The organism is Pseudarthrobacter sp. RHLT3-21 (genome assembly GCF_059383495.1).
This window is the reverse complement of sequence record NZ_JBWZCI010000030.1, coordinates 1-41,377: the sequence shown is the minus strand read 5'-3', so window position 1 is coordinate 41,377 and position 41,377 is coordinate 1. Positions and strand designations below refer to the sequence as shown.

36 protein-coding genes and 4 pseudogenes are annotated in these 41,377 nt (G+C 61.8%); 13 read left to right on the top strand and 27 right to left on the bottom strand.

The genetic code is table 11. The features are described 5' to 3' along the window. Nucleotides 1–256: 256 nt before the first annotated feature. A complete protein-coding gene (locus tag AC50YA_RS20950) occupies nucleotides 257–1,360 on the bottom strand; it encodes an ABC transporter permease (RefSeq protein WP_494984115.1) in 1,104 nt (367 codons plus the stop codon). Between the two features lie 66 nt (nucleotides 1,361–1,426). Next, complete coding sequence (locus tag AC50YA_RS20945; protein WP_494984114.1) at nucleotides 1,427–2,992, bottom strand: sugar ABC transporter ATP-binding protein; 1,566 nt, start codon at nucleotides 2,990–2,992, stop codon at nucleotides 1,427–1,429. A 94-nt stretch (nucleotides 2,993–3,086) separates the two neighbouring features. Between AC50YA_RS20945 and ilvD the strand changes: the two are divergent. The 5 genes and pseudogenes from ilvD (at nucleotide 3,087) to AC50YA_RS20920 (ending at nucleotide 7,937) form a co-directional block, all read left to right on the top strand. Beyond that, nucleotides 3,087–4,769 (top strand): annotated as a pseudogene (gene ilvD / locus AC50YA_RS20940) (dihydroxy-acid dehydratase). A 428-nt stretch (nucleotides 4,770–5,197) separates the two neighbouring features. Beyond that, nucleotides 5,198–5,464 carry a type II toxin-antitoxin system Phd/YefM family antitoxin gene (locus AC50YA_RS20935; protein WP_494984113.1) on the top strand — a complete coding sequence of 89 codons (267 nt, stop codon included), beginning with the start codon at nucleotides 5,198–5,200 and terminating at the stop codon, nucleotides 5,462–5,464. Continuing rightward, the gene (locus AC50YA_RS20930; RefSeq protein WP_494984112.1) at nucleotides 5,461–5,721 is read left to right on the top strand and encodes a type II toxin-antitoxin system RelE family toxin; all 261 of its coding nucleotides are present in this window, start codon (nucleotides 5,461–5,463) and stop codon (nucleotides 5,719–5,721) included. The genes AC50YA_RS20935 and AC50YA_RS20930 overlap by 4 nt, the downstream gene beginning before the upstream one ends. Before the next feature lie 96 nt (nucleotides 5,722–5,817). Further along, nucleotides 5,818–6,387: a TnsB C-terminal domain-containing protein gene (locus tag AC50YA_RS20925; RefSeq protein ID WP_494984111.1), complete on the top strand. Its 570-nt coding sequence runs from the start codon at nucleotides 5,818–5,820 to the stop codon at nucleotides 6,385–6,387. 77 nt (nucleotides 6,388–6,464) lie between these two features. Further along, a complete protein-coding gene (locus tag AC50YA_RS20920; RefSeq protein WP_494984110.1) occupies nucleotides 6,465–7,937 on the top strand; it encodes a tyrosine-type recombinase/integrase in 1,473 nt (490 codons plus the stop codon). 274 nt (nucleotides 7,938–8,211) lie between these two features. On the opposite strand, the gene AC50YA_RS20915 is transcribed toward AC50YA_RS20920, so the two are convergent. The 9 genes from AC50YA_RS20915 to AC50YA_RS20875 form a co-directional block, all read right to left on the bottom strand. Next, entirely contained in the window at nucleotides 8,212–8,346 is a 135-nt protein-coding gene (locus tag AC50YA_RS20915; protein ID WP_494984109.1) for a hypothetical protein, read from the bottom strand. 113 nt (nucleotides 8,347–8,459) lie between these two features. Continuing rightward, complete coding sequence (locus AC50YA_RS20910) at nucleotides 8,460–9,062, bottom strand: hypothetical protein (protein ID WP_494984108.1); 603 nt, start codon at nucleotides 9,060–9,062, stop codon at nucleotides 8,460–8,462. Nucleotides 9,063–9,221: 159 nt separating this feature from the next. Beyond that, on the bottom strand, nucleotides 9,222–9,605 hold the full coding sequence (locus AC50YA_RS20905; protein WP_494984107.1) for a hypothetical protein: 384 nt from the start codon (nucleotides 9,603–9,605) through the stop codon (nucleotides 9,222–9,224). A gap of 433 nt (nucleotides 9,606–10,038) precedes the next feature. Beyond that, entirely contained in the window at nucleotides 10,039–11,034 is a 996-nt protein-coding gene (locus AC50YA_RS20900; RefSeq protein ID WP_494984106.1) for a sugar phosphate isomerase/epimerase family protein, read from the bottom strand. 1 nt (nucleotide 11,035) lies between these two features. Beyond that, complete coding sequence (locus AC50YA_RS20895; RefSeq protein ID WP_494984105.1) at nucleotides 11,036–12,058, bottom strand: Gfo/Idh/MocA family protein; 1,023 nt, start codon at nucleotides 12,056–12,058, stop codon at nucleotides 11,036–11,038. A 1-nt stretch (nucleotide 12,059) separates the two neighbouring features. Further along, a complete protein-coding gene (locus AC50YA_RS20890; protein WP_494984117.1) occupies nucleotides 12,060–13,232 on the bottom strand; it encodes a Gfo/Idh/MocA family protein in 1,173 nt (390 codons plus the stop codon). A gap of 2 nt (nucleotides 13,233–13,234) precedes the next feature. Continuing rightward, complete coding sequence (locus AC50YA_RS20885) at nucleotides 13,235–14,095, bottom strand: carbohydrate ABC transporter permease (protein ID WP_494984104.1); 861 nt, start codon at nucleotides 14,093–14,095, stop codon at nucleotides 13,235–13,237. Continuing rightward, on the bottom strand, nucleotides 14,095–15,075 hold the full coding sequence (locus AC50YA_RS20880) for a carbohydrate ABC transporter permease (protein ID WP_494984103.1): 981 nt from the start codon (nucleotides 15,073–15,075) through the stop codon (nucleotides 14,095–14,097). Before AC50YA_RS20880 ends, AC50YA_RS20885 begins: the two co-directional genes overlap by 1 nt. Nucleotides 15,076–15,108: 33 nt before the next feature. Continuing rightward, nucleotides 15,109–16,515, bottom strand: a complete 1,407-nt coding sequence (locus AC50YA_RS20875) for an ABC transporter substrate-binding protein (RefSeq protein ID WP_494984102.1) — start codon at nucleotides 16,513–16,515, stop codon at nucleotides 15,109–15,111. A 465-nt stretch (nucleotides 16,516–16,980) separates the two neighbouring features. Here AC50YA_RS20875 and AC50YA_RS20870 point away from each other — a divergent pair, with 465 nt between their 5' ends. From AC50YA_RS20870 to AC50YA_RS20855, 4 genes and pseudogenes are all read left to right on the top strand, one after another. Continuing rightward, entirely contained in the window at nucleotides 16,981–18,012 is a 1,032-nt protein-coding gene (locus AC50YA_RS20870) for a zinc-binding dehydrogenase (protein ID WP_494984101.1), read from the top strand. Nucleotides 18,013–18,056: 44 nt separating this feature from the next. Beyond that, complete coding sequence (locus AC50YA_RS20865) at nucleotides 18,057–18,914, top strand: sugar phosphate isomerase/epimerase family protein (protein WP_494984100.1); 858 nt, start codon at nucleotides 18,057–18,059, stop codon at nucleotides 18,912–18,914. Between the two features lie 344 nt (nucleotides 18,915–19,258). Then, nucleotides 19,259–20,359 carry an ROK family protein gene (locus AC50YA_RS20860; protein WP_494984099.1) on the top strand — a complete coding sequence of 367 codons (1,101 nt, stop codon included), beginning with the start codon at nucleotides 19,259–19,261 and terminating at the stop codon, nucleotides 20,357–20,359. Between the two features lie 379 nt (nucleotides 20,360–20,738). Next, nucleotides 20,739–21,691, top strand: a pseudogene (locus AC50YA_RS20855) (IS1595 family transposase). A gap of 242 nt (nucleotides 21,692–21,933) precedes the next feature. Here the strand turns inward: AC50YA_RS20855 and AC50YA_RS20850 are convergent. The 9 genes from AC50YA_RS20850 to AC50YA_RS20810 all read right to left on the bottom strand — a co-directional run bounded on the left by AC50YA_RS20850 (nucleotide 21,934) and on the right by AC50YA_RS20810 (nucleotide 32,150). Further along, nucleotides 21,934–22,884, bottom strand: a complete 951-nt coding sequence (locus tag AC50YA_RS20850) for an IS1595 family transposase (RefSeq protein ID WP_494984098.1) — start codon at nucleotides 22,882–22,884, stop codon at nucleotides 21,934–21,936. Nucleotides 22,885–23,811: 927 nt separating this feature from the next. Continuing rightward, nucleotides 23,812–24,813, bottom strand: coding sequence for a sugar phosphate isomerase/epimerase family protein (locus AC50YA_RS20845; RefSeq protein WP_494984097.1), 1,002 nt, complete (start codon nucleotides 24,811–24,813; stop codon nucleotides 23,812–23,814). Nucleotides 24,814–24,858: 45 nt separating this feature from the next. Beyond that, a complete protein-coding gene (locus tag AC50YA_RS20840; RefSeq protein WP_252599043.1) occupies nucleotides 24,859–25,179 on the bottom strand; it encodes a putative quinol monooxygenase in 321 nt (106 codons plus the stop codon). An 86-nt stretch (nucleotides 25,180–25,265) separates the two neighbouring features. Beyond that, complete coding sequence (locus tag AC50YA_RS20835) at nucleotides 25,266–26,438, bottom strand: levoglucosan dehydrogenase (protein WP_252599045.1); 1,173 nt, start codon at nucleotides 26,436–26,438, stop codon at nucleotides 25,266–25,268. Nucleotides 26,439–26,455: 17 nt separating this feature from the next. Further along, entirely contained in the window at nucleotides 26,456–27,286 is an 831-nt protein-coding gene (locus tag AC50YA_RS20830; protein ID WP_494984096.1) for a sugar phosphate isomerase/epimerase family protein, read from the bottom strand. After that, nucleotides 27,286–28,434 (bottom strand): Gfo/Idh/MocA family protein, encoded by a 1,149-nt coding sequence (locus AC50YA_RS20825; RefSeq protein WP_494984095.1) that lies wholly within the window; start codon nucleotides 28,432–28,434, stop codon nucleotides 27,286–27,288. The genes AC50YA_RS20830 and AC50YA_RS20825 overlap by 1 nt, the downstream gene beginning before the upstream one ends. Nucleotides 28,435–28,441: 7 nt before the next feature. Next, entirely contained in the window at nucleotides 28,442–29,431 is a 990-nt protein-coding gene (locus AC50YA_RS20820) for an ABC transporter permease (RefSeq protein ID WP_494984094.1), read from the bottom strand. Nucleotides 29,432–29,433: 2 nt separating this feature from the next. After that, entirely contained in the window at nucleotides 29,434–30,942 is a 1,509-nt protein-coding gene (locus AC50YA_RS20815; RefSeq protein WP_494984093.1) for a sugar ABC transporter ATP-binding protein, read from the bottom strand. A 53-nt stretch (nucleotides 30,943–30,995) separates the two neighbouring features. Next, nucleotides 30,996–32,150: a substrate-binding domain-containing protein gene (locus AC50YA_RS20810; RefSeq protein WP_494984092.1), complete on the bottom strand. Its 1,155-nt coding sequence runs from the start codon at nucleotides 32,148–32,150 to the stop codon at nucleotides 30,996–30,998. A 319-nt stretch (nucleotides 32,151–32,469) separates the two neighbouring features. Here AC50YA_RS20810 and AC50YA_RS20805 point away from each other — a divergent pair, with 319 nt between their 5' ends. Further along, nucleotides 32,470–33,585, top strand: a complete 1,116-nt coding sequence (locus tag AC50YA_RS20805; RefSeq protein ID WP_494984091.1) for an ROK family protein — start codon at nucleotides 32,470–32,472, stop codon at nucleotides 33,583–33,585. A gap of 563 nt (nucleotides 33,586–34,148) precedes the next feature. Continuing rightward, on the top strand, nucleotides 34,149–34,475 hold the full coding sequence (locus AC50YA_RS20800; RefSeq protein WP_494984090.1) for a hypothetical protein: 327 nt from the start codon (nucleotides 34,149–34,151) through the stop codon (nucleotides 34,473–34,475). Nucleotides 34,476–34,647: 172 nt separating this feature from the next. Here the strand turns inward: AC50YA_RS20800 and AC50YA_RS20795 are convergent, their stop codons facing one another. From AC50YA_RS20795 to AC50YA_RS20780, 4 genes are all read right to left on the bottom strand, one after another. Beyond that, nucleotides 34,648–34,950 carry a DUF4193 domain-containing protein gene (locus AC50YA_RS20795; RefSeq protein WP_494984089.1) on the bottom strand — a complete coding sequence of 101 codons (303 nt, stop codon included), beginning with the start codon at nucleotides 34,948–34,950 and terminating at the stop codon, nucleotides 34,648–34,650. 383 nt (nucleotides 34,951–35,333) lie between these two features. Beyond that, the gene (locus AC50YA_RS20790) at nucleotides 35,334–36,038 is read right to left on the bottom strand and encodes an alpha/beta fold hydrolase (RefSeq protein WP_494984088.1); all 705 of its coding nucleotides are present in this window, start codon (nucleotides 36,036–36,038) and stop codon (nucleotides 35,334–35,336) included. Nucleotides 36,039–36,966: 928 nt separating this feature from the next. Then, nucleotides 36,967–37,329: a cupin domain-containing protein gene (locus tag AC50YA_RS20785; protein ID WP_494984087.1), complete on the bottom strand. Its 363-nt coding sequence runs from the start codon at nucleotides 37,327–37,329 to the stop codon at nucleotides 36,967–36,969. 63 nt (nucleotides 37,330–37,392) lie between these two features. Next, a complete protein-coding gene (locus tag AC50YA_RS20780) occupies nucleotides 37,393–37,803 on the bottom strand; it encodes a cupin domain-containing protein (protein ID WP_494984086.1) in 411 nt (136 codons plus the stop codon). A gap of 229 nt (nucleotides 37,804–38,032) precedes the next feature. Between AC50YA_RS20780 and AC50YA_RS20775 the strand changes: the two genes are divergently transcribed. Continuing rightward, the gene (locus AC50YA_RS20775; protein WP_494984085.1) at nucleotides 38,033–38,620 is read left to right on the top strand and encodes a TetR/AcrR family transcriptional regulator; all 588 of its coding nucleotides are present in this window, start codon (nucleotides 38,033–38,035) and stop codon (nucleotides 38,618–38,620) included. A gap of 84 nt (nucleotides 38,621–38,704) precedes the next feature. Here the strand turns inward: AC50YA_RS20775 and AC50YA_RS20770 are convergent. Next, nucleotides 38,705–38,931, bottom strand: a pseudogene (locus AC50YA_RS20770) (transposase); the annotation flags it as partial. Between the two features lie 267 nt (nucleotides 38,932–39,198). On the opposite strand from AC50YA_RS20770, the pseudogene AC50YA_RS20765 reads away from it, so the two are divergent. Further along, nucleotides 39,199–39,688: pseudogene (locus AC50YA_RS20765) on the top strand (IS110 family transposase); the annotation flags it as partial. Nucleotides 39,689–39,974: 286 nt separating this feature from the next. Here AC50YA_RS20765 and AC50YA_RS20760 read toward each other — a convergent pair. Next, entirely contained in the window at nucleotides 39,975–40,631 is a 657-nt protein-coding gene (locus AC50YA_RS20760) for a DUF5134 domain-containing protein (protein WP_494984084.1), read from the bottom strand. Nucleotides 40,632–40,729: 98 nt separating this feature from the next. Beyond that, a complete protein-coding gene (locus AC50YA_RS20755) occupies nucleotides 40,730–41,371 on the bottom strand; it encodes a copper amine oxidase (protein WP_494984116.1) in 642 nt (213 codons plus the stop codon). Nucleotides 41,372–41,377: the final 6 nt, after the last annotated feature.

The following is a 41,377-nucleotide window of genomic DNA, read 5'->3' as shown; positions in this document are numbered from 1 at the left end:
TGCAGGCGGAGCAGCGGGTACCAGCCTTCCAGGATCTGGTACTCATCTTCGATCAACAGCGCAATCTTGGATCCATGCAAACTCATGGGGTCGCTACCTTTCTCATTGTTTGAATTCAAAACGGGGCCCCGGTGCGCGCCTCGCGATCTTCGGGGGCTGCCGGCCGGGGCCTTTCCCTGCCCTCCGGTGCATCGAATCACCTATTTGTCAGGCTGGCGCCGTTGGATAATTACCCTGCGAGCCGCGTCCTGTCCGGTTACCTCTTCAAAGGTTGCAGCTCGCCCTGCGCTTCCGGGCCCAGGGCGCGGGGGCTTCGAGAAGGGCCGGGCTTGTTTATCCTATTTTTCCATGTATCGCGGATCCTCTGCCTCAGGCTGAGTCCGGCGCCGGACGTGAAGTAAACGGCGACGAGAATCAGGGCTCCCTTGATCAGGAGCTGTCCTTGGACAGGCATGCTGATCAGGTCCAGGATGTTGGAGATCGTTCCGATGAGCAGGCCCCCGAAGACAGCTGCAAGCGGTGTGCTCGTCCCGCCGAAGAGGGAAGCGCCACCGACCACTGCCGCGGCGATGGAGTTCAGTGCAAGTTCGCTGCCTAACAGCGAGTTGCCCGAGCGCAGCTGGGCCGCCAACATCAAGCCGGCTAGGCCGGCCAGCATGCCTGACAGTAGGTAGGCGGTTACTATGTCTCTGTTGACCGGCAGTCCCGAGAGGCGTGCTGCCTGGGGATTGCCGCCCAGTGCGTACAGTCTCCGGCCGAAGATGCTCCACCTCATTAGTGCGGCGGCGGCTAGAGTCACCACCACGAAGATGATGACTTCGGAGCGAAACGGGCCAATCGTACCGGCGAAGATGGAGACGAAGCCGTCGTTGTTAATGGGTACCAAAGTGCCGTTTTGAACGAGGAACGCAACGCCCTGCACGACGCTGGTCATGCCCAAGGTTGCGATGAAGGGTGTGATCCTTCCATAGACAACCAGCAGCCCATTGAGGAGTCCTACGGCGGAACTGACGGCAATGGAGATGACGATAACCGCCGCTACGGGGAGGCCGTCACGCAGAAGTACCGCCGTCATCACTGTCGTCAACGCTGTTATGGCGCCGACCGAAAGGTCGATTCCGGCTGTCACAATGACGAGAAACTGACCGACGGCGACCACCGATAAGACGGCGATTGTCAGAACGATACTGCTGATGTTGCGGCTGGTCAGGAAGTAGGGGGAGATCACGGATCCTGCAATAAGGATCGCGGCCACGGCCATCAGGAGAACGCCCTTGCTTTTCACGGCTCCGAGGAGGGGCGTAAGGATGGGTTCGCCGGTATACGGTCGTTTCGCCGCTGTTTCTACTGTTTTGATCATCAAATTGACTCCATTGTCATCACTGTTAATGCTTTGGGATGGACGGCCGTAGGTGGGGATGGGCCGCTACCTGAGCAACGACATCACTTGGTTGAGATCCGTATCGTGCTGATCAAACTCAGCAACGACGGCGCCGTTTCCCATGACGTAGATTCTGTGGCACATGAGCGCCTCTTCAATTTCGGAGCTGAAAACGATGACTGACCCGCCGGCATCCAGGAACGCGTTGATTTCCTTATAGATGTCTTCGCGGGCTGCCACATCGATTCCACGGGTCGGCTCACTCAGCAACAAGACTTTTGCCTTGGCCGTGAGCCACTTTCCCACGACGACTTTTTGCTGGTTACCGCCGCTCAGACGTCCGACCTGCTGGCCGCTGCCTTGACACTTTACTTTCAGGGTTTTGATGGCCTTGTCGGCTATCCGTTTTTCCAGTTTCCGTTGCAGCCAACCGTGGGGGGCGATCATCCGGAGATTGGCCATGGAGAAGTTCTCGCTCAGGTCCATATTGAGGACCAGGCCTTGGGTTTTCCGGTCATCGGGCACCCATCCGACTCCGGCAGCGATGAGCGCGCGGGGATGGACTGACCGTAATTTCTTTCCGTCAACGTAAACGTGGCCTGACGAGAATTTGCGGTCGCCGAACAGGCAAGCGGCAAGTTCAGACTGACCGCTGCCTACCAGTCCTGTCACGGCTATGGATTCTCCCGGCCTGACCCTGAGCGTCACGTTGTCAAGAAGCTCCGGATCGCTCAGATTCAGGACCTCGAATGCAGGGTGAGCGCCGTCCGGATGGCGTTCACCCTTCGCCTGCGCAAAGTTCCATTTTTGCGAAGGCTCAAGCAGGGGTTCGAGTGACGGGTCCTGCGATGGTTCCAGGGAGCTGACCGGGTCCGAGCCGAGCATCTTCCGCACGGCATCCTGACGAGGAAAGGAAGCGGCTTTCTCTGTCATCACGTGCTTGCCGTCACGCAGAACCATGATGTGATCGCAGATTTCGTACATCTCGTCTATCCGATGCGAAATGTAGATGATCCCTGTTCCCTCCTGCTTTAGTTTCCTGAGGAGTTCAAACAGTTTGGCAACATCGGGTGCGGGAAGCGTTGCTGTCGGTTCGTCCAGCAGCAGTATTTTAGCTTTCTGCCTCAGCGCCTTAGCGATGAGTACAACCTGCTTTTGAGCCGCAGTTAGAGTGTCGGCCGGAGACCGGACATCGATATCGAAACCCAAGGCAGTAATGGCGTTTCGGGCTTCCTGGTAGAGGGCTCGACGGTCCAGGACCGCACCCTTGTGCGGCAGGTTTGATAGGCAGAGGTTCTCTGCCACGCTCATCTGAGGGACGAGAATGATTTCCTGGTGAATGGTGGCGATGCCGGCGTTTTGGGCCTCGTGGGTGGAGCGGAAATCCGCCGGCGCACCGTCCAGGAAAATCAGGCCTTGGGAAGGCTTTTCAACCCCTGAAATTATTTTGATCAGCGTCGACTTCCCTGCCCCATTCTGCCCCAGGAGTCCGACTGCTTCTCCGGCGCGGACGTCAAGATCAATGTCTGTCAGTACCTGAACGTCCGCATACTTTTTGGATATCCCCCGAAGGGTCAACGCAGGGGTGTGCGGGCCAGTTAGTTCATGCATGTTCTCATCTCCTCACCGCGCTGTCATATTTCGGTCTAGTGTCTGATTTCAGTAGTCCGAATCGCTTTTGTAGTACGAGGAGGCGTTTTCGTGCGTGATTAAGCCCCGGAGCCGGGTCGTTACTGACGGAATCCATGCCGCGCCGGCGCGGCATGTTCCGGGCGGTCGGCATGGGGGATGACGACTTCGCCAAACCCCAGATTGGCGTGGCGAGCTCCTGGAACGAGATCACTCCCTGCAACCCCTCTCCCTGAACCGTCTGGCCCAGGGCGCCAAGGAAGGCGTCCACGCCGGCGGCGGCTTCCCGATGCAGTTCGGCACCATCTCCGTCTCAGACGGCATTTCCATGGGCCACGAAGGCATGCACTTCTCGCTGGTTTCCCGCGAAGTCATCGCCGACTCGGTGGAAACCGTCATGCAGGCCGAGCGGATCGACGGCTCCGTGCTGCTCGCCGGCTGTGACAAGTCCCTGCCGGGCATGCTGATGGCGGCCGCGCGCCTGGACCTCGCCAGCGTCTTCCTCTACGCCGGCTCCATCATGCCGGGCTGGGTCAAGCTCGAGGACGGCTCCGAAAAGGAAGTCACCCTGATCGACGCCTTCGAGGCCGTCGGTGCGTGTGCTGCCGGCAAGATGAGCCTTGGCGACCTTGACCGCATCGAACGCGCCATCTGCCCGGGCGAAGGCGCCTGCGGCGGCATGTACACCGCGAACACCATGGCCTGCATCGGCGAGGCCATGGGCATGTCCCTCCCAGGCTCCGCCGCCCCGCCCTCGGCAGACCGCCGTCGTGATGAGTTTGCGCGCAAGTCCGGCGAAGCAGTGGTGAACCTCCTGCGCCTCGGCATCACCGCCCGCGACATCATGACCAAAAAGGCCTTTGAAAACGCCATCGCCGTCACCATGGCCTTCGGCGGCTCCACCAACGCGGTCCTGCACCTGCTCGCCATCGCCCGCGAAGCCGAAGTCGAGCTGACCCTTGACGATTTCAACCGCATCGGCGACAAGATCCCGCACCTGGGAGACCTCAAGCCCTTCGGCCGCTACGTCATGACCGACGTGGACAAGATCGGCGGCGTGCCCGTCATCATGCGCGCACTGCTCGACGCCGGCCTGCTGCACGGCGACTGCCTCACCGTCACCGGCAAGACCGCTGCCGAGAACCTTGCGGCCATCAACCCGCCGGACCTGGACGGCAAGATCCTCCGCGCGCTGGACAACCCGATCCACAAAACCGGCGGCATCACCATCCTGCACGGTTCCATGGCGCCCGAAGGCGCCGTGGTCAAGAGCGCAGGGTTCGACGCCGATGTCTTCGAAGGCACCACCCGCGTCTTCGAGCGCGAGCAGGGCGCCCTGGACGCGCTGGACAACGGCCAGATCCAGAAGGGCGACGTCGTCGTCATCCGCTACGAGGGCCCCAAGGGCGGACCGGGCATGCGCGAAATGCTCGCCATCACCGGCGCCATCAAGGGAGCAGGCCTCGGCAAGGACGTGCTGCTGCTGACCGACGGCCGCTTCTCGGGCGGAACCACCGGCCTCTGTATCGGCCACGTTGCCCCGGAAGCGGTCGACGGCGGCCCCATCGCGTTCGTCAAGGACGGGGACCGGATCCGCGTGGACATCGCAGCCCGCACTTTCGACCTGCTGGTCGATGAGGCCGAGCTCGAAGCCCGCAAGGTCGGCTGGGAGCCCTTGCCTGCCAAATTCACCAAGGGTGTGCTCGCCAAGTACGCCAAACTGGTCCACAGCGCCTCCACCGGCGCGTACTGCGGCTAGAAATGTAATCTTAAAACGGCCACTTCGGCTGCGCTGATGGTTTCGATCTCGGGAGAAGCACTCGGAGTTTAGGAGGGACCGATGCCAGCCGCCCAAGGAATCCTCCTGCTCGTGCGGGTATGTCGGAGGAGGCCTGGAGCCCAATACTTTCAAAAACAGCCTCGCCACGGCCACGCCGGAAGCGGTCCGCATGAGTCTGCTGCGGCACTTGGAAGAGAACCCCGGGAATCCTGAGGCGCTGCTAAGCCACCTCCGCCACAGCCGGGACCCTGAGTAGCTTCCCCGAATACGGGAAGGCCCGCGCGGATCCGCAGCCAGAAAAGCTATCTCCGTCTGCTGCCGGAATTCGACCCGTAATCATCGCTATAGGCATTTCCGCCCATACTGCGCTTATGTACGTTCTGGCGCTTTGCGCCTAAGCTTGAGTCATGAGCGAGATGACTGTGACTGATGCCCGGAGTCGGCTGTCCGAGGCTGTTGATACCGCGCGGGTAAGCCATGAGCCGGTATACCTGCTGCGTCGCGGCCGTCGCGTCGCGGCTTTGATCGATGCCGAGGACCTCGCCACCCTGATTGAGGCCGCCGAAGATCTGGAGGACCTACGGGCGGCGAACGCAGCTCGCAGTGAAATGGCCGACAGTGGCGAAAGCCCGGTGCCCTGGGAGGAAGTCAAGGCAGAGCTGGGCCTGGCGTGAGCTATGCCGTTCAGCTCGCCCCGGCGGCCGTACGGCAGCTGCGCAAACTCCCGCCCGACGCCCGCCGGCGTATCCAGGCCGCCATCGAACTGCTCGCCGAAACGCCTCGTCCCCCCGGCGCCAAGAAGCTGTCCGGAAGCAGCGGCGATTGGCGTGTGCGGACCGGCGATTACCGGATTATCTATGAGATCCAGGATGCACAGCTCGTGGTCCTGGTTGTTGCGACCGGTCACCGGCGGGACATCTACCAACACTAGGTGCTGGCGGCTGCCTGTCTTAGCCTAGGCCTACGCACCCTGCAGCGTTGGCTTCGGGCCTACAGGCTCAACGGCCGCCCCGGCCTGGAACCGGCGGTGCCACGGAAACGCGGCCGCCGATCACCTGCCGAACTCGTTTCGCTGATCGAGGGACTCGCCCTGGTGAGGCCGCCCCGGACAACGGCTGCCATCTTCAAACAGGCCAACAGAGTGGCCGCCGACCAGGGCTGGCCCGCGGTTTCCTACAGTACGGTCCGGTCCATCGTGGCCGGTCTTGATCCCGGCATGGTCACTCTGGCCCACCAGGGGCCCTTGGCATACCGGGACAAATACGAGATGGTCTGGCGGCGCCGGGCCGAGCGGGCGAACGCGATATGGCAGGCCGATCACACCGAGATGGACGTCCTGGTGCTGGACGCCAACCGCAAGCCGGCCAGGCCCTGGCTGACAGTGATCCTCGATGACTACTCCCGTGCGGTCTGCGGGTACATGGTTTTCCTTGGCGCGCCGTCGGCAATGAACACCGCGCTGGCCCTGCGCCAGGGCATCTGGCCCAAGAACGGGCCGGGCTGGCCGATGTGCGGCATCCCGGACGTACTCTACGTCGATTATGCCGACCTTCGCGTTATGCCGACCTTTTGGTATGGCTCCTGCTCCGCGCGGTGATCGGGCCGGATTCGTCGGCATAATCACAGGGTGTCCGCCATCCTTCTTGCATCGGCATCCGCAAGAAGGAGGAAGAAATGGGCATCCCCGCAACCAAGGTCAGCAAGGTCCGCATGACGGGGCCGTTGGCCCCGTTTGCCCCTGCGTTCACGGCCAGGTTGAAGGATCTGGGCTACACGCCGCTGACGATAGCCAGCGAACTGAGGATGGTGGCCGACTGGAGCCGCTGGCTCCAGGAACGGCCACTGACAGCAGCGGATGTAACGGGCGCTTGCGTCGGCCAGTTCATCGCCGCCAGACATTCCGCGGGGCGCATTTCCCCGTATCCGCCCCGCGTTTTCAACACCATGATCGAGATCCTCGTTGAACAGGACGTGATCCAGGCCGAGAACGAGGCACCCGTGCCGGGATCGTCGATCGATGTGCTGCTTGGCTCGTTCAAGAAGTTCCTGCTCACGGAGCGGGGACTGGCCCAATGCACGGCGGCTGCCTACGTCTTGCGGGCCCGCCGTTTCCTGGACCGGCAGGCACCCCGGGGCGCCCTGTCTGAGCTGGGAACGAAGGATGTCACCGATGCCGTGCGCACCGAAGCGGCGAAAGTCTCGGTCGGTTCCGCTCAGTTCTTCGTGGTGGCCGTGCGCTCGTTCCTGCGCTTTTGTTTCACCGAAGGACTGATCCCCACCGACCTCTCGGGAGCAGCCCTATCCATCACCGGACGCCGCCGCTCACCCCTGGCGGCAGGGATCACCGCTGCCGATACCCAAAGGCTCCTGGACTCCTGTGACCGGCGGGACTATGCCATCCTGCTCATCCTCCTGCGCCTGGGGCTGCGGGCCAGCGAGGTCGCCGCACTGAGCCTCGAGGACATCGACTGGCGCGCGGGGCTGATCGTGGTGCACGGCAAGGACCGCCGGGATGACCGGCTGCCGCTTCCCGTTGATGTGGGGCAGGCGATCACCGGCTACCTCCAGCGGGGACGCCCGCGAACCTCTCAGCGGGAAGTCTTCCTCAGGTCCTTGGCACCCCTTGAGGCGCTGGGCCGGGGCGGAATTTCCTCGGTTGTGCGCCGCGCCTGCCGACGGGCCGGACTCGCCCCTGTCGGTTCCCACCGCCTGCGCCATACCCTGGCCTGCGGGATGGTCAACTCCGGCGTCCCTCTGCCCGGGATCGCCCAGGTGCTCCGGCATCGGAGCCTTACGAGCACGGCCCTCTACGCCCGTGTGGATATTGACGGGCTCCGGGCCCTGGCCCGGCCGTGGCCCTCGCTGCTTCACGGTTTTCTCGGGGCGCCCGATACCCCCGGACCGGAACATTCCAGGTTACCGGTGTCCGGTCTCATTCAACCTGTCAGTGTCGACGTGGGAACTGACAGGTTGAATGAGACGACAAGTCGCCCGATCTGTCTCATTCGAGTTGTCAGTTCCGTATGTTTGGCCCTGCCTCCGACCGTGCGGGTCCTACAGTCCCGGAATGTGCGCCGCCTCGGACTCCCTGCCCCAGACGCGGAGCGTTCACAGGCAACGACCTCAGACCACCCTGAACCAGGCTGACAGGTTGACTGAGACGGGAGAAGAATCCGTAGGCTGACCGATTCAATGAGAAAACTGACAACTATGTTGAGACCGGACAACCGGCCCCGCCAAGGGAGACCGACTGTCAACTTAGGTTGACGTAATATCCGCTACCGGTGCCGGGCGCCGTAAGGGGAGAGCCGCACGTCATTTCCGCAACAACGTGTTGGGCCGGTCCATGAGTTCCAAACACGCACCGAGGGGCGGCCGTCGGTGCGTCCGTCAAGGCTTCGGACCTCGTTCGATTGACTGTTCATTGGGCGGGGGGTGGCGGTACCGCACCGGAGTCCACGTAGATTGAGTAGGCCGTCTCGACTTTGTCGGTGAGCCGGTCGATGTCCTCCATGGTGATGTTGATGGCTGCCGAACGGTTGCGCAGGTTTTGCACCACTTCGGTTTGTGGCCAGAGGAGCCTGTCTATGTAGTTGGGGATGAACGATCGCTGTCGGTGGCATACCGCAGGATTTCTTTGGGTCGGTCTTCGCTACCCTCATGCGCGCCTCAGCGGCAATCCAGCCCGTACATGGCGAGAACGTAGTCCAGGTCCGGGTCGTTGCGGTGGATTTCTGTCTCGTCCAGGACAGCGACTGGATCGGCGCCGAGGTTGTCGTCTCTGCGGCGCATCCAGTATGCCCAGCACACACCGCCGCCGTACTTTGAATGTGCACGGACGCCGGCCGCGTAGTTGCCGTCGTCCATAACCTGTTCGCGCAGCCATTGGGCGATGTGTGTCGTTGGTTCGCGGTCTTCGCCTGCCAGTGTTGCCAGGGTGATGTCCGCAATGCCGAAGGCGTCCTCGAGTTGCTGGCCGAGGTGGCGGTTCAGGGCGGCGATCGATTCAGCGGCGGTGAGATCGATCCACCGCTTGGGACCGTTGATCTGAAGGCTGTACATCAGGCGTCCGTCGCGCCAGTTGGCCGGCAGCCAGCCCGGAACCATGTTTCCGTTCCTGGTCCAGTCATCCTGGATCATTCTCTTGGCGTCCTCCAGAGGCACGCCGAGCTGCCGGGCGGCGAAAGCAATAGCGTTGCGGAAGTCCTTGGCCACCCGCGCCATGGCCAGGGCCTCGGCATACGCGGTCCTCTTATCCCCGGCCAGGTACACCGTCGATCCAGGGGTGTCGAAACGTGACCACGAAGACCTGTCGGCGGATCCGACGGTGCGCGGCAGCGGGTTTAGCGGCCCATACGAGGATTTTGCGATTCTGTACCCCGAGGACCGGCCCTTCCACATAGGCCAGGCCCGTGGCGGCACAGACCTGCGTCAAGCGGAGAACCTGTCCTCGGTCATGGCGGCAGCCGCGCTCATGACGTCCTTGGCGCGCATGTCCCGGATTGCCTCGATCGGGGAGACCTCGCCCAGCCAGGGGTTCGCGCCGACAAACCACAGCCGGGCCACGTGTTCACCTTCCACCCCCGCCACAGCCGTCCAGGCGCGGTGCGCCAGTTGGAGCCGGGCCTGAGCCTCAGCCCGCGGTTCAGGTCCGTCAGTGCGGGCCCAGCGGTAGCTGATCTTCGGGTCCTTGCTGCCGGCCAGTGCTGCGACCAGCGTCGCCCCAAGAGCACTGTTGAGCTGCCTGACGATCTCCCGGATGCCCAGCCGTGCGGTTCCGCCATGGGCGGCCCCTACATCGATGGATATGCTCACAGGTGTCACGCTCCTTCCACTAGTCATCCAATCCTAGCGGAACAGACTAGAATTACCACTGAAAAACCACCGAAAACGCACCAACTACTTATCGGGATGCTGCCCCCACGAATGCCACGACCGTCCCCTTACCTGCACCGGCGCTGCACCAGTTCCCGCCCGCGGCGACAGCGGCCCGTGGGGCTCACTTATTTCAATGAAATGCAGGTGGTTTGAGACGATTGCGCCATGCCGGGCGCCGTAGGCTGCTGGTGGTGAGCAGCGGACGACAAGATGGCGCTACACCTTCGCTTATATGCTCGGAGACGGATTCACGGTCGCATACGTGTAGACAATCCTTCCGACGGTCCGGTGAGCCCAGGGCGCCCGGACGTAGCCCGTGTCCTGGACAGCGCCGTCCAGGCTTCGTGAAGCGTTGTCTCGGCCGCAAAGGCTACTGCTTGAAGGCGGCGTCGAACGGGGTGTTGGACGCCGGGAAGTCGTACTTCTTCAGCGCGGCGAGGGCTTCGGGGGCGCCGTGGAGGCGGTCCATGCCGGCGTCTTCCCACTCGATGCTGATCGGGCCGGTGTAGCCGATCGCGGTGAGGGCGCGGAAGGAGGATTCCCAGGGGACGTCGCCGCGGCCGGCGGAGACGAAGTCCCAGCCGCGGCGCGGGTCGCCCCAGGGCAGGTGCGAGCCCATGACGGTGTTCCGGCCGGTGGGGCGGAGCTTCGTGTCCTTGCAGTCCACATGGTAGATCCGGTCCTTGAAGTCCCAGATGAAGGAGACCGGGTCGATGCCCTGCCACATGAAGTGGGACGGGTCCCAGTTCAGACCGAACGCTTCGCGGTGACCGATCGCTTCGAGGGTGCGCACGGTGGTCCAGTAGTCGTAGGCGATCTCGGAGGGGTGGACTTCGTGGGCGAAGCGGACGCCGCAGTCGTCGAAGACGTCCAGGATGGGGTTCCAGCGGTCGGCGAAGTCCTGGTAGCCAGCGTCGATGACCTTTTCCGGGACGGGCGGGAACATGGCCACGTACTGCCAGATCGAGGAGCCGGTGAACCCGACGACGGTGTCCACGCCCAGTGCCTTGGCGAGCCGGGCGGTGTGCTTCAATTCCTCCGCGGCCCTTTGGCGGACGCCTTCGGGGTGGCCGTCGCCCCAGACTTTGGCGCCGACGATGGCTTCGTGGCGGAAGTCGATCGGGTCATCGCAGACGGCCTGGCCCTTGAGGTGGTTGGAGATGGCCCAGGCCTTGAGGTTGTATTTGTCCAGGACGGCGAGCTTGGACTCGACGTAGCCGGGTTCGTCCCAGCGCCAGGCGTCCAGATGGTCGCCGGAGACGGCGATTTCCAGGCCGTCGTAGCCCCAGCCGGACGCCAGTCTGGCGACTTCCTCGAACGGGAGGTCGGCCCACTGGCCGGTGAACAGGGTGTAAGGGCGGGGCATGTCAGGTTCCTTCAGAGGTTGCGGGACGGTGGAGGGGGCGGGGCTCAAGCCCGATGGCCCGGTAGCACTCGTCAATCAGTTCCATGGTGTGGACGGCATCGTCACTGTCGGTGGGCATCGGGACTCCATGACGCACCAACGCCGTAAACGCCTCGAGCTGGTAAGTGTAGGAAGAACGCGTTCCGAGGTGCTCCACGCGCTCGCCCGCGGCTGTCTTCACTAAGAGTCGGTCATCGGTGTGCGGAAGAACGAAATTCGCCACCGTGGCCTGACCCTTGCTTCCGATGAGGCGGTAGGTCATCTCACGGCCCTCTCCAGCCATGTGGCACCGCGCCGATGCTGTTACTCCTGACGGGTACACCAGATTGGCATCTACCCATTCGTCCACGCCCGGCAGCCCGGCACGTTCGCCGCCGCGTGCATCGACCAGCCGGGGTTCGCCACCTGCCCAGGGCGCCATCGCGCGGACAGCGTGCAGGCTGTAACAGCCCAAATCCATCAACGCACCGCCGGCCAAGGCGAGTGACCAGCGCGGGTCCTCTGGTGCCGGAGGCGGGATCATCATCATCGTTTCGACCCGCTGCAGCTCCCCGAGCTCGCCGGAGCTCAGCAATTCGTGAAGTCGTCTTGTCACGGGGTGGTAGAGGTAGTGGAAACCGTCCACGACGGCGACCCCGGCGCGCTTGCCGGCGTCGCGGACTTCCCGGGCCTCCGGAGCGTCGGCGGCGAACGGTTTCTCCGACAGGACATGTTTTCCTGCAGCAATCGCAAGCAGGTTCCACTCGGCATGCAGGCCGTTGGCGAGGGGGTTGTAGATGGCCTCAACCTCCGGATCCGAAATCACGTCGGCATAGGTGTCGTAAACCCGTTCCACTCCGTGTTGCTTCGCGAAATTCTCCGCACGGGCGCGGTGACGGGCGGCCACGGCTACCAGACGAGCGCCCGTCAGCATGGCCGGCTCAACGATGGATGTCGGACTGATCCGGGATGCCCCCAGCACCCCGATCCGAAGCGGGCCGGACATGTCAGGCTCCTTCTCTGACGCGAGACGCCAGCTGGATCAGCGCGCTCTTCGCAGCCGAGCTTTCCTCCACGGCGGCCAGGATCCGTTGGACAGCCAGGCCGTCGTCGAACGACGGCGACGGCTCGGTCCCGCTGCCGATGGCCGCCAGGAAGTCCCGGATTTCGTGCGTAAAGGTGTGCTCCCAGCCGATGATGTGACCCTGCGGCCACCATGCACCGACGTAGGGGTGCTCGGGCTCGTTGACGAGGATCCGGCGGAAGCCCTGCTCCCGGACCGGGACGGTGGCGTCCAGGAAACCCAGCTCGTTCAGGTCCTCCAGATCGAACACGAGGGAGCCCTTGTCGCCGTAGATCTCCAGTTTGAGCGAGTTCTTCTGGCCCGTGGCCACCCGGGAGACCTCGACCGAGGCGATAGCCCCGGAGGCGAGCGTCAGCGTGGCCCACACGGCGTCGTCGACCGTAACTTCCTCCCGGCCCTGCGCCCCAGGGCGGTGCGTCGTGAACGTGTGCGTCCGCCCCGAAACCTCGGTGATGTGGTCCCCGAGCAGGAACAGCACCTGGTCGATTGCATGGGAGGCAATGTCGCCGAGGGCGCCGGAGCCGGCCGCTTCCCGCTTCAGACGCCAGCTCATGGGCGACTCCGGATCCGCCAGCCAGTCCTGAAGGTAGGCGGCACGCACGTGCCGGACGGTCCCGATCCGGCCTTCGGCGATCAGCTCCCGGGCCAGTGCCAAGGCTGGGACGCGGCGGTAGTTGAAGCCCACCATGGACTGCACACCCCTCGCACGGGCCTTCCGGGCGGCTTCGGCCATGGCTTCGGCTTCCGCCAGGGTGTTGGCCAGGGGCTTTTCCACCAGGACGTGCTTGCCCGCGGTCAGCGCCGCGATGGCGATTTCCGCGTGCATAAAGCCAGGGGCGCAGATGTCGACGATGTCGACGTCATCGCGGTCCAGGACGGCGCGCCAGTCCGTGGCTGACTCCGACCAGCCGTACTTGTCCGCTGCGGCAGCAACCCCTGCCGGGTCCCGGCCGACGAGGACTTTTTGTTCGAAGGCCGGGACATCAAAGTAGCTGGCAACGTTCCGCCAGGCGTTCGAGTGGGCTTTGCCCATGAACGCGTAGCCGATCAGTGCTACTCCCAAGGGCCTATCTGTGGTCCTGCTTTCGTCGGGCATCGTCACTTCACGGCACCAAAGGACAGCCCGGCGACCATCTGCCGGCGCAGCACGATCATCATTACGAGAATCGGCGCGACGATGAGCGTGGCCGCGGCGGTGATGTTGCCCCAGTCCGTTCCGTACATGCCGGTGAACTGCTGCAGGCCCACCGGGGCTGTCTTTGCTCCGCTGCGGGTGAGCGACAGGGCGAAAAGGAATTCGTTCCAGGACAGGACGATGGTCAGCACGGCTGCCGTGGCCACGGACGGCACCAGCAGGGGCCAGATGATGCGCCGAAGAATGGTCCAGTGTGACGCGCCGTCCACCATCGCTGCTTCCTGGATCTCGTACGGCAGCTGCAGGATGGAGCTGCGGAGGATCCACACCACGATGGGCAGGTTGAAAGCGGCGTAGGGGATGATCAGCACGGCGTAAGTGTCGATGAGACCGAGCCTGCCGGCAAATACGAAGATCGGGATTACCGCAACGATCGGGGGGAACATGTAAGTGGAGAGAATCCAGGAAGACAGGCCCTTTCGTGCCCGGAAATCCCTCATGGTCAGGGCATAGGCTGCAGGCACGCCGACGGCGATGGCCAGCACTGTGGCGCCGAGGCTCACGACGGCGCTGTTGAGCAGAAGCTGACCGAAGCTTTCGGATTTTCCGCCCCCTGCCGTCAACACGGAGGCGTAGTTTTCCAGCGTCGGTGCGAAGAACCAAGCCGGGGGTATTTGGTTCGCAAGTCCAGCCGGCTTGATGGAGGTGATGAGCATGAAGATCAGAGGCACGAGGCCCACCAGGAGCCAGGCCCACAGGAAGGTGCGTCCAACAATCACGCGAGCAATTAGCCCGCGGCGGACGGATGATGAAGTAGTAGTCATTACATTTCCTCAGGATCGGACCGGCGGCCGATGACGCGCAGCATGAGCGGAACCAGAAGCGAGAGAATGATCAGGAAGATCACACCCAGGGCGCAGGCCAGGCCCACGTTGAAGCTTTGAAGACCGACTCGGTATATGCCGAGATTGATGATTTCGGTCGATTCGCCAGGGCCTCCGCCAGTCAGGATTTTGAATGAATCGAAGGTCTTGAAGGCTTGGATGGTGCGGAGGACCGCCGCGATTGCGATAAAGGGCACCATGCCCGGCAGGGTGATGTGGCGGAACATCTGCCAGGGGCTCGCACCGTCGACCATGGCGGCTTCCCGTGGTTCTGCCGGCAGGGACTGGAGTCCTGCCATCAGAATCAGTGCAATGAATGGCGTCCACTGCCACATGTCAAGGATGAGGAGAACGATCCAGGCGGAAGTCGGCTCGCCGAGGAGATCGACTCCATTCGGGAATCCCAGAAATCCCAGGTAGTAGCCGACCCAGCCGTAGTTTGGATTGAGCAACTGCTTGAAGACCATTGCCGCGACGGCAGGTGTCACCGCGAATGGCAGCAGCATCAGCGCGGCCCCCCATTTATTGGCGGTTGTTTGTGCCGCCAAGGGCAAGGCCAGCGCAAAGCCCAGAAGCATCTCCAAAATGACTGCCACGGCCACAAACGCAAGCGTTATGCCGAACGCGTTGCGGACCGACGCGTTCGTAACGGCCTCGACGAAGTTGTTGAGCCCGACGAACCGGCCGACGCCGCCGAGGATCTTATCGTTCCGGAAGGCTGAATAGAAGATAAAGATGGCTGGAGCGACCGTCATCAGCAAGAGGACGATCATGGCGGGGGCCATGTAGGCCCAAGGGAGCGAACGTTTCTTCCACGACGGCCGCTTGGTGTCGTGCGGAGCGGTCGAATTGCGACCGTCCGCACGACGGGCGCCTTGAACCTTCAATCCAGCATCGGGCACTGTGACTGCGGATTTCATGTTTGGTGCTCCTTAGGTGACGTGAGCGACACGTCAGTAACCGGCTGACTTGAGGAGGGTCGACACCTTGTCGCTCGCCGTCTTCAAGGCGTCCTGGGGCGAGGAAGAACCGGTTGCCGCATTGTTTACGGCGACAGCTACTTCGTGGCTGACTTCCGTGTAGTTGCTCAAGCGCGCGCGCCCGACGCCAACTTCAAGGGACTTGCCGAGCGTCTCGTAGAAGGGCGCCATCGGGTTGTCGCTCTTGATCGACGCGAACACTGATGCGCGGCTCGGGTGCAGGGCCTTTGCAGTCATCGCTGTCTGCTGGTCGGCAGCAGTAAGCCAGCTGATCGCCTGGTAGGCCCATTCCTTGTTCTTGGAATTCTTGTTCACGCTCAGCATCCAGGTTCCGAAGTGCGGGCCCGCTGCTTCGGCCGTGGGCACCGGGGCGTAGCCGATGGTGCCGCCCTTGACGTTGTCCGCCAGCTTGAGGTCGTGGTAGTTGATCGTCATCGCGGTAAGTCCACTGTCAAACGACTCCGCAGTGGTTCCCCAGTCTGCAGAGGTGCTGCCCGGCGGTACATGGCCACTCTGGGCAAGCTTCGCGTAGTAGCTGAGCGCCTCGACGCCCTCCGGAGTGTTGAAGGCAAGCTTCAGGTCCTGGTCCACCAGTGTGCCGTCTCCGCCGAAGGAGGCCAGAAGGGTCTTGAAATCATCGGTAGCCCAGTCTCCGACGCCGGCCATTACGGTCGTGCCGTAGAGGTTCTTGTCCGGCTGGGTAAAGAACTCGGCCGCCTGGGCGTATTCTTCCCACGTTGTCGGAACCTTCAGGTCCTTGCCGTACTTGGCCTTGAAGTTTGCCTGTTGCTGAGGATCGTTGAAGAGATCGCTGCGGTATCCCATGACGGCGACGTTTGACTGGATCGGAAGCCCGTAAATCTCGAATCCGGCGCTCTTGATCGCCGAGGGGTCCGGTTTGGCCGTTTCTTCCGGGTATCGCTTGAGCGGCGACTCAGCGTTGTAGACGGCTGTGTCGTAGAAAACCTTGGGGATGAAGTCGCCGACGTTGGAATCAGCCACCGCCGGGTTCAGATCCTTGTTCTGCAAGTAGGGCGTCAGCGGTTCCAGGTTCTGGACCAGGGCAGGTGCCCACGGAGTGTCGACAACGACGATGTCGTAGTAGGTGCTGCTGGATGCGAACTCGGAGAAGACCTTCTGCTGGAGGGCGTCATAGGGCTGGTTGTCGATCTTGAGGTCGATTCCCAGCTTTTCCTTGAACTGCGGGACCAGTGACGCCACAGCGGCGCTATTGGCCTCATCCGTTGTGTACAGCATCCTCAGCTCGGCCGGCTTCGCGGCGCTGACGTTGGGAGCGGGGGAGTTTGCCGTGCAGCCTGTTGCGAACAGGGCGGCCGTAACCGCGACGCCCAGCCCCGCCACCAAGCGGGACTTTGACACTCGACTCTGAGTTTTGAACATGGGCCTGTCTTTCGTCTTCGGTGCCTGTCTCTGACCGCAGCAGGCGCCGTTCCAGTGATCGCTGGCGGTGATCCGCCTCACAACAGAGTAGGAGTACTTTTGAATTTGGTCAAGCAAAAGTTGTAGTAAACCATCCGACTTCCGATTGCCTCCGTGCATTAATAGCCGTGGATCTGCGGCTGGTGAGCAGAGAGTTCCACTAGGGCCAAGCGGCGTAATCCGCGCCATCGGGCAATTGGGCTTGCCCTCAGACCCGCAACTATTGAATGTTTGCAAGCACACTTTTGTCTGCGTATTGACATAGGTCGTGTGTCCGATGTCATACTCATACAGGGATTCAACCTGATGATGAGAAGCGTGGGCCTCCCGGCCCATGCCCCGCCGCCATAGTTTCGTTCGGCGCCGCTCACCAGAGAGCAAGATCAAAAAGAAGGAGTCGCGACGATGCGTGCAGTAATTCTTCCGGGGGACAAGAAGGTCCTTGTCGCCGATCGGGAACGGCCGGAGCCGGAACCCCACGAGGTCCTGGTGGAGACCAAGGCCTCCGCCATCTGCCGAAGCGACATGAGCCTTTACTACGGCAACCCGATCGTTGGCGGGGGCGCCGCGGACGCCGGGGATGTCGTACCGGGCCACGAGGCGGCAGGGGTCGTGGTGGCCGTCGGAAGCGCGGTCAGTGGCGTTCAGGTCGGCGACCGCGTGGCCGCTCATCTGGCCGTCGGGTGTGGCCACTGCGAGTACTGCGGCCAGGGCTATTCGATGCTTTGCCCTGAATGGAAATGCTTCGGGTTCGATTTTGCGGGCGGGGATGCCGAATACTTCACCATTGCGGCCAGGAACGCCCTGCCGTTGCCGGCTCATTTCAGCTTCAAGGCCGGCGCCGTGATGACCGACATGATCGGCAGCCAGTACCACGTACAGAAAAAGATGGCGGTCAGCGGCAACAAGACAGTCGCCGTCATTGGTCTGGGCCCGATGGGCTCGGCCGCTGTTCTTGTAGCAAAAGCGTTCGGTGCCCGGGTGATCGCAGTCGACATTCTCGATGAGCGTTTGGAGCAGGCCCGCGCGCTGGGAGCAGACAGCGTCGTGAACAGCAAAGACGCTGACGCCGTTGAAGCGATTCTCGGGCTGACCAATGGCCGCGGTGTCGAAGTCGCCATTGATTGCTCCGGCAACCCCGCGGGCCAGAACACCGCTCTGGACTCGGCGGCGAAGCTGGGAAGCGTCGCTTTTGTTGGCGAATCCCGTGCCACGCAAATCAACCCCAGCGACCAGGTCATCCGCAAGCTCCTCACCGTGGTCGGCGGTTGGTACTTCCCCCTAGGCGAGTGGCAGGAGATCCTGCGCTTTGTCGACGACAACAAAGTGGACGTCGAAGCCATCATCAGTAACGAATATTCCCTGGAAGACGCCGAGCAGGCTTTCGGAGCCTTCGATCGGCGCGAGACCGAAAAAGCCGTGTTCGTCTGGAACTGACACCGCAAGCTTCAGCGTCGATATCTAAGAAAAGGACAAGCAGCATGTTCCGCTACACCGCAGAGATCCTCCCGTACCACGACATGTCACTCGAAGATGCAGTCAGAGACCTGGCGGACATCGGATTCACTGAGGTGAATCTCTGGTCTTCGGCCGCGCCCTTGGCCCACCACGTCAATCCGGGCGATGACCCCGGAAAGATCCGCGACCTCCTGGCGAAGTACGGCATGAAGGCGTGCGGTCTCACGGTTTACGGAAAGAATCAGGACGAGATCCTGGAGCGGGTCCAGTTTGCGGCCGATCTGGGGATCGATACCGTCATCTTCGACTGCGAAGCCAACTACCCCGACTATGTCGGAACCTTCCTGCCGCCGATAGTGGAAGCAGGCGCCAAGGCAGGCGTGCGCATCGCGGTTGAAAACCACCTCACGGTTCCCTTTTCGGCCGATTTCGAAGCGGGCGGCAACGAAGACAAACGGTGGGATGAAGGCGTGGACACGTTCGCCCAGATCAAGCGCCTCATCCGCGACATCGACGATCCCTACCTGGGCGTTTGCCTGGCGCCCCCGCACATGTGGGTCATGCAGGAGACCATCAGCGAAGTCATCGCCTTCCTGACCGAGCGCAAGAGGCTCTACTACTACTACATCTGGGACGTGGACCGCTCCTACCGCCACGGCGTGGACGGCCTGAATTTCGGTCCCGGCGAAAAGCAGCTCCCTTCACCAGAAGGGACCCTGGACCACCGGTTCCTGCTGTCAGAGCTTCAGCGGGCCGGCTACCAAGGAGCAGCCAGCATAAAGTGCCACGGAACCCACGGCTGGAGCCTGGAGAAGATTGGCCAGGAACTCAGGGCCTCCGACGCCTACGTGCGCAGTGCCTACAACGGCCTGACCAAGTAAGAGATCGGGGCCGGTGTCGTGACACATGTCAGGTGGGGCCGGGTACTTCGAAGGGCCCGAAACATCAAAGCTCATCGGTGCTGCACGGCGTCTGTCAACTTTGATCTAATGATAGAAGGAACTCAAGCAACGGTAAGCCCGGGTCATGAGGATTCAACGACAACGACCGCTCCCGCTGCCGCGCGGAGCCCTAGCAGTAAAGGGCCTTGATGACCTTGACGCGGACCTTGACCGACGGAGACGGCCAGTCTCCAAGCACGAAAGGCTTAAAGCATGCGCCCGGATTCGGTGCGAGCGAGCTCTTCCAGATACTGAGGGACGGCAGGCCGCGCACGCGTTCTGAATTGTCGGCAGCTACTGGTTTTGCACGCTCCACCATCACGTCGCGCATTGACGAACTGATGAAGACCGGTTTCATTGCCTCAGTCGGTGACGCGGCCTCCACCGGCGGCAGGCCGTCGGCCCTGGTGGCGTTCAACCCCACCGCGCGGGTGGTTGCGGCAGCGGATATCGGTGCAACCCACGGCACGGTGGCAATTATGGATCTCGCCGGAAATACCCTGACCAAAGTCACTGAGGAGATCCAAATCGCCGCGGGACCCGAGCCGGTGCTCGAATGGCTCACGGCAACAATCGATTCACTGGCGGTAGGGCTCGGGCGGAAAAAGACCGATGTCGTCGCTGTAGGCATCGGGCTTCCCGGTCCGGTGGAGCATTCTTCCGGGAAACCCTCGCAGCCCCCGATCATGCCGGGTTGGAACGGATTCGACGTTCCTCGCTATGTCCAGCGCAGCTACGACGTGGCTGTCCTAGTGGATAACGACGTCAACATCATGGCTCTCGGCGAGCGAGCCGTGGCGTGGCCGGAGTCCGACAACATAATTTTCGTCAAAGTCGCCACGGGCATCGGCTCCGGAATCATCAGCAGCGGACAGCTGCAGCGCGGTGCCGACGGCTCTGCAGGCGATGTTGGGCACATTGCAATCGGGCGGGCGGCAGGCATCGCCTGCCGGTGCGGCAATATCGGGTGCTTGGAAGCCATTGCCGGACGGCCGGCTATAGCGGCGGCTCTGAGGGCTGAGGGCGTAGAACTTGAGCGCGACAGTGACGTGGTTGCCCTCGTCCGGAAAGGAAACCTCCTGGCGAGCCAGACTGTTCGCCAGGCGGGCAGGGATATAGGTGAGGTCCTCAACATGTGCGTTAGCATCCTCAACCCGTCCCTTATTGTTATCGGCGGCTCGATGGCTGAAGCGAGTGAACAGCTCATCGCGGGGATGCGGGAAGTTGTCTATTCACGCTCCACCCCCCTGGCTACCCAGCACCTTTCAATCGTTCAAGCCCGCACCGGGGCCGACGCCGGGGTCATCGGGGCAGGCATCATGGCTATCGAACATGTTCTCGAGCCGGAAAACCTAGAGGCCTTGACTGCGACTTACTCAGGTTGACGTAGTATCCGCCATCGGCGGAGCGGCCCAAGCTCCGTCTTAGATAGGGCCCTCGTCCTACTGCCCGCCTTCCCAGCCAACCCTAAGGTTCAGCTAGGCATAATGGACCGAAGCTTCGGTCAACCGCTATTTGACCGGAGCTTCGCCAATCGGGGGGCGCGCAGCCTTGAGCCAGCGGGAGTCGGCTGTATCCTCGCACCCGGCCGAGCAGGCCCGGTAGCAGGTCACCCAGGGATCGTCTCCGAGCGGTCCGCCGCAGGCCTCGCACGTGCCGTGGACGGTGGCCGCCGATGGGTGCTTCTCCCCCGTGTTTCCGGGGATTTTAGAACGCCGATATCAGACCTAGTGGGTATCCGGTTAGCTCAGGTAGTCTTTGTAAATGCCGAGGCCGGATTTTCCGCGGACGATCCTGGAGTTCCAGGCGCGCTTCGCCGATGAGAAGGCGTGTCTGGACTACCTGTTCGCGTGCCGCTGGCCGGAGGGCTACGTATGTCCGCGGTGTAAGGGGCAGTCAGGCTGGCCCTTGTCCACCCGACGGCTGTGGGAATGCGCCGGATGCCATTACCAGGTCTCTCTGACTGCTGGAACGGTGCTGCACAAGACGCACACCGCGCTGCATTTGTGGTTCTGGGCTGCCTACCTGATGACGACGGGAACGCCGGGGATCTCGGCGCGGCAGCTGCAGCGCCAGCTTGGACTTACCCGGTACGAGACGGCCTGGACAATGCTGCACAAGCTCCGCCGGGCCATGGTCAACCCCGAACGCACCCTTCTGACGGGTGAGGTCGAGGTCGATGAGTGCGAGGTTGGCGGACGGGAGACCGGCCGACGCAGCGGCAGGAGCCTAACGGCCAAGGCCGCGCAGGTCGTCGTCGCGGTGGAGGTGCGCGGCCGGGGCTCCGGGCGGGTGCGGATGACGGTGATCCCCCAATGCCTCGGGGGGCGACCTTGAGCACCTTCGTCGCGGACACAGTGGCTCCGGGCGCCATCGTGCACACCGATGGTTGGATGGGATACGTCCCGTTAGCCAAAAAAGGCTACACCCACCGCCCACGCTCCCATCGGGCCGCAAAGAAGGCCGGCGACCCCGACTCGGTCCTTCCCCGCGTACACCGCGCGATCAGCAACTTTAAGTCCTGGCTGCGAGGAACCCACAGCTCCGTGGGCGACGAGCACCTGCAGGCGTACATCGATGAGTTCACGTTCCGCTTCAACCGGCGCGGCACCCCCATGGCGGCCTTCCAGTCCTTGCTCGGCCTCGGCACCACGCAAGCACCAACCACGTATTGCCAAATTATCGACCATGATCAGGCATCGGACCGCCGGACCTGAGCTAACCGGATACCCACAACGGACCTTACGCCGTCATGTTCGCATTGGGTTCGAATACGCCGGTTCGAGTGTTTCCCCGCGGCCCGGGCGGAGCATCCAGTCAGGACGCTCGGTTCAGGGAGCTCTTTGGCTGCTGGTGGGTTGCTGGATTCAACGCGTGCATGAACTGCAGTTTTCCTGGACCCTTGACAGCTTTTCGCGTTTAGTGCGGGCATTTCGCACATAGTGGGTATACGGTTTGCTCAGGTCGGGCGGCTTGATTTCGGGCCTTGTTCAATAATTTCGCGGTAAGTCGTCGGTGCCTGCTCCGTGCCAAGTCCGAGCAGCCGCTGGAACGCCGCCATCGGCGTGTTCCGCCGGTTGTAACGGAAGATGAACTCATCTATGTAGACCTGCAGATGTTCGTTGCTTACCGAACGGTGGGTGCCGCGGAGCCAGGACTTGAAGTTGCTGATCGCACGGTGCACGCGGGGTAGGACAGCATCGGGATCCCCGGCTCTCTTGGCCGCCCGCTGGGAGCGCGGACGGTGGTCGTAGCCTTTCTTGGCCAACGGGGCGTATCCCATCCAGCCGTCGGTGTGGACAAGGGCGCCCGGGGCCACGTTGTCGACGATGAAGGCGCCCAGCGTGTAGCCGGAGGCATTGGGGATCACCGTCATCCGCACCCGTCCGGAGCCTTGGCCACGCACCTCCACGGCGACGACCACCTGCGCGGCTTTGGCCGCGAGTTGCCGGCCTCCGCGCCGCCCCGCCTCGCGGCCACCGACCTCGCACTCATCCACTTCGACCTCGCCGGTAAGCAGTGTACGCGCGGGATCGACCATGGCACGACGCAGTTTATGCAACATCGTCCACGCAGTCTGATACCGGCCCAGGCCCAGTTGGCGCTGCAGCTGCAAGGCAGAGATCCCCGGTGTGCCCGTCGCCATCAGGTACGCAGCCCAGAACCACACATGCAGCGGGGTATGCGTCTTGTGCAAGACTGTGCCGGCCGTCAACGAGACCTGGTAATGACACCCCGCGCACTCCCAAACCTTCCGGCTGGCTATCGGCCAAGCGGCCTGTCCTTTGCACCGGGGGCATACGAAGCCGTCCGGCCAGCGGCACCCGAACAGGTAGTCCAGGCAAGCCCGTTCATCGCCGAACTGTGCCTGGAACTCTAGAATCGACCGCGGAAAGTCTGGTTTCGGCATTCCTCGAATCTACCTGAGCAAACCGTATACCCACTTCGCACATTATGCGAAGTGTAGTTGGCGGGGTTCCAGCCCCGGCCGCATGACCACCCGTTCAGCATCGAATAATGCCGGATACCCAGTAAACCCGTCATGTTCGCATTGGATGCGAATACGCTTCACCACCAACTGGCAGGAACGGCCCTGTCGGACTCTTCCGCTGTGGGTATCCGGAGCTTCTTAGGTGTCGGTTGCTGGCCGCAACGCTTCCCTGACCTGCGGATCTGGCGGATCCTGATGTAGCCGATCCTGCAATAATTAGTTGCATGATTGCTGGGCGAATGGAAGCAGCGGCATTCGCATGTTCGAATACACCGGCTCACAAGCAAGAGCATTCCGTCGAAGCCGCGTTGGGGGACGGCTGGGTGCCCGACGTCTGTCGTCGTCCACCGGACAAGATCGTTTGTGACAAAGGCACCTGAGACGCTTTCACCGATGTGTAGGTAAAGCAGACTCACCTTTTCGGCGTAGTTGCTTGCCGCTTCGCGTACGGCCTTCGCCTCGACGGTGGAATAGCTACGGATTGTCATGTTGGTGCCAGAGTCATGGCGTCCCATCATCGCGAGGACATCGTCGTTTCCTGCCAGGCTCATCCCGACGATCCTCATTGACGTTCGCTCGAATGCCCAACCTGAGTTCCTTGGGGGACACGTGTTCACCGATAACTCCAAGGGACGCGGCGGAGAAGAAAAATTGGCCAGCGGGCCGGCCCTCAGTGGAGGGGGCATGCAAAGCTGGGGCGATGAGGCTCAGGCCCTGCAGATGGTCCAGCCACTGTATTGCAGTACTGCGAGACAACCCTGCGCTGGCACAGAGCTGGGCAACGGTCAGTTGTTCCCGGCTCCGGAAGCGCTGGAAAAGTTCGCCGGCTGCGGCGTCCCACAATTCTTAGTCCTTGGTGCTGAAGGCGGCGTCGAAGCTGGTCTTCGAGGCCGGAAAATCGTACTTCTTGAGTGCGGCGAGGGCTTCTGGGGCGCCGTGGAGGCGGTCCATGGAGGCGTCTTCCCATTCGACGGAGATGGGGCCGGTGTAGCCGATGGCGGTGAGGGCGCGGAAGGAGGATTCCCAGGGGACGTCGCCGCGGCCGGCGGAGACGAAGTCCCACCCGCGGCGCGGGTCGCCCCAGGGCAGGTGCGAGCCCATGACGGTGTTCCGGCCGGTGGGGCGGAGCTTGGTGTCCTTACAGTCGACGTGGTAGATCCGGTCCTTGAAGTCCCAGATGAAGGAGACGGGGTCGATGCCCTGCCACATGAAGTGGGACGGGTCCCAGTTCAGGCCGAACGCCGGCCGGTGGCCGATCGCGTCGAGGGTGCGGACGGTGGTCCAGTAGTCGTAGGCGATTTCGGAGGGGTGGACCTCGTGGGCGAAGCGGACGCCGCATTCGTCGAAGACGTCCAGGATGGGGTTCCAGCGGTCGGCGAAGTCCTGGTAGCCGGCGTCGATGACCTTTTCCGGGACGGGCGGGAACATCGCGACGTACTGCCAGATGGAGGAGCCGGTAAACCCGACGACGGTGTCCACGCCGAGGGCCTTGGCGAGCCGGGCGGTGTGCTGCATTTCCTCGGCGGCGCGGGCGCGGACGCCTTCGGGGTCGCCGTCGCCCCAGACCTTGGCGCCGACGATGGCTTTGTGCCGGAAGTCGATGGGGTCATCGCAGACTGCCTGGCCCTTGAGGTGGTTGGAGATGGCCCAGACCTTGAGGTTGTATTTGTCCAGGACGGCGAGTTTGGACTCGACGTAGCCGGGTTCATCCCAGCGCCAGGCATCCAGGTGGTCCCCGGACACGGCGATTTCCAGGCCGTCATAGCCCCAGCCGGAGGCGAGCCTGGCGACTTCCTCGAACGGGAGGTCGGCCCACTGGCCGGTGAACAGGGTGTACGGGCGAGGCATGTCAGGCTCCTTCGATGACGGGGGGTGTGAATGTTCTGCTTCGAATTAGGCGATGGGACGAAACCTGTGAACGTTCAAAGTCTCAGCCATATGCTCCGCCGCGGATGCCAGGAAGTCGACAACGTGTCGTTTCTCGTTGTGGAGGACCAGCGCGTCGGCATCCGTCCACTTCTCGTACAGCAGGAAGGTGTTGCGGTCCTGTTCGTCACTAATGACTGTGTACTCGATGCAGCCGTCATCGCGGCGGCTGGCGGTCTGCAGGACGGCCAGCAGTTGCTCCAGTTCGTCGGCGTGACCGGGTTTTGCCTTGAAGACAGGGATGACATAGGTGGCCGTATCGTTGGCCGGTGCTGGTGTATTGGTCATTCAGAAGCTCTTTCGTTCTCCTTGGTGCGTAGGATGCAGGTGCGGCGCCGCCTGCTCTGGGACGCCGCACCTGCTTCTCGTGTGGGTTACGCCTCGATGCTGGGCACTTTCACCCAGTTGCCGGACTCCGCGGATTCGATGATGGCATCGTCGATCAAGGCAGTCTGGTAGCCGTCGGCAAAGTTCGGGCTGACGCTTCCGCCTTCAGCGATGGCCTTGAAGAAATCGTGGGCCTCGATGATTTTGGTCTCGCCGTAGCCGATGCCAAGCGCCGGGATGGGCCAAAGCCCTTCTCCATAGGGGTGTGCGGGGCCGGTGTAGACGGTGCGGAAACCCTTGCGGTCGCCGGGGTCGCTGGCGAAGCAGACCTGTAGTTCGTCACGGCGTTCGTAGTTGAAGACGATGCTGCCCTCGGTGCCGTGGATCTCGAACGTCAGGAAGTTATTGCGTCCATGCGCGTTGCGCGTCGCTTCGATGGAGCCGATGGCGCCGTTGGCGAACTTCACCATGGTGAGGACTTCGTCATCCACGTCGACGGGACCGCGGGGGCCGGCGCCGCCGGAGACGTTCCCCAGGCTGTCCGCGCCGCCCGACTGCAGCGGCCGCTCTGGGATCCAGGTGGACATTATTGAGTTGACGGAGGCGAGTTCTCCAACAAGGTAGCGCGCCATATCAATTACGTGGGTTCCGATGTCACCGAGGGCGCCTGACCCTGCGACGGACTTCTGGAAGCGCCAGGAGAGGGGAGAGTTGGGGTCCGCGCTCCAGTCTTGCAGGTAGGTCCCACGGAAGCTGATCACGCGCCCAATTGCACCTTCATCAATGTATTTCTTGGCGAGTGCTACGGCGGGCGTGCGGCGGTAGTTGAACGCGACCATGTGGACGAGGTTGGTGTTCTTGACGGCGTCGTACATGGCCTTGGACTCTTCACCGGTCCTGGCCAGCGGCTTCTCGCAGATGATGTGCTTCCCCGCCTGGGCGGCTGCGATGGCGATCTCGGCGTGAAGGTGGTTTGGCGTCGCGATGTCGACGACGTGGATCTCGGGGTCATCGATAATCCTGCGCCAGTCTGAGGTGGAGTTTTCAAAACCAAAGCGGCTGGCGGCCTGGGCTGCGAGATCATCAGTGGCTTCCGCAATAATTTTGCGGACCGGCATGGCAGGGGCGGGCCAGAAGAACATGGGCATGGCAGCGTAGGCGAGCGAGTGGGCCTTGCCCATGAAGCCGCCGCCGATGAGGCCGACGTTAAGTTTCTGCATGGCGTGTTCCTTTTCGTTTAGAGGCCGGTGTCGGCGAGGATTTTGTCGAGGTATTTCTTGCTGATTTCGGCGGCGGTCTTGGGATCGCCGTCGTACGAATCGAGTTCCACCATCAGCCAGCTGTCGTAGCCGCTTTCCTTCACCGCACGGATGATGTCAGGGAAATCCAGATCGCCTTCGCCGAGGGGGAGGAACTCAAACGGATCCTGACGGAAATCCTTGAGGTGCACGTGGCGGATACGGTCCGGGTATTTCCGGATTGCTGCCGCCGGATCGCAGCCGCCGGCAGCAAGGTGGGCGGTGTCGGGGCAGAATCCGATGCGCGTTCTGGTCATGAGAAGGTCGAGTTCGTCCGGACTCTCCACGATGGTGCTGAGGTGAGGGTGGTAGCTCGCAGTAAGGCCGAAGCTCTCAGCGATGTCCGTCACCCGGTCCAGGCCCTTGGCGAGCAGGGTGTAGTCCTCGTCGCTGGTGCCCGCGGCGCGACGTGCGCCGCCGCCGACGACGAGTCGCTCGGCGCCGAAAGTGGCTGCCAGCTCCGCGGCGTGATTGATGCGGTGCAGTTCCTCGGGGAGGATGTCGGCGAAGATGAAGTTGGCGCCGGAGTATACGGAGACGAGTTTGAGACCTGAATCGCGGAGCAGTTCCTGCAGGTCCTGCGGACGGTCTTCGTAGTCCACGAGGTTGCCGTCGAACATCTCTGTTCCTTCATAGCCGACCGCGGCAATGTCCCGCACGGCATCCTCCATGGAGCCGTTGGACCGGTAGTAAAGGTCTTTGACACTGGTGACCCCTACCGGGTGGCCAGTGACGCCGCCCCAGGTGATTGAGTGGTATCCAAGCTGCATTATCTTTGCCTTTCGGGTGTTAGTTCGTCAGAGATGCTGGAGCCGGCCTGCAGGCCTGGCACATCGACCCAGGTGTTAGTTGCTGCGGAATCCACGACTGCCTGGGTGATCAGTGCCGCGCGAAGTCCGTCGCGGAAGGTTGGAAGCCCGTCGACATTCTCCCCACGGGCAGCGGCGTAGACGTCGGCCACGAAAGCATTGAAGCTGTCCTGGTAGCCGTGCGGGTGGCCGGCCGGAAGCCGGGCATACCGCTGCGATTCCGGGTAGGAAAGCGTGTCGGGGCCGCTTGGTACGCGGGTGCTGCCGCGGACGCTTCCCACCCAGAGAGTTTCCGGCTCTTCCTGGTTGAAGCTCAAGGACGCCTCGGTACCGTCGAACGAGAACCAGAGCCGGTTCTTTCTCCCCGGCGTGACCTGGCTGACGACCAGGGACCCCGTGGCGCCCTTATCGGTTTCAAACAGCAGCGACGCACCGTCCTCTGTTCCGACGTTTAGCATTCCGCTTTCGCTGGCGCGTTGCGGAAACGCTTTGGACGTTTTGGCGACGAGTCGAGTGATTTGGTGCCCGGTAACAAATTCCATCAGGTCGCACCAGTGCACCCCAATGTCGCCGAATGCCCTGGACGCTCCGCCGGAGCCAGGGTCCACTCGCCAGTTGGTGGCGGAGCTGCTCGCTAGCCAGTCCTGCAGGTAGGAACCGTGCAGGAGCCACAGTTCGCCGGCCTCCCCGCGGATCAGCCGTGCCTTGGCTTCGCGAATTGTCGGGTAGAAACGGTAGATAAAAGGTACTGCCGCTACGGATTCGGTGCCCTCCGCCAAGGTGCTGAGCTGTTCCGCGTCCTCAACCGTTGTGGCCAAGGGTTTTTCACATACGACGTGCTTGCCTGCTTCAAGCGCCAGCCTGGCCAGGTAGGCATGGCTGGCGTTCGGAGTGCAGATGTGGACGACGTCGACATCGTTGCTCCGGATCAGCGCTTCCGGGGATTCGGCGGCTTTCGCGGCATGGAGCCGGCCCGCTGCCGCGCGTGCGCTCTCCGGCGTGCGTCCGGCGATTTCGCTCAGGACGCCGCCGGCGGCGCGCACCGCATGGGCGTGGACTTCCCCCATGAACCCGGTGCCGATGATTCCAGCCCTCATTTGCCGGGTCATGCGGTGCTCATTTCTTTCGGGCCAAGGCGACGGCCAGGATGATAATCGCACCGCGGACAACCTGCTGCTGGCTGCTGTCCAGCCCCGCGAGGATCAGGCCATTGTTGATCAATCCGATCAGGAGGGCGCCGAAGAGCGTGCCGAGCACCGAACCGGCACCGCCGAAGAGGCTGGTTCCGCCCAGGATCACGGCGGCGATGGCTGAGAGTTCGTCGCCGCTGCCCCACTGGAAGCGTCCGGACTGGAGCCGACCGGCGTAGAGCATGCCGGCAACACTGGCGACCATGCCGGAGATGAGAAGGACCTGGAACTTAATGCGCTTGGTGTTGATGCCCGTGAAGTCAGCCGCGGTACGGTTGCCGCCGGTGGCAAGGACCTGGCGGCCGAACTTGGTCCGGGAAAGTACCACTGCGCCGATCGCCACAAAGATGGCGCTCCACACAATAAGTCCGGGAACGGGACCGAAATTACCGGAGCCGAACAGCATGTTGAACGTGTCGTTGAGAATGGGCTGCGGCGCCGAAGCCGTGATCCATTGGGCCACGCCGACTGCGATGCCGAGCATGCCCAGTGTTACCAGGAAGGAAGGGATACCGAGGAGGCTGACAAGGGCGCCGTTGATCGATCCGACGACCAGACCAACGGCGAGACCTGCCAGGATGCCCGGGACGATTCCCCATTGGGCCAACGCCATGGCCGTGCAGACGCTCGAGAGGCCGGCGACCGAGCCCACGCTCAGGTCAATTTCGGCGCACGCGATGACGTACGTCATGCCGACGGCGATGACAGTAATGGTTGCTGTCTGGCGGAAGATGTTCAGCAAATTGTTGGGCGACAGGAAGCCTTGGTCGCGCAACAGCACCGCGAAGAAGATGAACACGACGACGAAGCCGATGTAAATGACGTAGCGGCGCCAATCGAGCTCGCCAAGGGTGCGCTTAAGGTTGAAGGGCGTTTTCTCCTCAGAAGCCTTCGCTGAGATGGTTGGGTTGTTCATGATCAGACTCCCTGAACTGCGAGTTGTAGTGATTCTTCGTCTTCGATTTCGCTGCGCTTCAAATCCCGAGTGACGGAGCCATCCCTGAGGACCAGGACCCTGTCGCTTACGGCGAGCAGTTCCGGGTATTCGGAGGAAATGACGATGACGGCCTTGCCTGCGTTGGCCAGATCGCGAATCATGTCGAGGATTTCACTCTTCGTGCCGATGTCGACGCCCGCTGTCGGTTCGTCCAGGATCAGGACGTCCGGGTCCGTGCCGAGCCACTTGGCCAGCACGACCTTCTGCTGGTTTCCGCCGGACAGCAGCCGTACGGGCTTGTTGGGGTGAGCAACCTTCACTGCGAATTTCTTGATGAGCGAGTTTGAAAGGTTCCTTCCTTCTCCCGCGTCCAACAAAGGTCCGCGCCGGATCTGGTCGAGCAGCGGCAGCAGCAGGTTTTCCCGAACGGAGTGGTCCAGGACCAGCCCCTGCGCGCGCCGGTCCTCGGGAATGAGAGCCAAGCCGGCCTCGATGGCCTTGCGCGGGTTTGAGATCGAGATTTTCTGCCCGCGGAGCAGTATCTCCCCGCTTTCAAGGGGATCGATACCGAACAGCACCCTGGCGAGCTCCGTCCGGCCGCTTCCCATCAGTCCAGCTAGCCCAAGGATCTCGCCGGCGTGAAGTGTGAAGGAGACGTTGCGGACGCGCTTGCCCGACGTAAGGTCCCGGGCCTCGAGGATGGGGGATGCGGTCTCCGAGTCGTGATTACGTTCCTTGTAACTCATCTGACCCTCGATCTTCTTGCCCACGATGCCTTCCACGATCTGTTCCGGCGTGACATTGGACAACGGTTCCGTGAGTAGGCGTTGTCCGTCACGCAGGATCGTTATGCGGTCGGCAATACGGTAGACCTCGTCCATGCGGTGGGAGATGTAGATGATGGATATGCCGCGCTTCTTGAGCCGATCCACGAGATCGAAGAGCGCCTCCGTCTCGTGCCGGGCAAGGCTGGCGGTCGGCTCGTCCATGATCAGCACCTTGGCATCTTGTGCGAGGGCCTTCGCGATTTCCGTTAGCTGCCAATAGGCCGTGCCAAGACGCGAAACATGGGCGCGCGGGTCGACCTCGACTTCCATTTCCTTGAAGACTTCGCGGGCCTTCCGGACAGCTGCCCGATCATCGATCAGACCGCTACGTCCTTGCGGTTCTGCCGCGAGGAAGATGTTCTGCGCTACGGTCAGGCTCGGGACCAGGCTGAATTCCTGGAACACCATGCCAATTCCGGCGGCCTTAGCATCCTGAATGGTTTTGATGTCCGCTTGCTGTCCTCCGACGAGGATGGTTCCCTCATCAGCGAGGTAGACACCCTGCAGAATTTTCATCAGCGTGGACTTGCCGGCGCCGTTTCCGCCAGCTAGAGCGTGCACTTCCCCTGTGCGGACTTCGAAGTCCACGTCGTTGAGGACATTGACTCCGTTGAATCCTTTTGAGATCGACCGCATTTCAACGGCGAGGGCTCCTGTGTTCATGGTGGGATCGCTTTCACTGGGCGGGGCAAGGCCGAAACCCTGCCCCACGCCTGCTATTTTTTGAAGGAGTCCTGAATGTCCTTGGGGGCGTCCTCGTGGTAAACCTGCTTCCAGGCTTCGAGGATGTTGTTGTGGTCCACGGGTACAGCGCTCAGCGCCACATAGGCCGGCGTGGTCTTGCCGAGCAGGGCCATCGCTGCGAGCCGGGCTTCTGTTATGCCTTGGTCGTAAGGCAGCTGTGCGCCGAGGCCGATAACGAGCTCGTTCTTGGCGAGTGCGATGGCAACGTTTTTGCCCAGGTCTTCCGTGGCGATTTTCAGGTCAGGACGGCCGGCCGCACGGGCTGCCGCCATGACGCCTTCGGCCGGGACATCCCAGACGGCCCAAATGCCGGAGAGGTCAGCGTACTTGCTGAGCATGGCGTTTGCGGCGCCCTGTGCGTCACCGGCGAAGTCGGGACCGGCGATGCCCTTCTCTTCGACGATCTGGATGTCCGGGTAGTCCTTGGTAATGGTCTCCTTGAACCCCTGGTAGCGCTGCTTGGTGACAAAGAAGTCGGCTTCGTGGTAAATCAGGCCGATCTTGCCTTTGCCGCCAAGAGCCTTCGCCATCTGGTGGGCGGAGACCACGCCGTTGCCGAAGTTGTCGGCCGATACTACAGAGACGTAGTCCTTGCCGGCGGTGAGTCCCTTGGGAACGTTGTCCATGAAAACAAGCTTCGCTCCGGCCGCTGCGGCCTTCTTGTAGGCGGAAGCCGTAGCCACAGGATCGGTGGGGATGGAAATAATGACGTCGGGGTTCTGGGTCATGACCGTCTCAAGATCGGAAACCTGCTTGTCCGGCTTGAAGTTCGCATCCGTAGTGGCAATGAGGTTGATCCCAAGACGCGAGAATTCACTCTTAAGGCCCGCGATCTGGGCATTAGCCCAGTCATTGCCGCCGTAGTGCATAACGATTGCAGCCTTGGCTCCAAGGGCCTTGACCTTCGTGATGTCTTCCTCGCTCAGATCTGCGACCGAGGCCGGAGACGGCTCCTCACCGTTCGGGCCTTTGCTGAGAACCTGGACTTTGATTTTTGCCAGTGCGGCTTCGGCCTTTTCCGACACGCCCGCATCCTGGGTTGTGGTGGTGGTTCCGGAAGAGCTGCAGCCGGTCGCAGTCAGAACGAGTGCGGTGGCGAGAGCAACAAGCGGGAGCTTGTATTTCATGACTATTCTCCAATGAATATGAGGCTGGGTACCGCCTTGGACCATCAGCCGGGGCCGTCAGTGTCACCCCGTCGTGTGACTGGCACAACATAACGTTATGCACACGGCGTGCATAAGTCAACCCTTTGGGGGATAATGTTTGTAGGTCATCAGTAAAAGGAGCTACGGAGTGACGACGAAGAACTCAAATGTGGCGCTCGTTGGGGAACAAATCGGTTCCTTAGTCGCAGTGCTGAATGCAGTACGCTCTGGGCAGGCTCTGACGAGGCCGGAAGTCGTCAGAGTCACTGGACTGGGCCGGAATGTCGTCTCTCAAAGAGTGGAGTACCTCCTTGACTCAGGACTCTTGGAGGAAGGACCTACCGGACCTTCACAGGGTGGCCGGGCCCCCAGGCAGCTCGCTTTCAAAGCCACCGCCGGACAGGTGCTCGTTGCGGAACTTGGTGCAACCAGCCTGGGCGTGGCACTGACAGATCTTGACGGGCGAATCGTTTCGGCCGTTGAGGAGCCTGGCGACATCAATAACGGGCCGGAAGTGATACTCAAGCGCGTGGCACAGCTCTTTGACGAGCTGTTGAAAAGCCACGATGGGAGTCCCCGGCTGTGGGGTATCGGTATCGGACTGCCCGGCCCGGTGGAATTCGCGACAGGAAAGCCGGTGGTGCCGCCAATCATGCCCGGTTGGGACGGCTACGACGTCAGGGCGTTCTTCCAAGGCAAATTCTCGGCCCCCGCATGGGCGGATAACGAGGTAAATCTCATGGCCTTGGGGGAATTTCGGGACGGCCTAGGGCAGGACCACTCAGAGATTGTGTACGTCAAGGTGGGGACAGGCATTGGCGCAGGTCTCATATCCCAAGGCCGGTTGCACCGTGGCGCACTTGGAAGCGCCGGCGACATCGGCCACATCCGGTTAGGTCCGGACTCCGTGGCTTGCCGCTGCGGAAAGCGCGGCTGTTTGGAAGCCGTGGCCGGGGGCGCCGCAATTGCCCGCCAGGGAGAAGCGCTTGGGAAATCCGGAAAGAGCAGGCTGCTTGCAACAACGGTTGCGGACCACGGCTCCGTCAACGCTCGCGATGTCGCGGATGCCGCCCGCCGGGGCGACGCCGACGCCACCGATTTATTGCTCTATTCGGCCAGGGAGGTTGGCGAGGCCATCTCCCTGCTGGTCAACATCTTCAACCCGTCGCTGGTCCTCATAGGCGGGGGCGTCGCCGACTCCGGAGACCTCTATCTTGCAGAAGTCAGGAAGACAGTCTTGGGCAGCTCGCTTCCGCTGGCTACGCGGAACCTGAGCATTATGGCGTCGCCGACCGGAGACCAGGCGGGCCTCCGCGGAGCTGCATTCATGGTCATCGACCAACTACTGTCAGGACACCTGCTCGAGCGCTGGATCCAAGGCGGAACCCCTTCCGGCCGCACTGACCTCACGTGAAGGCCTTCGGATTAGTCGAATCTCGAGGGTTGCGGGCGAAGACAATATCTGGACATCCGCACGCACCTCCAGAAGAAGCACAAGAGCGGCATCATCAACCAGGCCTACGAGAACGGCGGCGTGGCGTTCCCGCAGGATCACACCGGCGCCATTGAGGGCCAATCTTAAGGACGCCAGACTCGGCATCGACCTGGACGACATAGTCGAAGACGACACGGGCAAGGTTCTGCATTCCACCATTGCCCAGGGACAAGGCACTAAGGAGTGGCTCGATACGCGCGGCCGCATCGGCCGAACTGACACTTTTGACCCCGAACAGGGCTCCGGATGGGCCTGCTCCCCCGCGTTTCCTAGGATATTTGATACGTCGATAATGAAGATTATGTAAGCCTGCGGCCAAGAGGGGTCTCCGATCGGGCTTTTCCGCTCCGGGCAGGCCCCTCCCACGCCCAGGTCGCGGCAAAAAACCAACGCCGGCAGGTGTGTTGCGTGGGTCACATTTGGTCTATGGTTGTCCGGGGCGCCACAGCGTTGTGGCACCCGACTTAGAGCGGAGAAATTTCGTGACAGACAAGCTTCGAGTGTTGGTCCGGGTGGATCTGGACTGCGCAAAGGCCCAGGTTTCCGCGCAGGGTCATGTGACGTCCAAAAGCGTGCACGGCCTGTATGACGTCATGAAGCGCGCCAACTCGCTCACCGCGGGCATGGCCCTGGAGCTTGATATGACCCGGGCCCGGATCGAGCCCGACGCGTTGGAAGAACTCCGGGCCTGCTCGAGGTCTCACCATCTGCCTGCCTGCGTCGATCCGCTCCAGGCCGACTACAGGCTGAGCATTCTCGCCCCGGACAACGCGGCGCCCCTGGCAGCAATGGCTACACAGGCAGCCTGAGCCGCAACAGCAATCCCCCACATCAGGGTAGAAAATCCACCGACGACGAATCGCCTTTCGAGTCGCCGAAACGGCCCCTAATGGGGCCTCTCCCCGTGCTTTCTGGGGATTCTGCAAGCACCGCTAGTGGAGAACACGTCACGCTGATCTGTGCGCCCTGACGAATGGATGCCTAACCTTCGCACTCGATGCAGTACGAGCGGCCGTTGCTTTCGCGTGCGGGTTGAGACCGGTGCCGGACGAGGAAACAGGAATAGCAGGTGAACTCGTCCGCGGCCTGGGGAATGACCTGAACGATGAGCTCCTGGGCGACGATCTCTCCCCCGGGGGTTAGGCCCTCGTCGAGTGCATCCGCTTCGTCGAGTTCATTGACGACGCTGCGGGCATCCGGGGCATTCGCAGACTGCAATGCCTCCAGGGAACGGCCCTGTGATTCCTTGACGTCGGAACGGACTTCGTCGTAATCGGTTGCCACTTTAGGTGATTCTCATTTCTGACGCTTCTACGATGTTCTTTCTGACGAGACTGCAACGTACACCAATGCGCCGTTGTTCCCATGTCAAAGGACCTGAGGACGTCAGGGCCACGCTATAACGCGGACCACGCCGGTGCATTCCCCGCGTCATCCAATGCCAGAGCCATATGCCGCCGGCCCAGATCGTGCGGCTCCCCACGGGCGACGACCGCCGATAGTCGACGTTATGTAGGGTAGTTCTCTGCGCATCTAGTCAGATGAATCCTGATACACACCATGCATTGAATGAGTCATGCGCCGCGGACATCGAACGGTCCATCAGAGTCGGATCAACGTTGACAGAAGGCCGGGAGATCAGCTGATGTCACTGCTTGGGCCCGAAGTCACCCCGCCCGCTCCACCGCCGCCAGGATCGCCTGGCCCAACTCCACAGGCTTGGTGAACTGTGGCCAATGCCCGGTGGGGAGGTCCACGTACTCGACGTCGCGGATGCGGGCCAGCTCCGCGGTGAACGGGTGGCCGGCGTCGATCCATTCCGTGAGGAGCGATGACGGGAATTCGCACGCAATCACGGTGGCGGGGACCTCGTAGCGGCGGACGTCGTGCAGATGCTGCCGACCGTAGGCCACACCCTTGGGCTGCGGAATGGCGCGCGCCCGGAACTTGGTCCGCAGCTCGTCGGTCAGGTCCACCAGGTCGGCGTCCTCGAAGCCATCCCACGGCGGCAGGGGCACGTCGTCTCCCTCGGCCGGCAGCTCATTGTTGATGACGTCGCCCTCACCCAGGGGTCCGCTGTCCACGTAAATGTTCCGCGCCGCGCGGTCCGGCCGCGCGTCCGCCACCCCGTGGATGATGGCACCCCCGCCGGAATGTCCCACCAGGACCACCTTTCCGTCGAGGCCATCCACAAAATTCACGACGGCGGCAATATGGTCCTGCAGGCTGATTCCGGCGCGTGTTGCGTCGACGGATTCAAGACCGGGAAGGGTCAGGGGATGGGTCGTGTGCCCCGCAGCTTCCAGTGCCGGCGTCACCTCCTCCCATGATGAGGCGTCCAACCAGAAACCGGGTACGAGGATGATGTCCATGACGGAACCCTACTCCGCGGTACCTTCGGCGGGTAGGGAGGCCTGTTTTATGCCGGGTCAGGTGTGGTCAGAGTGTTCGCCGCCTCTGGGACCGTGGGGCGCGACGGTGGCTCGGCGAACTCCTCGGCCCCGTCCCGCCTGCTGGCACCACCCGGCGATGTTGATGTCACCAAACTCAAAAGCCTTCCGAGGACCATTGCCTGGGCCATAGAAAGGTTTGAAATCTTCGTCTTGAACCATTGACTTGAACATCTGTTCATGTCAAAGTTTGTGGGACGAACAAAGTGACTGGCATCACACCAGTAGGGCTCAAGGGAGGGCTCGGCTGGTCCGCCGGAAACCAGAACATTTCGGCTTTGGAGGCGATCCCTCCAATGCCCCGAGGATTCTAACCTGATCGTCAGCGCAGTCTTATAGGCAGCGTGACAGGACCTTGTAGAGGGTGGAATGGTGCATCCCCAACAGATAAGCGTTGCCCGCCGTCCCACCGGCGGCCCAAGCTGATCCGTCGTTCGCTCCGTTGCGGGGCCCTTCCCGGAGACTATGGGGGCCGGATGGGACGGACTTCCATGCCGGCCTCACCGAGCTTGCGACAGCGGCCGGGCCAAGTGTGCCACAGCGGGAAGGGAGGCCTGGAAGCATGGTGCTCGGTGTACGGCGCGGCGGCAGCCTACGCCGACCACCTATTTGGCGAACTGAAGCCTGCCCAGTAGTGCGAGGAAAGCGACGGAAGCCTTGCTCGGTCCATTGTGCGAAGCGCTTTGGACAATTGACAGCAAGATTGTGCAGACAATTACCTGCAGGGGTGCCTAAGGAAACTTCTGGTACCCGTAGAGACCCATTCCGGTACGGGCTGGCGAAAGCCCGTACCGAAAGGATCCCTGACTGCGGGTCTGCAGTACGGGTTATTCAGCGAATCCTGCGACTGTCAGAAAATCACGTAAAGCTTGCGCAGTGTCTCGTGCAGCTCCCAGTTACCGCTCCAGCCCCGGGGGATGAAGATGGCGTCACCGGGACCAACAAACTGCGGTTCGCCGTCGTCGGGGGTAATTGTCATCGAGCCTGAAAGCACGTGCACAAATTCGTTTGTTTCAAGTACCCAGCGAGAGGGTCCTTCGGTGCATTCCCAAATGCCAGCTTCGGCACCGTTCTCGTCCTTCCACAGGTAGCTTCCGCGAGTGTCCATCTGCTGTCCGGTCGCTTCAGGACAAGGGCCCCAATCGTCCAGCTCCGTTACGTTCCCCGCGTCGCGGATGAGGTGTGCGGAGATGGAGGCTGTCTTTTGCGTCATTATTTTGCCTTTCGTAAGGGCTGTCAGTGGCTTATGCCGATAGGCGTCTTTAGATGTCAGGGCTCAGACTTCGAAGTATCGGAAGGAGTGTGATTCCACACCTTCGGGGTTTGGGCCGTAAATGGTGACCATCCGCGCGTAGACGGGTGCCCAGTAACGGCCGATGCGTCCGGGATTTACGCGGGCTGAATCGCCCGGCTTGAGGATGACGGTCTCGCCTCCGCTCTCAATATGGAGTTCGCCTTCCAGTACGTAGTTCGTCTCGGTGTGGGGGTGGAAGTCCTCCCAGGCGCAGGCCTCCAGCTCCCACTCTGAGAGTATGAAGTCCTCCCAGGGGCCTGCCGGATGGGAGTTGATGAACCTGCAGCGCAAGCCCTGCCATTGGTCCTTCATGGGGGCCATGGACTGCGCCGGCCAGAAATCGATCGCTTCCCCCGTCGTTAGTGTCGGGGGCTGAGGGGTGGTTGTGACCATTGTCTTTCACCGTTTCTTCAGTGGGGAGTCTGCATTGCGACATGATTTGATGAATCTAAGTGACATCGCATCTTCATGATGCAGATCACTCCGGTGTCAATACTTTTACATGGACGGGTGTTCAAGTCAATCGTTCTAGAAACAGATCTTGAACCTTTTTTCTCCAGCCAAGCAATAGTGTTAAGGAAGTGTCCCTGTCGGGCCGAAACGGGAGACTGGAGAGTGAGCTATGCGGGTATCCGCTGAAGAACGAAAAGAACAGCTGATTTCAGCGACAGTCGAACTGATGCGTCGTGAGGGTGTTCAGTCCGTGACCATTCGGGCTATTGCCAAGGAGGCCAATGCTCCCTTGGCGACGGCTCATTATTGCTTCAGCAATAAAGAAGAGCTCATGGACGCGGCCGCCGAGGCTTGGTTTAAGAACCTGAGCCGCTTTTCCAGTGACGTCCCGGTCCATTTGGGACTTCGTAAGGCTGTGGAACAGGTAGCCGAAGGCTACTGGCGCGCACTAGAGGAAGAGCCCGCAAACATACTTTCTGAGATCGAACTCATCCTGTGGGCAACACGCAATGCCGCCATCAGCCCACTGGCCGCGAAAATTTATCCCGCCTATGAAGTGGAACTGGGAAACATATTCTCGTCCGCCGCCCAAAGCAGCGGTGATCAGTGCCTCATAGGCTTCCCTACGCTGGTGAGGATCTTTCTGATGATTTACGACGGAGCCGCCATTCAGTACATGACCGACCCAGAGGCCACCGATCACCGCGCACTGTTCTTCATGATGGTTGATGCACTTCTACTAAAGGCCGGCGTTTAAGCGCGCGGACGCGCCAGACACCCCCTGCTGCCGCAAGGTAACAGGGGGTGTCCGGGCCTTGGGAGCAGGCAGGGCTGGCCCATGACCCGCGGTCTCGTGCTTTCCATAGCCGAGGTGCTCGGTCCTCTCCTCGTCCAGGGCCGTCTCGATGACCGTCTTCGTCAGCATCTTCAGCCGCCCATCCGGACCCGTCAGGGACAGCCCCTGCTCCTTGGACATTCTGACCAGCTTGCGGGCTGCATCAGCCTTGGAAGTGTCGCTCTTTTCGTAGCGGTCGCCGCGTTTTTCACAGCATCCAGTGTCGCCGTCATATCGGTTCCTCCCCGCCAGGCGAGGAAATTCGCGCTGCTGCCAGTGACCGGTCTTCTGCGCCTTGAGCCTGTCGCGGGAGAATTGGGACATGTCCCGGTTAACGCCGATAAAGTCTGTGGTGCATCCAGCCCGCACGTCCGCGGAGGCGCCCTTCCCACGGGGATCGTGGAGTGTTGCCTGTGAGCGCGTAAGAGATTTCTGAACCATTATTCCTCCCCGGGATGCGCTCAAATTCAACGAGAACCCTGAAAGCAGGTAGATCGGCGATGGACATCCTGCACGAGCGATGCGCCGGAATCGACATCTCCAAGCTTGATGCGAAAGTATGCGTCCGGCTGCCCGGCCGGAGAACCGGGCAATATTCGTCCAACGTGACAACCTGGTCATCCACGACGAACTCAATCGTTCATCTGTGGGACCACTTGCTCGAGCAGGAGGTCACCTTGGTTGTCATGGAAGCAACCGGCGACCATTGGAAGTCCTCTTACTACCTACTGGAGGACGGCTTGAACGTTGAGCTCGTCAACGCCAGACAGGTCAAGAACATGCCGGGCCGAAATAACAGGCGTCTCTGATGCGGCATGGCTTGCCCAACTCGGCGTCTACGGCCCGGTACGCGGATCCTTCGTCCCGCCAAAACCGATCCGGAAACTGCGCGATCTCACCCGAACCCGCAGCGTCCTGATCCGGGCACGGGCCCATGAAGTCCAACGCGTGGAGAAAGAGCTCGAAGACGCAGACGTCAAGCTTTCATCTCACGACTCCGAAAGGGCGCGCCGAGCCGATGCGTTTAAGGAAGCTGCGTCCACAGTCGGACCTTATGACCGCCCACTTTGTTGGTACCGGGGCCTCCCGCATTGGGAAACGGAAGGCCCCGGGGTCTGCTGCGCTCAGTCGGTCTCAGGTCCGGTGCAGAAAAAGCACTCATCGGCCTCGAGACTTGAGTCGCAAGTCTTTTCTATGAGGATGGATCGATCGGCGTTGGATAGGGCTCGGGTTTTCACGACGGCCTGTGCTACTTGTGGACGATCAATTGCAAGGGTCATGACATGGTGGCAAACATCATGGCCATGGCGGCGGCGCCAAGAGCTTCCAGCCCGTGTTCTGCACGGATGGAACGCCGCGAAGCCGCCGCGTCGCGGAGAGCGGTTTTCGGTAGCCGGAAACGCGCTAAAAGGAGGAAGAAAACCACCGACGCAGCTCCGAATAATACTGTCAGCAGGATCGCCAGGCCGGGTGAGTGATCAAAGGATGCTGCGGCCGTGCCTGGGGCTGCAGCGGCCATCGAGTGATGTGCGTTCGGCATTGACATTCCGCCTGCCGGCACGTGGCCGGTGGTAATCTGACCCATCATTGCAATCATGACCGCAGCGCCGGCCATGCTGAGGCTGTGGTACAGGCATTTCAGCCGGCCTTGGCTACCCGCGCAGAGTATTTTGAATTCCGGCCGGGCGGCCGCCTGAATGACAAACCACAGTGCCGCGGCGGTGAGGACTGCGATCTGTGCCAGCATGGTCGACGGCACAAGGTTCCATAACATGGCAGTCATCAGGACGTTCATGAGGGCATGAAGAATATTGTTGACCTGGTCCGTGAGCTGGTGAGACCTTGCGGCCTGCAGTAAGTGATAGCTTCCGCTGAGCAGCAGGACTGCCGTGAGGGTCCAAGTAATTGCGGGGATATTGAACACACGGATCACGCTCTCCCTACTGGGTTTGGGTTAGGTACGGGTTCGATCCCCGATGCGGCTGCCGACCGCACCGGGGACCGCCTGTTAGGGCTGCTCGTGCTCCAGCTCTAGTTCACTCGCCTAGTCCTTTGCTTCCCCCGAAGCTTTGCCAGCTCATGATTGGTGNTGATGTTGGTGGGCAGGTTCAGGGTTGGGTTTTGGTCGAAGAAGCCGTGGGGTTCGAGCTTGAAGCCGATGTTCTGGCGGGGCATGACGGGCCAGTCTTCGAGGCGGACGACGTGGTGCATGCCGAAGGTGTACCAGACCACGAGGTCCTGATCGACGATGTTTCGGTCGGCCTGGGTCCAGATGTGCAGGCCGTCATCGGCGCCGGTGGCCTGGTTCGGGAACTCGCCGGCCGCGAAGCGTTCGGTCCGGTCGTAGGCGGTGACCCAGAGGTTGTTGCGGGCGAACTGTGCGCGCTTGCTGACGTAGGATTCGTCACCGGCAGCCAGAACGATGGCATCGGTCGGGATGAGACGGTACGCAACGGGTTCGTCCACGATGTTCCTGCTGTCATGGTTGGCGATTTTCCAGAAGCGGTGCTTGGAAGAGTCTGCCTTGCGGATTGCGGCCTGTTCGGTCTCCAGCAGCCGGTCCACAGCCATGAAAGCGGTGTGTGTGGGGTTGTCTTCGGGGATTTCCATGTCCACTTCGTAGACGGCGTTGCGCGGGCCGTCGATTTCGAAGTCCATGCGGACGTTGAACATGTGCTG

Bases quoted from the DNA above. Each gene is read 5' to 3' on its own strand.
- AC50YA_RS20775 (WP_494984085.1), top strand. From the start codon at position 38,033: ATGCGGGTATCCGCTGAAGAACGAAAAGAACAGCTGATTTCAGCGACA.
- AC50YA_RS20810 (WP_494984092.1), bottom strand. From the start codon at position 32,150: ATGAAATACAAGCTCCCGCTTGTTGCTCTCGCCACCGCACTCGTTCTG.
- AC50YA_RS20950 (WP_494984115.1), bottom strand. From the start codon at position 1,360: ATGATCAAAACAGTAGAAACAGCGGCGAAACGACCGTATACCGGCGAA.
- AC50YA_RS20945 (WP_494984114.1), bottom strand. From the start codon at position 2,992: ATGCATGAACTAACTGGCCCGCACACCCCTGCGTTGACCCTTCGGGGG.
- AC50YA_RS20780 (WP_494984086.1), bottom strand. From the start codon at position 37,803: ATGGTCACAACCACCCCTCAGCCCCCGACACTAACGACGGGGGAAGCG.
- AC50YA_RS20840 (WP_252599043.1), bottom strand. From the start codon at position 25,179: ATGACCAATACACCAGCACCGGCCAACGATACGGCCACCTATGTCATC.
- AC50YA_RS20935 (WP_494984113.1), top strand. From the start codon at position 5,198: ATGAGCGAGATGACTGTGACTGATGCCCGGAGTCGGCTGTCCGAGGCT.
- AC50YA_RS20880 (WP_494984103.1), bottom strand. From the start codon at position 15,075: ATGAAATCCGCAGTCACAGTGCCCGATGCTGGATTGAAGGTTCAAGGC.
- AC50YA_RS20830 (WP_494984096.1), bottom strand. From the start codon at position 27,286: ATGCAGCTTGGATACCACTCAATCACCTGGGGCGGCGTCACTGGCCAC.
- AC50YA_RS20790 (WP_494984088.1), bottom strand. From the start codon at position 36,038: ATGGACATCATCCTCGTACCCGGTTTCTGGTTGGACGCCTCATCATGG.
- AC50YA_RS20895 (WP_494984105.1), bottom strand. From the start codon at position 12,058: ATGTCCGGCCCGCTTCGGATCGGGGTGCTGGGGGCATCCCGGATCAGT.
- AC50YA_RS20845 (WP_494984097.1), bottom strand. From the start codon at position 24,813: ATGCCTCGCCCGTACACCCTGTTCACCGGCCAGTGGGCCGACCTCCCG.
- AC50YA_RS20920 (WP_494984110.1), top strand. From the start codon at position 6,465: ATGGGCATCCCCGCAACCAAGGTCAGCAAGGTCCGCATGACGGGGCCG.
- AC50YA_RS20850 (WP_494984098.1), bottom strand. From the start codon at position 22,884: ATGCCGAAACCAGACTTTCCGCGGTCGATTCTAGAGTTCCAGGCACAG.
- AC50YA_RS20785 (WP_494984087.1), bottom strand. From the start codon at position 37,329: ATGACGCAAAAGACAGCCTCCATCTCCGCACACCTCATCCGCGACGCG.
- AC50YA_RS20835 (WP_252599045.1), bottom strand. From the start codon at position 26,438: ATGCAGAAACTTAACGTCGGCCTCATCGGCGGCGGCTTCATGGGCAAG.
- AC50YA_RS20825 (WP_494984095.1), bottom strand. From the start codon at position 28,434: ATGACCCGGCAAATGAGGGCTGGAATCATCGGCACCGGGTTCATGGGG.
- AC50YA_RS20900 (WP_494984106.1), bottom strand. From the start codon at position 11,034: ATGCCCCGCCCTTACACCCTGTTCACCGGCCAGTGGGCCGACCTCCCG.
- AC50YA_RS20885 (WP_494984104.1), bottom strand. From the start codon at position 14,095: ATGACTACTACTTCATCATCCGTCCGCCGCGGGCTAATTGCTCGCGTG.
- AC50YA_RS20865 (WP_494984100.1), top strand. From the start codon at position 18,057: ATGTTCCGCTACACCGCAGAGATCCTCCCGTACCACGACATGTCACTC.
- AC50YA_RS20890 (WP_494984117.1), bottom strand. From the start codon at position 13,232: ATGCCCGACGAAAGCAGGACCACAGATAGGCCCTTGGGAGTAGCACTG.
- AC50YA_RS20815 (WP_494984093.1), bottom strand. From the start codon at position 30,942: ATGAACACAGGAGCCCTCGCCGTTGAAATGCGGTCGATCTCAAAAGGA.
- AC50YA_RS20820 (WP_494984094.1), bottom strand. From the start codon at position 29,431: ATGAACAACCCAACCATCTCAGCGAAGGCTTCTGAGGAGAAAACGCCC.
- AC50YA_RS20870 (WP_494984101.1), top strand. From the start codon at position 16,981: ATGCGTGCAGTAATTCTTCCGGGGGACAAGAAGGTCCTTGTCGCCGAT.